At 70.5% G+C, this 56,541-nt stretch carries 53 protein-coding genes and 5 tRNA genes (2 of these 58 running past the window's edge); 13 read left to right on the top strand and 45 right to left on the bottom strand.

What is annotated here, in order from left to right; all coding sequences use genetic code 11:
• The 8 genes from lepB to proS form a co-directional block, all read right to left on the bottom strand.
• Positions 1-175 carry the start of a signal peptidase I gene (gene lepB, locus ACZ7L6_RS32510; protein WP_471930110.1) on the bottom strand. It extends 572 nt beyond the left edge of the window, so the window shows 175 of its 747 coding nt (coding positions 1-175); it begins with the start codon at positions 173-175; its stop codon lies off the left edge, out of view.
• Between the two features lie 60 nt (positions 176-235).
• A complete protein-coding gene (gene rplS, locus ACZ7L6_RS32505; RefSeq protein WP_018531094.1) occupies positions 236-586 on the bottom strand; it encodes a 50S ribosomal protein L19 in 351 nt (116 codons plus the stop codon).
• 134 nt (positions 587-720) lie between these two features.
• Positions 721-1,554, bottom strand: coding sequence for a tRNA (guanosine(37)-N1)-methyltransferase TrmD (gene trmD, locus ACZ7L6_RS32500; protein ID WP_471930108.1), 834 nt, complete (start codon positions 1,552-1,554; stop codon positions 721-723).
• Positions 1,554-2,117, bottom strand: coding sequence for a ribosome maturation factor RimM (gene rimM / locus ACZ7L6_RS32495; protein ID WP_471930106.1), 564 nt, complete (start codon positions 2,115-2,117; stop codon positions 1,554-1,556). Before rimM ends, trmD begins: the two co-directional genes overlap by 1 nt.
• Before the next feature lie 121 nt (positions 2,118-2,238).
• A complete protein-coding gene (locus tag ACZ7L6_RS32490) occupies positions 2,239-2,478 on the bottom strand; it encodes an RNA-binding protein (RefSeq protein ID WP_003973401.1) in 240 nt (79 codons plus the stop codon).
• A 2-nt stretch (positions 2,479-2,480) separates the two neighbouring features.
• Complete coding sequence (gene rpsP, locus ACZ7L6_RS32485) at positions 2,481-2,900, bottom strand: 30S ribosomal protein S16 (RefSeq protein ID WP_471930104.1); 420 nt, start codon at positions 2,898-2,900, stop codon at positions 2,481-2,483.
• Between the two features lie 465 nt (positions 2,901-3,365).
• A complete protein-coding gene (locus ACZ7L6_RS32480) occupies positions 3,366-3,962 on the bottom strand; it encodes a hypothetical protein (protein WP_007493349.1) in 597 nt (198 codons plus the stop codon).
• 261 nt (positions 3,963-4,223) lie between these two features.
• On the bottom strand, positions 4,224-5,639 hold the full coding sequence (proS, locus tag ACZ7L6_RS32475; RefSeq protein WP_471930102.1) for a proline--tRNA ligase: 1,416 nt from the start codon (positions 5,637-5,639) through the stop codon (positions 4,224-4,226).
• Positions 5,640-5,836: 197 nt separating this feature from the next.
• On the opposite strand from proS, the gene ACZ7L6_RS32470 reads away from it, so the two are divergent.
• Positions 5,837-6,694, top strand: a complete 858-nt coding sequence (locus ACZ7L6_RS32470; RefSeq protein WP_471930100.1) for an SAM-dependent methyltransferase — start codon at positions 5,837-5,839, stop codon at positions 6,692-6,694.
• Positions 6,695-6,706: 12 nt separating this feature from the next.
• Here ACZ7L6_RS32470 and ftsH read toward each other — a convergent pair whose 3' ends face one another.
• From ftsH to nsdA, 6 genes are all read right to left on the bottom strand, one after another.
• A complete protein-coding gene (ftsH, locus tag ACZ7L6_RS32465; protein WP_471930098.1) occupies positions 6,707-8,647 on the bottom strand; it encodes an ATP-dependent zinc metalloprotease FtsH in 1,941 nt (646 codons plus the stop codon).
• A gap of 110 nt (positions 8,648-8,757) precedes the next feature.
• Complete coding sequence (gene ffh, locus ACZ7L6_RS32460) at positions 8,758-10,311, bottom strand: signal recognition particle protein (RefSeq protein WP_471930096.1); 1,554 nt, start codon at positions 10,309-10,311, stop codon at positions 8,758-8,760.
• Positions 10,312-10,417: 106 nt separating this feature from the next.
• Complete coding sequence (locus ACZ7L6_RS32455) at positions 10,418-12,865, bottom strand: [protein-PII] uridylyltransferase (protein WP_471930094.1); 2,448 nt, start codon at positions 12,863-12,865, stop codon at positions 10,418-10,420.
• Positions 12,866-12,888: 23 nt separating this feature from the next.
• Positions 12,889-13,227: a P-II family nitrogen regulator gene (locus tag ACZ7L6_RS32450; protein WP_003997576.1), complete on the bottom strand. Its 339-nt coding sequence runs from the start codon at positions 13,225-13,227 to the stop codon at positions 12,889-12,891.
• Positions 13,224-14,567, bottom strand: a complete 1,344-nt coding sequence (locus ACZ7L6_RS32445) for an ammonium transporter (RefSeq protein ID WP_471930092.1) — start codon at positions 14,565-14,567, stop codon at positions 13,224-13,226. Before ACZ7L6_RS32445 ends, ACZ7L6_RS32450 begins: the two co-directional genes overlap by 4 nt.
• A gap of 333 nt (positions 14,568-14,900) precedes the next feature.
• Complete coding sequence (gene nsdA, locus ACZ7L6_RS32440; RefSeq protein ID WP_471930090.1) at positions 14,901-16,394, bottom strand: transcriptional repressor NsdA; 1,494 nt, start codon at positions 16,392-16,394, stop codon at positions 14,901-14,903.
• A gap of 456 nt (positions 16,395-16,850) precedes the next feature.
• Between nsdA and ACZ7L6_RS32435 the strand changes: the two genes are divergently transcribed.
• On the top strand, positions 16,851-17,507 hold the full coding sequence (locus ACZ7L6_RS32435) for a bifunctional DNA primase/polymerase (RefSeq protein ID WP_471930088.1): 657 nt from the start codon (positions 16,851-16,853) through the stop codon (positions 17,505-17,507).
• Between the two features lie 102 nt (positions 17,508-17,609).
• Here ACZ7L6_RS32435 and ftsY read toward each other — a convergent pair whose 3' ends face one another.
• Positions 17,610-18,821 (bottom strand): signal recognition particle-docking protein FtsY, encoded by a 1,212-nt coding sequence (gene ftsY, locus ACZ7L6_RS32430; protein WP_471930086.1) that lies wholly within the window; start codon positions 18,819-18,821, stop codon positions 17,610-17,612.
• Positions 18,822-18,926: 105 nt separating this feature from the next.
• Here ftsY and ACZ7L6_RS32425 point away from each other — a divergent pair, with 105 nt between their 5' ends.
• On the top strand, positions 18,927-19,898 hold the full coding sequence (locus tag ACZ7L6_RS32425) for an LLM class flavin-dependent oxidoreductase (RefSeq protein WP_471930084.1): 972 nt from the start codon (positions 18,927-18,929) through the stop codon (positions 19,896-19,898).
• Positions 19,899-20,016: 118 nt separating this feature from the next.
• On the opposite strand, the gene ACZ7L6_RS32420 is transcribed toward ACZ7L6_RS32425, so the two are convergent.
• From ACZ7L6_RS32420 to ACZ7L6_RS32405, 4 genes are all read right to left on the bottom strand, one after another.
• Complete coding sequence (locus ACZ7L6_RS32420; protein ID WP_471930082.1) at positions 20,017-21,432, bottom strand: sugar porter family MFS transporter; 1,416 nt, start codon at positions 21,430-21,432, stop codon at positions 20,017-20,019.
• Between the two features lie 155 nt (positions 21,433-21,587).
• Positions 21,588-25,217 carry a chromosome segregation protein SMC gene (smc, locus tag ACZ7L6_RS32415; RefSeq protein WP_471930080.1) on the bottom strand — a complete coding sequence of 1,210 codons (3,630 nt, stop codon included), beginning with the start codon at positions 25,215-25,217 and terminating at the stop codon, positions 21,588-21,590.
• 248 nt (positions 25,218-25,465) lie between these two features.
• Entirely contained in the window at positions 25,466-25,669 is a 204-nt protein-coding gene (locus tag ACZ7L6_RS32410) for a hypothetical protein (protein ID WP_031485142.1), read from the bottom strand.
• A gap of 382 nt (positions 25,670-26,051) precedes the next feature.
• On the bottom strand, positions 26,052-26,333 hold the full coding sequence (locus ACZ7L6_RS32405; protein ID WP_471930078.1) for an acylphosphatase: 282 nt from the start codon (positions 26,331-26,333) through the stop codon (positions 26,052-26,054).
• Positions 26,334-26,485: 152 nt separating this feature from the next.
• Between ACZ7L6_RS32405 and ACZ7L6_RS32400 the strand changes: the two genes are divergently transcribed.
• Positions 26,486-27,631: a CAP domain-containing protein gene (locus ACZ7L6_RS32400; RefSeq protein ID WP_471930076.1), complete on the top strand. Its 1,146-nt coding sequence runs from the start codon at positions 26,486-26,488 to the stop codon at positions 27,629-27,631.
• 97 nt (positions 27,632-27,728) lie between these two features.
• Here ACZ7L6_RS32400 and ACZ7L6_RS32395 read toward each other — a convergent pair whose 3' ends face one another.
• On the bottom strand, positions 27,729-28,319 hold the full coding sequence (locus ACZ7L6_RS32395) for a flavodoxin family protein (protein ID WP_471930074.1): 591 nt from the start codon (positions 28,317-28,319) through the stop codon (positions 27,729-27,731).
• 106 nt (positions 28,320-28,425) lie between these two features.
• On the opposite strand from ACZ7L6_RS32395, the gene ACZ7L6_RS32390 reads away from it, so the two are divergent.
• Positions 28,426-28,827, top strand: coding sequence for a winged helix-turn-helix transcriptional regulator (locus tag ACZ7L6_RS32390; RefSeq protein WP_471930072.1), 402 nt, complete (start codon positions 28,426-28,428; stop codon positions 28,825-28,827).
• Here the strand turns inward: ACZ7L6_RS32390 and mutM are convergent.
• The 8 genes from mutM to recG all read right to left on the bottom strand — a co-directional run bounded on the left by mutM (position 28,800) and on the right by recG (position 36,111).
• Positions 28,800-29,660 carry a bifunctional DNA-formamidopyrimidine glycosylase/DNA-(apurinic or apyrimidinic site) lyase gene (gene mutM / locus ACZ7L6_RS32385; protein WP_471930070.1) on the bottom strand — a complete coding sequence of 287 codons (861 nt, stop codon included), beginning with the start codon at positions 29,658-29,660 and terminating at the stop codon, positions 28,800-28,802. The two genes, ACZ7L6_RS32390 and mutM, sit on opposite strands and share 28 nt — an antisense overlap.
• Positions 29,661-29,787: 127 nt before the next feature.
• Positions 29,788-30,621 carry a ribonuclease III gene (gene rnc / locus ACZ7L6_RS32380; protein WP_433048377.1) on the bottom strand — a complete coding sequence of 278 codons (834 nt, stop codon included), beginning with the start codon at positions 30,619-30,621 and terminating at the stop codon, positions 29,788-29,790.
• 7 nt (positions 30,622-30,628) lie between these two features.
• Positions 30,629-30,802 (bottom strand): 50S ribosomal protein L32, encoded by a 174-nt coding sequence (gene rpmF, locus ACZ7L6_RS32375; protein ID WP_003951102.1) that lies wholly within the window; start codon positions 30,800-30,802, stop codon positions 30,629-30,631.
• Positions 30,803-30,804: 2 nt separating this feature from the next.
• Positions 30,805-31,449, bottom strand: a complete 645-nt coding sequence (locus tag ACZ7L6_RS32370) for a YceD family protein (RefSeq protein ID WP_471930068.1) — start codon at positions 31,447-31,449, stop codon at positions 30,805-30,807.
• A 138-nt stretch (positions 31,450-31,587) separates the two neighbouring features.
• Positions 31,588-32,670: an ATP synthase F0 subunit B gene (locus ACZ7L6_RS32365; RefSeq protein WP_471930066.1), complete on the bottom strand. Its 1,083-nt coding sequence runs from the start codon at positions 32,668-32,670 to the stop codon at positions 31,588-31,590.
• Between the two features lie 57 nt (positions 32,671-32,727).
• Positions 32,728-33,207 (bottom strand): pantetheine-phosphate adenylyltransferase, encoded by a 480-nt coding sequence (gene coaD / locus ACZ7L6_RS32360; protein ID WP_433048368.1) that lies wholly within the window; start codon positions 33,205-33,207, stop codon positions 32,728-32,730.
• 26 nt (positions 33,208-33,233) lie between these two features.
• Positions 33,234-33,821, bottom strand: a complete 588-nt coding sequence (gene rsmD, locus ACZ7L6_RS32355; protein WP_471930063.1) for a 16S rRNA (guanine(966)-N(2))-methyltransferase RsmD — start codon at positions 33,819-33,821, stop codon at positions 33,234-33,236.
• A gap of 82 nt (positions 33,822-33,903) precedes the next feature.
• The gene (gene recG / locus ACZ7L6_RS32350) at positions 33,904-36,111 is read right to left on the bottom strand and encodes an ATP-dependent DNA helicase RecG (protein WP_471930061.1); all 2,208 of its coding nucleotides are present in this window, start codon (positions 36,109-36,111) and stop codon (positions 33,904-33,906) included.
• A 189-nt stretch (positions 36,112-36,300) separates the two neighbouring features.
• Here recG and ACZ7L6_RS32345 point away from each other — a divergent pair, with 189 nt between their 5' ends.
• Positions 36,301-38,139 carry an HSP90 family protein gene (locus ACZ7L6_RS32345; RefSeq protein WP_471930059.1) on the top strand — a complete coding sequence of 613 codons (1,839 nt, stop codon included), beginning with the start codon at positions 36,301-36,303 and terminating at the stop codon, positions 38,137-38,139.
• Complete coding sequence (locus ACZ7L6_RS32340; RefSeq protein ID WP_471930057.1) at positions 38,136-41,075, top strand: tetratricopeptide repeat protein; 2,940 nt, start codon at positions 38,136-38,138, stop codon at positions 41,073-41,075. The genes ACZ7L6_RS32345 and ACZ7L6_RS32340 overlap by 4 nt, the downstream gene beginning before the upstream one ends.
• 78 nt (positions 41,076-41,153) lie before the next feature.
• Here ACZ7L6_RS32340 and ACZ7L6_RS32335 read toward each other — a convergent pair whose 3' ends face one another.
• A complete protein-coding gene (locus ACZ7L6_RS32335; RefSeq protein ID WP_471930055.1) occupies positions 41,154-42,839 on the bottom strand; it encodes a DAK2 domain-containing protein in 1,686 nt (561 codons plus the stop codon).
• 442 nt (positions 42,840-43,281) lie between these two features.
• Here ACZ7L6_RS32335 and rpmB point away from each other — a divergent pair, with 442 nt between their 5' ends.
• Positions 43,282-43,467, top strand: coding sequence for a 50S ribosomal protein L28 (gene rpmB, locus ACZ7L6_RS32330; protein WP_003993230.1), 186 nt, complete (start codon positions 43,282-43,284; stop codon positions 43,465-43,467).
• 100 nt (positions 43,468-43,567) lie between these two features.
• On the opposite strand, the gene thiD is transcribed toward rpmB, so the two are convergent.
• Together thiD and ACZ7L6_RS32320 are read right to left on the bottom strand one after the other, a co-directional pair.
• Positions 43,568-44,356 carry a bifunctional hydroxymethylpyrimidine kinase/phosphomethylpyrimidine kinase gene (gene thiD, locus ACZ7L6_RS32325; RefSeq protein ID WP_471930053.1) on the bottom strand — a complete coding sequence of 263 codons (789 nt, stop codon included), beginning with the start codon at positions 44,354-44,356 and terminating at the stop codon, positions 43,568-43,570.
• Positions 44,353-45,321, bottom strand: a complete 969-nt coding sequence (locus ACZ7L6_RS32320) for a thiamine-phosphate kinase (RefSeq protein WP_031485172.1) — start codon at positions 45,319-45,321, stop codon at positions 44,353-44,355. Before ACZ7L6_RS32320 ends, thiD begins: the two co-directional genes overlap by 4 nt.
• Before the next feature lie 206 nt (positions 45,322-45,527).
• On the opposite strand from ACZ7L6_RS32320, the gene ACZ7L6_RS32315 reads away from it, so the two are divergent.
• Positions 45,528-45,761, top strand: a complete 234-nt coding sequence (locus ACZ7L6_RS32315; protein WP_003997603.1) for an Lrp/AsnC family transcriptional regulator — start codon at positions 45,528-45,530, stop codon at positions 45,759-45,761.
• A gap of 20 nt (positions 45,762-45,781) precedes the next feature.
• A complete protein-coding gene (locus ACZ7L6_RS32310) occupies positions 45,782-46,291 on the top strand; it encodes a DUF3515 domain-containing protein (RefSeq protein WP_471930051.1) in 510 nt (169 codons plus the stop codon).
• Positions 46,292-46,331: 40 nt separating this feature from the next.
• Here the strand turns inward: ACZ7L6_RS32310 and ACZ7L6_RS32305 are convergent, their stop codons facing one another.
• The 3 genes from ACZ7L6_RS32305 to ACZ7L6_RS32295 all read right to left on the bottom strand — a co-directional run bounded on the left by ACZ7L6_RS32305 (position 46,332) and on the right by ACZ7L6_RS32295 (position 49,467).
• Positions 46,332-47,489, bottom strand: coding sequence for a D-alanine--D-alanine ligase family protein (locus ACZ7L6_RS32305; protein WP_471930049.1), 1,158 nt, complete (start codon positions 47,487-47,489; stop codon positions 46,332-46,334).
• A 182-nt stretch (positions 47,490-47,671) separates the two neighbouring features.
• Positions 47,672-48,682, bottom strand: coding sequence for an NAD(P)H-dependent glycerol-3-phosphate dehydrogenase (locus tag ACZ7L6_RS32300; protein WP_433048340.1), 1,011 nt, complete (start codon positions 48,680-48,682; stop codon positions 47,672-47,674).
• Entirely contained in the window at positions 48,679-49,467 is a 789-nt protein-coding gene (locus ACZ7L6_RS32295; protein ID WP_471930047.1) for a lysophospholipid acyltransferase family protein, read from the bottom strand. The genes ACZ7L6_RS32300 and ACZ7L6_RS32295 overlap by 4 nt, the downstream gene beginning before the upstream one ends.
• Positions 49,468-49,681: 214 nt before the next feature.
• On the opposite strand from ACZ7L6_RS32295, the gene cofC reads away from it, so the two are divergent.
• Together cofC and ACZ7L6_RS32285 are read left to right on the top strand one after the other, a co-directional pair.
• The gene (gene cofC / locus ACZ7L6_RS32290; protein ID WP_471930045.1) at positions 49,682-50,320 is read left to right on the top strand and encodes a 2-phospho-L-lactate guanylyltransferase; all 639 of its coding nucleotides are present in this window, start codon (positions 49,682-49,684) and stop codon (positions 50,318-50,320) included.
• A gap of 146 nt (positions 50,321-50,466) precedes the next feature.
• A complete protein-coding gene (locus ACZ7L6_RS32285; RefSeq protein ID WP_471930043.1) occupies positions 50,467-50,670 on the top strand; it encodes a hypothetical protein in 204 nt (67 codons plus the stop codon).
• A gap of 63 nt (positions 50,671-50,733) precedes the next feature.
• Here ACZ7L6_RS32285 and ACZ7L6_RS32280 read toward each other — a convergent pair whose 3' ends face one another.
• The 4 genes from ACZ7L6_RS32280 to leuC all read right to left on the bottom strand — a co-directional run bounded on the left by ACZ7L6_RS32280 (position 50,734) and on the right by leuC (position 54,042).
• The gene (locus ACZ7L6_RS32280; RefSeq protein WP_433048328.1) at positions 50,734-51,378 is read right to left on the bottom strand and encodes an HU family DNA-binding protein; all 645 of its coding nucleotides are present in this window, start codon (positions 51,376-51,378) and stop codon (positions 50,734-50,736) included.
• A 137-nt stretch (positions 51,379-51,515) separates the two neighbouring features.
• Entirely contained in the window at positions 51,516-51,746 is a 231-nt protein-coding gene (locus ACZ7L6_RS32275) for an SCO5555 family protein (RefSeq protein WP_471930041.1), read from the bottom strand.
• 265 nt (positions 51,747-52,011) lie between these two features.
• Positions 52,012-52,605, bottom strand: coding sequence for a 3-isopropylmalate dehydratase small subunit (gene leuD / locus ACZ7L6_RS32270; protein WP_471930039.1), 594 nt, complete (start codon positions 52,603-52,605; stop codon positions 52,012-52,014).
• Between the two features lie 6 nt (positions 52,606-52,611).
• Positions 52,612-54,042: a 3-isopropylmalate dehydratase large subunit gene (leuC, locus tag ACZ7L6_RS32265; RefSeq protein ID WP_471930037.1), complete on the bottom strand. Its 1,431-nt coding sequence runs from the start codon at positions 54,040-54,042 to the stop codon at positions 52,612-52,614.
• A gap of 202 nt (positions 54,043-54,244) precedes the next feature.
• Here leuC and ndgR point away from each other — a divergent pair, with 202 nt between their 5' ends.
• Positions 54,245-54,961: an IclR family transcriptional regulator NdgR gene (gene ndgR / locus ACZ7L6_RS32260; protein ID WP_003997614.1), complete on the top strand. Its 717-nt coding sequence runs from the start codon at positions 54,245-54,247 to the stop codon at positions 54,959-54,961.
• 71 nt (positions 54,962-55,032) lie between these two features.
• Here ndgR and ACZ7L6_RS32255 read toward each other — a convergent pair whose 3' ends face one another.
• The 7 genes from ACZ7L6_RS32255 to ACZ7L6_RS32225 form a co-directional block, all read right to left on the bottom strand.
• Positions 55,033-55,554, bottom strand: coding sequence for a DUF4188 domain-containing protein (locus ACZ7L6_RS32255; protein ID WP_471930035.1), 522 nt, complete (start codon positions 55,552-55,554; stop codon positions 55,033-55,035).
• Positions 55,555-55,848: 294 nt separating this feature from the next.
• Positions 55,849-55,921: transfer RNA gene (locus ACZ7L6_RS32250), tRNA-Glu, on the bottom strand.
• A 28-nt stretch (positions 55,922-55,949) separates the two neighbouring features.
• Positions 55,950-56,021 (bottom strand) — tRNA-Gln (locus ACZ7L6_RS32245).
• Positions 56,022-56,041: 20 nt separating this feature from the next.
• A tRNA-Glu gene (locus ACZ7L6_RS32240) sits at positions 56,042-56,114 on the bottom strand.
• Positions 56,115-56,143: 29 nt separating this feature from the next.
• Positions 56,144-56,216: transfer RNA gene (locus ACZ7L6_RS32235), tRNA-Glu, on the bottom strand.
• 21 nt (positions 56,217-56,237) lie between these two features.
• Positions 56,238-56,309, bottom strand: a tRNA-Gln gene (locus ACZ7L6_RS32230).
• Positions 56,310-56,402: 93 nt separating this feature from the next.
• Positions 56,403-56,541, bottom strand: the final stretch of a protein-coding gene (locus tag ACZ7L6_RS32225; RefSeq protein WP_471930033.1) for an HAD family hydrolase. It continues 605 nt past the right edge of the window; 139 of the gene's 744 nt are visible here — the last part of the coding sequence; its start codon lies beyond the right edge, outside the window; its stop codon occupies positions 56,403-56,405.

Raw genomic sequence — 56,541 nt, 5'->3', positions numbered from 1 at the left:
GCAGGGTCAGGCTGATCCGCCCGCCCGGGAGCCACTGCGTGATCCGCGACACCAACGCGAAACGCGACCGTTCCTCCTGTCCCTCTGTGTCCGAGGTCTCCTCTTGCGAGGTCTTCTCGGAGTCGGAAGGGCGGGAGGAGCGGTCGCGCTCCGTCTGCTGTGCTTCGGTGTCCATCGGAGCCAGATGTTATCCGGCCCCGCTTCGGACCCTGCGGGGGCGAGCCCCCGCAAGCGCTCAGTTCTCGCGCTTCTCCTTGATCTTCGCCGCCTTGCCGCGCAGCTCGCGCAGGTAGTACAGCTTGGCGCGGCGGACGTCACCCTTGGTGACGAGCTCGATCTTCTCGACGATCGGAGTGTGCACCGGGAAGGTGCGCTCGACGCCGACGGAGAAGGAGACCTTGCGGACCGTGAAGGTCTCGCGCACGCCGGCACCCTGACGGCGGATCACAACGCCCTTGAACTGCTGCACACGGGAGCGGTTGCCCTCGATGACGCGGACGTGGACGTTGACGGTGTCGCCCGGACGGAAGGCCGGGACGTCGCTGCGCAGCGACGCGGCGTCGACGGAGTCGAGCAGGTGAGACATTTCGTCTGCTTTCTTCGCTGATGCCACAGGTCATCAACGGGAACTAGATGTTCTGGATGAGAGCCGTGCGCGTCGGGGCGGGCGTCGTGTCCCCCTGTGGCAGGGGCGCACGCCGGACGGCGCACAACAGCGACCTATTCTTCCACGCCCTCGGTCCTGCGCCAAAATCGGCCGAACCGCTCCCCCTCGGGGTCGGGCATCCAGCCCAGGATGGAGAGCATCTCGCGGTCCTTCTTGTCGAAGGCCTTGGGGTCGCAGCGCTCGATGAGATCGGGCCGGTTGGCCGTGGTGCGCCTGAGCGCCTCGTCGCGGCGCCAGCGGGCGATCTTGCCGTGATGGCCGCTGAGCAGAACGTCCGGGATGTCCCGGCCGCGCCACAGGGGCGGCTTGGTGTAGACGGGGCCCTCCAGGAGGTTGGCCATGGCGCCGGGCGCGAAGGAGTCGTCGCGGTGCGACTCGGCGTTCCCGAGCACGCCGGGCAGCAGACGCGCCACGGCCTCCGTGATGACCAGTACGGCCGCCTCGCCGCCGGCGAGGACGTAGTCGCCGATGGACACCTCATGGACGGGCATCCGGGTCGCGTACTCGTCGATGACGCGGCGGTCGATGCCCTCGTATCGGGCCGGCGTGAAGATCAGCCAGGGTCGCTCGGAGAGCTCGACGGCGAGTTCCTGGGTGAAGGGGCGGCCGCTGGGGGTGGGGACGATCAGGGAGGGGGCGCTGGCGCCCGTCTCGTAGCCGTCGGCCAGGATCGAGTCCAGCGCGTCGCCCCAGGGCTCGGTCTTCATGACCATGCCGGGGCCGCCGCCGTAGGGCGTGTCGTCGACCGTGTTGTGACGGTCGTAGGTCCACTCCCGCAGGTCGTGCACGTGCACGTTCAGCTGTCCACGCGCGCGTGCCTTGCCGACGAGGGAGACGTTCAGCGGTTCCAGGTACTCGGGGAAGATCGTGACGACGTCGAGCCGCATCAGCTCTCGGCCTCCGTGTCGCCCGAGGAGTCGCGGGAGGAGGCGACCTCGGCCCGGTCGTCGATCAGACCCGGGGGCGGGGTGATGACCGCCCGCTGCTCCTCCAGGTCGATCTCGGTGACGATCTCCTCGACGAAGGGGATCATGACCTCGCTGCCGTCGGGCCGCTCCACGATGAAGAGGTCCTGGGACGGCAGGTGCGAGATCTCGGTGATACGGCCGACCTCGGCGCCGTCGGCGGTCACGACGTCCAGGTCGATGAGCTGGTGGTCGTAGTACTCGTCCTCTTCCTCGGGCAGCTCGTCCGGGTCGACCTCGGCGATCAGGAGGGTGTTGCGCAGGGCCTCGGCGGCGGTGCGATCCTTGACCCCCTCGAAGCGCAGCAGGAGGCGGCCGCTGTGGACGCGGCCGGACTCGATGGTGAGCGGGCCGGTGGAGGCCGGGTCGGTGGCCAGGACGGCGCCGGGGGCGAGCCGCAGTTCCGGCTCGTCGGTACGGACCTCGACGGTGACCTCGCCCTTGATGCCGTGGGCGCGGCCGATCCGTGCGACTACCAACTGCACTGTGCTTGCTCTCCTGTCAGACGACTGGCCGCATGAGTCGGCCATACGACTCGGCCATACGACTACGGGCCGGGGACGGCCCAGTGGCCCTCCCCGGCCCGAGCCGGTGCTGCGTTCGGCGTCAGCGGACGTGGTCCACGTCGACGAGGTCGACGCGGACGCCTCGGCCGCCGATGGCGCCCACGACGGTGCGCAGAGCGCGTGCGGTGCGGCCGTTGCGGCCGATCACCTTGCCGAGGTCGTCGGGGTGGACCCGGACCTCCAGCACACGCCCGCGACGCAGGTTGCGCGAGGCGACCTGCACATCGTCAGGGTTGTCGACGATGCCCTTCACGAGGTGCTCGAGAGCCTCCTCGAGCATGCTCAGGCCTCGGCCGACTCGGACTCGGCGGCAGCCTCGTCCTTCTTCTCCGCCTTCTTCTTCTGGGTGATCGCCTCACCCTTGCCCTCGTCGTCGCCACCGAGGGCCTCGAACGACGGGCGCGCCTTCTTCGGCTCGGCGGTCAGCAGCGGCGCCGGGGCGGGCTCGCCCTTGAACTTCTGCCAGTCGCCGGTCTTCTTCAGGATGGCGAGCACGGGCTCGGTCGGCTGGGCGCCGACGGAGAGCCAGTACGCCACGCGCTCGGCGTCGACCTCCATGACCGACGGGTTGTACGTCGGGTGGTACTTGCCGATCTCCTCGATCGCACGGCCGTCACGGCGGGTGCGGGAGTCGGCGACGACGATGCGGTAGTGAGGCGAACGGATCTTGCCCAGACGCTTCAGCTTGATCTTGACTGCCACGGGAGTGGGTTCTCCTGGATTTGACGTGGTTGGGCACGGCGAGAATGCCGCGTGGGGTTGCGGTACCCGAGTGCCCGATGGACGCGTCAGCCGGAGGAGAGAGGGGTCCTGTGCGGCTGTCGAGTACAGCTAGCCATTGTGCCATACCCTGCGGGTCGCTTTTGGCCGAGGGGGCGGGGCGGGCGTCTGGGCATGCCTGAAAGGCACCCGGCGCTGCGGGTGCCGAGAGGGCCGGTTGCGCAGCCCGGCGCTGCGGGGTGCCGCCTGCGCCCACCCGTGCCGCCCCAGCGGCACGACTGCCCGCAAGCTGCGCGGGTTCACGACGACACCCCAGCGCCACGCATGCCAATGCGCCAAACACGCACCCGGCGCGCGTACCGGCCCCACACGCACGACGCGTACGGACGCCATACGTCCCGACCGGCAGCCACGAGATGCCGGTGCTGGACGTTCCGCGACCGCGCGTTACGCCGCTCCCACGACCTCCGGGATCCGGAACGGCTTTCCGCAGCCGCCGCACACGATCGGTGCCTGGGCCAGGACCGACGGGACGACCCGGACGTTACGGCCGCAGTCGCACACCGCCTTGACGCGGACGCCGCCGCCGGAGGAGCCGTGGCGAGCGGCCGGGCCCCGGAAGGTCCTGCTCGTGTCGGCGGAGGTCGCCGCGGTGTGGGCCTTCAGGGCGCGCTGGAGGCGTTCGATGGTCGGACGGTAGCGGCGCTTGGCCTCGGGGTTGAGCGTGACCAGGGAGAAGCCGCTGCTGGGGTGCGGTTCCTCGGGGTGGTCCAGGCCCAGCTCCTCGGCGATGGCGAGGAATCTGCGGTTGTGGTAGCGGCCGGCCCGGGACGTGTCGCGGACGCCGCGCGAGGCGGCGATGCCATGGACTGCCTCATGAAGCAGTCGCTCGAAGGAGAGCTCGTGACCGCACGCGGACGACGACTCCCCGATCAGGGACTCTGGCGCGGCGAGATCCGGCAGCTCGGGGTGGTACCGCTGAATGTCGGCCCACGCCTGTGCCAGCTCTGCGGCGAGAACAGGTGGTGTCTGTGTCGTGCTCACGTAATGACAACGAGCCGGAGTGCCGCTGTGTTCCGATTCCGGGCCATCCCAAATAATTTGCACGTACCCGTCAGTTGCGAATGATGCGCCACGACGAGGGCGGGTGCGCAGATCTGCGGAGAAGCCTCACAGCTCGTACCAAGCCGGTGCGTAGCCTGACGTACGCCCCGGCGCGTAGATCGCGTCCACACGCCGGGACCGCTGTGGTCCGCAGGAGCGCAAGAGGCGTTTCGGCCGCTCTCGTTCCTCAGAGGCGTCATCTCAGTAAGCGCGCGCGACGACCGCGACGTTACTCGGGGCGTCGTCGGCGTCCGGCACCGACCCGTCCTCGGCCACCAGACACCGTACGGTCACGGCGTGCTCGGCCAGCCTGGCCTCGCCTTCTTCGCCGAGCGTGGCCCACGGGATGCGCGCCCAGCCGCCGGCGACGGCGGCCTCGACGGCCTCCTCGGTCGTCGTCACGTCGGTGGTGCGGGACTCGCGGCGCTCGCGGGCCTGGGTGAGCAGCAGCGCCTGGTCCTCTTCGAGGACGGTGGACAGCAGTCGTACGAGCGACTCGACGGCCACCGGCTCCTTGCCGCCCGGGATGCGACGGGCCAGCATCGCGGTGCCGTTCTCCAGGTCACGGGGCCCGACCTCGATGCGGACGGGCACGCCCTTGAGCTCCCAGTCGACCGCGCGGCGGCCGAATGCGGTGTCGGTGCGGTCGTCGACGTGGACGCGGATGCCGGCCGCCGACAGCTGGTCGCCGATCTCGCGGACCTTGGCCAGAACCGCTTCGTCGCCCTTGATCGCGAGGACGACGACCTGGATCTGGGCGAGCCGCGGCGGGATCCTGAGGCCGTTGTCGTCGCCGTGCATCATCACCAGGGCGCCGATCATGCGGGTGGTGGAGCCCCAGGACGTCTGCCAGACCAGTTCCTGGGTGCCGTCCTTCGACAGGTACGAGGTGTTGAAGGCTTTGGCGAAGTTCTGGCCCAGCTCATGGCTGGTGGCCATCTGCAGGGCCTTACCGTCGCCCATCATCCCTTCGAGCGTGAGGGTGTTGACGGCACCGGCGAAGCGCTCCTTGACGGTCTTGCGGCCGGGGACGACGTCCATGGCGAGGACGTTCACCATGAAGTCCTCGTAGACCTCGCGGTGGATGTGCGCGGCGAAGTCGCGGGCGTCCTCGTACGTGGCGTGCGCGGTGTGGCCCTCCTGCCACAGGAATTCCGTCGTACGGAGGAACAGGCGCGGCCTGAGCTCCCAACGGACCACGTTCGCCCACTGGTTGATCAGCAGGGGCAGGTCCCGGTAGCTCTGCACCCACTTCGAGAAGTAGTCATTGATGATCATCTCGGAGGTGGGGCGGACGACCGCCGGCTCCTCGAGCTCCTTGCCACCGCCGTGCGTGACGACCGCGAGCTCCGGCGCGAAGCCCTCGACGTGGTCCGCCTCGCGCGTGAGGTACGACTGCGGGATCAGCAGCGGGAAGTACGCGTTCTGGGTGCCGGTCGCCTTGATGCGGGCGTCCATCTCGGCCTGCATCCGCTCCCACAGCCCGTACCCGTACGGTCGGATGACCATGGTGCCCCGCACCGGACCGTTGTCGGCGAGCTCCGCCTTGTTGATCAGATCCTGGTACCAGCGTGGGAAGTCGTCCGCCCGTGGCGTGAGTACGGGTGCCTTTGCCATGGCGCGATGGTACGGGCCCACGTTGCCGGAATGTGAAATCTCGCCAGCGGCACATGCAACTCTCAAGCCGCGGCCGCTTTCCACTGGACGGCACGTCGAGGGCGGAGTTTCCTGGCATACGGGGGGATGTGAGCGCATGTCACGGGGGCCAAGGAATCGGGTACAGCGGCAACTCTCGGCGGATTGGGGCGCTTTAGATGACACCTACGCTCGTGCGGCAGCACCCACCTCACGCGGGCCCCGCGCCCCGCGTCGACCTGTGTGCACGCGCGCGTGACTGGTCCGAGATCCAGGAGCGGATGCTGGTTCCGCTCTACGAGGCCGTCTACGAGCGACTGGACGTGGGCCCCGGCACCCGGCTGCTGGGCCTCGGCTGCGGGAGCGGGCTCGCCCTTCTGATGGCTGCGTCCAGAGGCGCGGCCGTCACCGGTGTCGAGTCGACCTCCCCCGAACGACTGGCCCTGGCACGGCGGCGTTTGCTCCCCGAGACGTGGGAGACGCGCGCGCGTGCCGCCACCCGGCTCGTCGACGGCTCACCCCGCGACGCGGCCGACGCGGCGGCGCCCGCGTACACCCTCGTCACCGCGTTCGAACCCATCGGGTGCCTCGCGGGCGACTCCGAGGGGCTCGGTGAGGCGCTCACGGCCGCGACGCCGATGGCCGAGCGCGGGGCCCCCGTGGTGCTCGCCGGCTGGGGTCCGCCGGAGCGCTGTGCCACGTCGTCGGTGCTGCGGGTCGCCACCAAGCTGGCCGATCCCCTGCGCAGCACGGGGAGTTGGCGTCCGGCCCTGCGCGACGACCTGGAGGAGGTCGCCCAGCGCGCGGGCCTGCGGCCCGACGGTTCCGGGCGGGTGGCCTGCCCCTTCGGGTACGCGGACGTCGACAGCGCGGTACGGGGACTGCTGTCGACGGGGCTCTTCGACGCGGCGATCTCCGCGACCGACCAGGCCCAGGTGGACAAGGAGGTGACGGAGGCGCTGCATCCGCACCAGCGGCAGGACGGGACGGTGTGGATGCCGAACGTCTTCCGGTACCTGATCGCCCGTGTGCCCTGAGCCGGAAGTCGCCTACGGAGCCGCGTCCTTCGTCAGCCGAGTGATCCCCGCGATCCGGTACGCGTCGGCTTCCTCCAGCGTCTCGTTCTCCAGCAGCGCCTCGGCCAGGGCGTCCAGCCGCCCCCGGTGGTCACGGAGCTTGCGGCAGGCCTCCTCGTAGCACTCGTCGACGATCCGGCGCATCTCGGCGTCGATCACGTCGAGGGTCTGCGGGGCGGCCGCGAGTCCGTACGCCTGCTGGGAGTCGCTCGGCAGGGCGGACAGCCGGCCGACGCGCTCGCTCATGCCCCAGCGGGCAACCATCCCGCGCGCGATGTTGCTGACCTGTTCGAGGTCGTTCTCGGCGCCCGTGGTGACGACCCCGTAGACCACCTGTTCCGCCGCCATGCCGCCCAGCGCGCCGATGATGCGGCCGCGCAGGTAGCCCTCCGAGTGCGCGTACCGCTCCACCTCGGGGGTCGACATCGTCACCCCGAGCGCCCGGCCGCGCGGCACGATGGTGATCTTGCGTACCGGGTCGGCGCCCGGCTGCAGCATGCCGAGGAGGGCGTGCCCGCTCTCGTGGTAGGCGGTGCGCCTGCGGTCCTCCTCGGGCATCACGAGGGTGCGCTCGGCGCCCAGCTGCACCTTCTCCAGGGCCTCGGACAGGTCCGAGTGGGTCACCTGCTCCTGCCCTCGCTTGACCGCGAGCAGGGCGGCCTCGTTGGCGAGATTGGCCAGATCCGCACCTGTCATGCCGGGGGTCGTGCGGGCCAGCTGGGCGAGGTCCACGTCCTGGGCGAGCGGGATCTCGCGGGTGTGGATGCGCAGGATCGCCTCGCGTCCGCCGCGGTCCGGCGGGGCGACGTTGACCACCCGGTCGAAGCGGCCGGGGCGGGTCAGCGCCGGGTCCAGGATGTCGGCGCGGTTGGTCGCCGCGATGACGATCACGCCCTCCGAGCCGGAGAAGCCGTCCATCTCGGTGAGGATCTGGTTCAGCGTCTGCTCGCGCTCGTCGTGACCGCTGACCGAGGCGCCGCCACCGCGCACCCGCCCGATGGTGTCGATCTCGTCGATGAAGATGATCGACGGCGCCACCTTGCGGGCCTCGGCGAACAGTTCCCGGACGCGGGACGCGCCGACGCCGACGATCATCTCGATGAACTCGGAGGCGGAGGCCGAGAAGAACGGTACGCCCGCCTCCCCCGCCACCGCCCGCGCCAGCAGGGTCTTGCCGGTGCCGGGCGGGCCCGCGAGCAGCACGCCGCGCGGCATCTTCGCGCCCATCCTGCGATAGGCGTCGGGATGCTCCAGGAAGTCGACGACGTCGTCCAGCTCGCCCTTGACCTCGTCGATGCCGGCCACGTCGGCGAACGTCGTGCGTTCCGTGCCCGGCTGGAGCTCGACCGGCTTGGGCGGCGCCTTGCGGCCGAGCATGCCGCCCGCGCCGCCCAGGCCGCCCGTGCTCATCCGCCGGGCGAAGAAGATCCAGACCGCGACCAGGAACGCGATGGGGATCAGGGAGAACAGCAGGTTGGACAGGACCCCGCGCTCGCGCACGACCGGCTGCGCGGTGACCGTCACGTCGTGTCTGGTGAGTTCCTGCCAGAGGTCGTCGTCCGCGAAGGCGGGGCGCTGTGTCTTGAACCTTGTGTAGTCGCCGTCGCCCTCGGGGTTGTCCCGGGCGTCCTTGAGCTCGCCCTGGATCGAGTCGCCCTTGGAGTAGATCTTGTCGACATTGCCGGCGTCGACCTGCCTGCTGAACTCCGTGTAGGAGATCGTCGGCTCGTTGCCCCGGTCGAGGTACGTCAGTCCCACATAGGCGAGTAGGAACACGATCACCGCGGTGAGGAGCAGGCCCCACCATCGGCCGCGGGTCCGTCGGCCACGAGGGCGCCCGGGCGGCTCCTCCGGCGTGCCCTCGGTGCGCCACGGCTGGTCAGGGGCCTTGCGTGGTGGCGCGGCGTTGCTCATATCTGGACGTTACGACACACAGCGGGCCACGGCATGCGCAAGGGGGCGCCCCTCTCGAAGAGGGGCGCCCCTGTGACGTACGCGATGAGACGGCCGTACGAGACGAGCCGTCAGCCCATGAACTTCTTGAACTCGTCCGGCAGCTCGAAGTCCTGCCCGCCCTGCTGGCCCGGCAGACCGAGGGCGCCTCCGGCCTGGGCGGCGGCGGCCCGGCGTGCGGCCTCCTCCTGCTCCTGCTGCTTGCGCTTCATCGGGTTGCCCGAGCGCTGCTTGCCCTTGGCCTTCTTGGGCTGCTTCTTGGCGCGGCCGGGGCCGCCGCCCATGCCCGGGATCCCCGGCATGCCGGGCATGCCGCCGCCCTGGGCCATGCGGGACATCATCTTGCGGGCCTCGAAGAACCGCTCGACGAGGTTCTTGACCGCGCTGACCTCGACACCGGAACCGCGGGCGATACGGGCGCGGCGGGAGCCGTTGATGATCGTCGGGTCCTGGCGCTCGCCCGGGGTCATCGACTTGATGATCGCGGCGGTGCGGTCGACGTCACGCTCGTCGAGGTTGTTGATCTGGTCCTTGATCTGGCCCATGCCCGGGAGCATGCCGAGCAGCTTGGAGATGGAGCCCATCTTCCTGACCTGCTCCATCTGGGCCAGGAAGTCGTCGAGGGTGAAGTCCTGGCCCTTCTTGGAGGCCAGCTTCTCGGCCATCTTCTGGGCTTCGGCCTGGTCGAAGGTCTTCTCCGCCTGCTCGATCAGGGTGAGCAGGTCACCCATGTCGAGGATGCGGGAGGCCATCCGGTCCGGGTGGAAGGCGTCGAAGTCGTCGAGCTTCTCGCCGTTCGACGCGAACATGATCGGCTTGCCGGTGATCTGGCGGATCGACAGGGCGGCACCACCGCGGGCGTCACCGTCGAGCTTGGAGAGCACCACGCCGTCGAAGCCGACGCCGTCGCGGAAGGCCTCGGCGGTGTTGACGGCGTCCTGACCGATCATCGCGTCGACGACGAACAGAATCTCGTCCGGGCTGACCGCGTCACGGATGTCCGCGGCCTGCTGCATCATCTCCTGGTCGATGCCGAGGCGGCCGGCGGTGTCGACGATCACGATGTCGTGGACCTTGGTCCGCGCGTGCTCGATGGAGTCCTTGGCGACCTTGACCGGGTCACCGACGCCGTTGCCCGGCTCGGGCGCGTAGACCGCGACACCGGCCCGCTCGGCGACGACGCTGAGCTGGTTGACGGCGTTGGGGCGCTGAAGGTCGGCGGCGACCAGGAGCGGCGAGTGGCCCTGCTCCTTCAGCCAGCGGCCGAGCTTGCCCGCGAGGGTGGTCTTACCGGCACCCTGCAGACCCGCGAGCATGATCACGGTCGGCGGCTGCTTGGCGAAGCGCAGACGGCGGGTCTCGCCGCCGAGGATCGTGACGAGCTCGTCGTTGACGATCTTCAGGACCTGCTGGGCCGGGTTCAGCGCCCGGGACACCTCGGCGCCGAGGGCGCGCTCCTTGACGTTCTTGATGAACGTCCGGACGACAGGCAGCGCCACGTCCGCTTCGAGGAGGGCGATGCGGATCTCGCGCGCTGTGGCGTCGATGTCCGCCTCGGAGAGCCGTCCCTTGCCGCGCAGGTTCTTGAAAGTCGCTGAGAGGCGATCGGAAAGAGTATCGAACACGGCGCTCGCGGTCCTCGGGGTCGGTGGCGGCTGGCAATCGCCCTCCAGGGTATCCCGGCGGCGCAGGTTGCCGGGATCCCTGGGTTCAGAGGCTGTGAACAGGCTCTCAGCCCCGCAACGTCTCCTCCAGCTTCCGCGCCACGGAGGCCGCCTCCTCGCCGGGCAGCGGTGCTCCCTCGGGGCCTGTGACATAGAACGCGTCCACTGCGTTGGCGCCCAGCGTGCTGACATGCGCACTGCGCACCCGCACGCTCGCGTCCTCCAGCGCCCGGCCGATCCGGAACAGCAGCCCCGGCGCGTCCTGCGCGCGCACCTCGATGACCGTGGCCAGCCGTGAGGCGGCAGGGTGGACCGACACCCTCGGCGGCGGCGCCACGACGCCCCGGCGGCGCGGATACGCCGCGTCCCGTTCGGCGAGGCGGCCGGCGATGTCCAGGGAGCCGTCCAGGGCCCGTACGAGGTCGGCGCGCAGCCGGGTGGCCTGCGGCAGGGAGCCGTACTCGGCGGCGACCCGCCAGTTCAGCAGCAGGACGGAGCCGTCGACGCCGTCGGGCAGGTCCAGCGTGCTCAGTTCGGCGGTGCGGACCGTCAGGCGGTGCATCGCGAGGACTCCGGCCACCGCGGGCAGTACGCCGGGCTGGTCCGGTACGGCGATGAGGAGCTCCACGCCGAGCGGCTCGGGGTCGCCGGAGGGCTGGTCCTCCGCCGGCGGCTCGGTCTGCGCGCGCAGGGCCAGCACGGGGCTGCCCGTGGCGACCGCCTCGATGGCGAGCCGTTCCTGCTCGGCGGTGGGCGCGGCGGTCTCGGGCTCGTCCGGGTCGTCCCCGGCGAGCACGGCCGCGACCCGTTTCACCAGGTCGGCAACGAGCGATCCCCGCCAGGACGACCAAGCCGCCGGTCCGGTGGCCAGCGCGTCCGCCTCCGTCAGGGCGTGCAGCAGCTCCAGGGTGGACTGCGAGCCGACCGCCTCGGCGACCGAGCGCACGGTGGCCGGGTCCTCCAGGTCACGCCGGGTGGCCGTCTCGACGAGCAGCAGGTGATGGCGTACGAGGGTGGAGAGCACCGTCACGTCGTCGCGGTCGAATCCGATGCGCGCGGCCACGTCCTTGACGATGATCTCCCCGGCCACCGAGTGGTCGCCGGGCCAGCCCTTGCCGATGTCGTGCAGCAGCGCGGCGACCAGGAGCAGGTCGGGGCGGTGGACGCGGCGGGTGAACTCGGAGGCTCGGACGGCGGTCTCGATGAGGTGCCGGTCGACGGTCCAGATGTGCACGGCGTTGCGCTGCGGACGGCAGCGCACGCGCTCCCAGTCGGGAAGGAAGCGGGTGATCAGCCCCTCGGCCTCCAGCGCCTCCCACACGTCGACCGTCGGCCGCCCGGACCCCAGCAGGGTCACGAGCTGCTCGCGCGCCTCGGCGGGCCAGGGCGTGGGCAGGGGGCGCACGGTAGCCGCCATGCGCCTTACGGCGTGCAAGGAGAGCGGGAGCCCGGCCTGCGCGGCGGCGGCCGCGGCACGCAAGGGGAGCACGGGGTCGCGTTCGGGGCGTGCGGCTCGGGCGAGCACCACCTCGCCGTCCTGCTCCACCACGCCCTCGGCGAGAGGGGACCTTTCCGCAGTGGGCTTTCCGCCCCCCAGCATGGCGCGCAGCCGCGGCCGCACAGCGCGCGATCGCAGCACGCGCCCCACTTCACGCCAAGTGACATCGCTGGCGTACGAGATGACCCGCGCCGCCTCGTACACCTGCCGCAGCAGTGTGTCGGCGTCGAGCAGACCGAGGTCGGCCGCGACCTGGTCCTGCTCCTGCAACGCCAGCCGGTCGGTCGCCCGCCCTGTGGTCAGGTGCAGCGCGTCACGTACGTCGAGCAGCCGGCGCCGGGCGTCGGCGAGGCCCTCGCGCGGGGCGTCGGCCAGCCAGGAGGCGGCGACGGCGCGCAGGATGGTGGCGTCCCGCAGACCGCCGCGCGCCTCCTTCAGATCGGGTTCCAGGAGGTACTGCAGCTCGCCCTGCCGCTCGGCGCGTTCGACGGACAGCTCCTGGAGTTCGGGCAGGCGCTTGGGCGCCTGGTTGCGCCAGTCGGCCAGGACCGCCGTGCGCAGTCCGGCGGTGAGGCCGAGGTCGCCCGCGATGTGCCGGGCGTCCAGCAGGCCGAGCTGGACCTTGAGGTCCTCGCCGGCCGTCTTGCGGGCCTCGGCGGGCGTGCGCACGGAGTGGTCCAGGGCGAGGCCGAGGTCCCACACGGGGTACCAGATGCGGTCGGCCAGGGCGGCCACCGCCTTGCTGTCGCCGCCGTCGTGCAGCAGGAGCAGGTCCAGGTCGCTGCGCGGGGACAGCTCGCCGCGGCCGTAGCCGCCGACGGCGACCAGGGAGACGCCGCGCATGCCCTCGGCACCGGCGGCGAACAGGCCGGTCAGCCAGTCGTCGGTCAGTTCCGCGAGGGCGGCACGGCGCGGCGGCCCGGACCGCGCCCCCTCGGTGAGGAGGCGCAGCCGGGCCGCCGCGTAGCCGCTGGGTCCCGAGTCCTCTGCTTCGTTACGAACGTCCGTACTCGACACCCAGCAGCTCCTGTTCTTCTGTGTCAGAGCGCGTCGGGCCCGCGCTCGCCGGTCCGGACCCGTACGGCCGTCTCGACCGGCAGGGACCAGACCTTGCCGTCACCGATCTTGCCGGTGCGGGCGGCCTTGACGATGACGTCGATCAGCTGCTCGGCGTCGTCGTCCTCGGCCAGGACCTCGATACGGATCTTCGGGACCAGGTCGACGGTGTACTCGGCACCGCGGTAGACCTCGGTGTGGCCCCGCTGACGACCGTAGCCGCTCGCCTCGGTGACCGTCAGGCCGTGCACTCCGAAGGCCTGGAGGGCTTCCTTGATCTCGTCGAGCCGGTGGGGCTTGACGACTGCGGTGATGAGCTTCATGCGTCCACCTTCTTGCTCGCAGCGTCGGCGACCGGGGCCGGGGCGGCGGTCCGGGCGGCGGCACCGCCACCGGCGCCGCTGAAGTCGTATGCGGTCTCGGCGTGCTCGGCCTGGTCGATGCCGGCGACCTCCTCGTCCTCGGTGACCCGCATCCCGATCGTCTTGTCGAGGATGAAGGCGAGGATCGCGGAGACGACCAGCGAGTAGGCCAGGACCGCGAAGACACCGGCGCACTGCTTCCAGAACTGGGTCAGGCCGCCGCCGTAGAAGAGACCCGCGACATCGGACTGGCCCTTGCCGCTGGCGAAGAAGCCGATGAGCAGGGAGCCGACGACACCGCCGACCAGGTGGACGCCGACGACGTCGAGCGAGTCGTCGTAGCCGAGCTTGTACTTCAGGCCCACGGCCATGGCGCACAGCAGACCGGCGATGGCGCCGACGGCGATCGCGCCGATCGGGGTGACCGCACCACCGGACGGGGTGATGGCGACCAGACCGGCGACCGCGCCGGAGGCGGCGCCCAGCGTGGTGAACGCGCCGTGGCGGATCTTCTCGTAGATGAGCCAGGCGAGCATGGCGGCGGCGGTGGCGACCTGCGTGTTGACGAACATCAGCGCACCGACGCCGTCGTCGTTGCCGAGCCACGAACCGGCGTTGAAGCCGAACCAGCCGAACCACAGCAGACCGGCGCCGAGCATGACCAGCGGGAGGCTGTGCGGACGCATCGGGTCCTTCTTGAAGCCGACGCGCTTGCCGATGACGAGGATCACGCCGAGCGCCGCGGCCCCCGCGTTGATGTGGACCGCCGTACCACCGGCGAAGTCGATCACGCCCAGCTCGAAGGCCCAGCCGCCGGCGCCCCAGACCCAGTGCGCGACCGGGAAGTAGACGACCGTGGCCCACAGGGCGATGAACAGCGCCCATGCGGAGAACTTCACGCGGTCCGCGAGGGCACCGCTTATCAGGGCGGGCGTGATGATCGCGAACATCAGCTGGAAGACCATGAACACGAAGATCGGGATGGTGTAGCCGTCCCACAGCTCCGTGAGGCCGATGTTGCTGAGGCCGAGCCAGTCCGAGTTCCAGCCGATGAGGCTGCCGGAGTCGGTGCCGAACGCCATGGAGAAGCCGTACAGCACCCACAGGATGGTGACGATTCCCAGGCTGATGAAGCTCATCATCAGCATGTTCAGGGTGCTCTTGACGCGGACCATGCCTCCGTAGAAGAAGGCCAGGCCCGGGGTCATGAGCATCACCAGGGCGGAACAGATGAGCATGAAACCTGTGTTGGCGGCGGACAGCTCCGGAGCGTCTGCCGCAAGCGTGATGGCTGGTGCCATCGGCGTCTCCTCGTCATTTGGTACGGCCCCGTGCGGGCGAAGCCTGAGCGGATTGAGGGGTGGGCCGGTTATGCGCCACGAGATTGGCGCAGCGCCGTTTCGGTGGAAGCCCCTCGTTGTTTCGCCGCCGTGACGAAGGCGCCCTGCGTGTTACGCGTTGATGAACTCCGAGATGTTGCGCCGCGCGATCGTTATCGTGGCGCAACCTTCGGTGAAGGGAACAGACCGGCCGCGGTCGGCCTTCCGATGACCTGGCATGGGGGAGCCGAGTCGGGCAGTTCGGGAGGGCCGGCCGCGGCCGGGGTTCTGGGGGTTTGCAGGAATCCGCCGGGCTCAGACCGCCTCGACGGTCTCCGGCAGCTCCACCGCGAGCCGGTCGGTGAGGTCCACGACCTCGGCGAGATCCCCGAAGTCGCGTACGGCCGTGTCGACCGTCTTTCGAATACGAGTGTTGACGCGTTCGGAGCGCACCTTCTTGGCGACCTGCATGGCCTGCTCGGCGTAGACCGCGCTCTGCTCCGGCTCGCGGCGCAGCAGATGCACCGTGGCCATGCCGATGAGGTTCAGTGCGTACGACCGCTGGTGCTCGCCGTCCTTCGCGAACAGGTCCACGGCCTGCTGCATCACGGGTTCGGCCAGCGAGGCGTACGTCGGGCTGCGGCCGGCGACATAGGCGAGGTCGCGGTAGGAGTGGGAGTTCTCGCCGTAGAGCTCGGCCTCGGAGAAGAAGCGGATCCAGTCGGGGTCCGGCTCGTCCCACTCGTCGGCCTCGGCGAAGGTGTCCTCGGCCATCCGGACGGCCCGCTTGCACTTGCCGGGCTGGCCCATGTTGGCGTACGCGCGGGCCTCCATCGCATACAGCATGGACTGGGTGCGCGGGCTCGCGCAGTCCCGGCTGCCGTACTGCGCGAGGTGGATCAGCTCCAGGGCGTCGTCGGGCCGGCCGAGGTGGATCATCTGGCGGCTCATGCTGGAGAGGATGTACGAGCCGAGCGGCCGGTCGCCCGCCTCCTTGGCGGCGTGCAGCGCGAGGACGAAGTACTTCTGCGCGGTGGGCTGCAGCCCGACGTCGTAGGACATCCAGCCGGCCAGCTCCGCCAGCTCGGCGGCGACCTTGAACAGCTTGCGGGTGGTGGCCTCGGGCTGGGGCTCCTGGAGCAGGTCGGTCACCTCGTGCAGCTGGCCGACGACCGCCTTGCGGCGCAGGCCGCCACCGCACTGGGCGTCCCACTGCCGGAACATCACGGTGGTGGACTCCAGCAGGTCCAGCTCCGGCTTGGACAGACGGCCACGCGCGCGTGAGGACGGGATGGGCCGGGGCTCCTGGTGCGGGGCGGGCGGCGCGGGAACGAGCCAGCGCTGCATCGGCTCGATGAGGGCCGGGCCCGCGGACAGGGCCAGCGAGCTCCCGAGGAAGCCGCGCCGCGCCAGCATCAGGTCGCTGCGCGAGAACTCGCTGAGCAGGGCCACCGTCTGCGGACCTGTCCAGGGCAGGTCGACACCGGACACGGAGGGTGACTGACGGGCGGCGCGCAGACCGAGGTCCTCGACGGAGACGACGCAGCCGAAGCGCTCGGAGAACAGCTCGGACAGGATCCGCGGGATCGGCTCGCGCGGGTTCTCGCCGTCCAACCAGCGGCGTACGCGCGAGGTGTCGGTGGAGATGTGGTTGGCGCCCAACTGGCGGGCCCGGCGGTTCACCTGGCGGGCGAGCTCGCCCTTCGACCAGCCGCTGCGCACGAACCAGGAGGCGAGCAGCTCGTTCGGGCGCTTGTCAGCGTGCGATGCGCCACCAGCACTCGTACCGCTTCCGCTGTTGCCGCTCACTGGAACGCCCCCATCCCTTGGACCACTTTTCACCTAGTGCGCCAAGCCCTATCAGAATGCCGGTACATACGGTCGTCCGTCCGGCGGTTCTCACCCTTCGAACGGAAAGCCGACTTGCCCCCGGCATACTCACGAGTGCATGTGCCCCAGGGGCCCGTGCACACACGGTAATCCTACGATCACGCGTCCAGCCATGGCGATCCCGGAAACGCCACCATTCGCCACCCCTTCGAATGAACCTACGGTGGCCTCCACGCGATTCACTTGACATAGGACGGCCGGTAGTGGCGGAGCGAAGCACTCAGGGGCGCGCGTCGCCGAGTCCGCGACCCGGCGTACTCCCGAGCGCCGCGTGGAACGAGCGACGCCACGGGGTAACCGGCCGCCAGGAACACACAGGGTCACGAACCGCATCCGCGCCGTAACCACCGGCACGCTGGACCCGTTGGAGGGGGCATGGGCTTCACGATCGGCGGCATCCGGGAGATCCGGTCCGGCTCGCGTCGACGCGGCCGCACCTCGGAGTGCACCGCCGTCGCCGAGTTCACCGGGTTGTGGGGCTGGGACGTGGTGCCCGGCGCGCGGGCCGCGGCCGGCGCCTGTTCGTGCGGCCGCTCTGACTGCGACGCGCCCGGCGCACACCCCCTCGACTTCGCACCCGAGGTTCCGGCCGGGGCCACGCTCGACGAGGTCGGCAAGGCATGGGCGGAGGTCCCGGGTGCCGCGGTGATGCTGCCCGTCGGGCGCGCGTTCGACGTGATCGAGGTGGCCGAACCCGCCGGGCGCCGCGCGCTGACCCGGCTCGAACGCATGGGCCTCCCCCTCGGGCCGGTCACGGCCACCCCCGAGGGCCGCGCCCACTTCTTCGTCGCTCCCGGCGCAGCCGCCGAGCTCCCCGAACTCCTCTACCGCATGGGCTGGGACGACCCGACCCACCTCGACCTGCGCGGCCTCGGCCCCGGTACGCACATCACGGCACCGCCGTCCGACAGGGGCGGGCTGGGGCCCGTGCGGTGGGTGCGGCCGCCCCAGCTGGACACGGCGACGAGGCCGCCGGCCGCGCGGTTGCTGCTGGGGACGCTGGCTTACGTGGCGCATCGGTCGCGGGCGTGACACAGGTCGCGACGTACACAGGCGTCAACAGCGAAGCGCCCGTTCCCCAACTGCACCTTGGGGAGCGGGCGCTTCTTCGACCCAGGAAATTTCCCAGGTGGGTCACTCTCCGATAAGGGCGTCAACGAACGCCTCCGGCTCGAACGGCGCCAGGTCGTCGGCACCCTCGCCCAGCCCGACCAGCTTCACCGGGACGCCCAGCTCGCGCTGGACCGCGACGACGATGCCGCCCTTGGCCGTGCCGTCCAGCTTGGTGAGCACGATGCCGGTGATGTCGACGACCTCGGCGAAGACGCGGGCCTGGACCAGGCCGTTCTGCCCCGTCGTCGCGTCCAGGACCAGCAGCACCTCGTCCAGCGGCGCGTGCTTCTCCACGACCCGCTTGACCTTGCCGAGCTCGTCCATGAGGCCGGTCTTGGTGTGCAGGCGCCCGGCGGTGTCGATGAGGACGACGTCGGAGCCCATCTCCTTGCCCTCCTTCACCGCGTCGAAGGCGACGGAGGCGGGGTCGCCGCCCTCCGGCCCGCGCACGGTGTAGGCGCCGACGCGCTCGCCCCAGGTCTGCAGCTGGTCGGCTGCGGCGGCACGGAAGGTGTCGGCGGCGCCCAGGACGACGGAGCGCCCGTCGGCCACGAGGACGCGGGCGAGCTTGCCGGTGGTGGTGGTCTTGCCGGTGCCGTTGACGCCGACGACCATCACGATGCCGGGCTTGCTGGTCTCCGGCTCGGTCCGGACCGTGCGGTCCATGTCGGTGCCGACCAGCTTGAGCAGCTCCTCGCGCAGCAGGCCGCGCAGCTCCTCGGGGGTGCGGGTGCCGAGCACCTTCACACGCTCACGCAGGCCCTCGACCAGCTCCTGGGTGGGCAGCACGCCGACGTCGGCGGTGAGCAGCGTGTCCTCGATCTCCTCCCAGGTGTCCTCGTCGAGGTGCTCGCGCGACAGGAGCGTGAGCAGCCCCTTGCCGAGCGCGTTCTGGGAGCGGGAGAGCCGGGCGCGCAGACGGATCAGGCGGCCGGCGGTGGGCTCCGGGACCTCGATCGCGGTCGGCGGGAGCTCTTCGACGACGGGGGGTTCCTCGACGGCGGTCGCTGCTCCGCCGCCCGGGAGATCCACCTCCTCTATGGTCCGGCGCTCTTCGTCGCGCGGTGTCTCGGCCTCGTCGCCGACGTGCGGCTCGGCCGGAGGGGCGGTGATGTCGGGGGCGGCGGGCGGCGGCGGGGGCAGCTGCTTCTTGCGGCGGGTGCCGACAATGAGCCCGCCGAGCGCGCCGAGCACGACCACGGCGATGACTACAGCAAGGATGACGATGTCCATAACGCGTCCAGTATCGGCCATGGAGTCCCGCGACACCCCTATGGATGTCTGACACACCGTCAGCTAACGTCCGCCTTCACACCCGCCCGGTGAAGGGGGACCCCCATGCCCGTCACGGTCGTACGCTTCAACCTCGTCGAGCCCGACGCGACCCCCGCCTCGCTCGCCGCCCGCTACCGGGCAGCCCTGGAGATGGCCGCGTACGCCGACGAGCACGGCATCACCACGGTGCAGACCGAGGAGCACCACGGCGCCGACAACAACTGGCTCCCCTCCCCCTTCGCCTTCGCGGCCGCGGTCTTCGGCGCCACCCGGCGCCTCGCGGTGACCGTCTCGGCGATCATCGGCCCGCTGCACGACCCGCTGCGGCTCGCCGAGGAGATCGCCGTACTGGATCTGCTGAGCGGCGGCCGGCTGGTGACGGTCGCCGGGATCGGGTACCGGCCCGAGGAGTACGCCCTGTTCGACGTGGACTGGAAGCGGCGCGGCAGGCTCCAGGACGAGCTGCTGGAGACGCTGCTGCAGGCCTGGACCGGCGAGCCCTTCGAGTACCGGGGCCGTACGGTACGGATCACTCCGCGCCCGTTCACCGACCCGCACCCCCTGCTCCTGGTCGGCGGCTCCTCGAAGGCCGCCGCCCGCCGGGCCGCCCGCCTCGGCCTGCCGTTCTTCCCCAGCGCGCATCTGCCGGAGCTGGAGGCGTACTACAAGGAGCGGCTCGTCGAGTACGGCACCGAGGGCTGGACCATGATGCCGGCCGCCGAGACGCCGCTGCTGCACGTGGCCGAGGACCCCGACCGGGCCTGGGCCGAGTACGGCGGTCACTTCCTGCACGAGGCGCGGACGTACGCCTCCTGGCAGTCCGGGGAGATCCGCTCGGCGGTGAAGTCGGCGGCGACGAGCGTGGAGGAACTGCGCGCCGAGGGCGTGTACCGGATCGTGACGCCGGAGGAGTGTGTGGCGCTGGGCCACGACAACTACGTACTCCACCCCTTGTCGGGCGGGATGCCGGTGGAGGAGGGGTGGCGGAGCCTCAGGCTGTTCTGCGAGCGGGTGCTGCCCGGGCTCGGTGACTGATCCCTCGTACACGAAACCGCCGCCCCGGCTCGGGCAGTGGCCGAGCCGGGGCGGCGGCGGGGTTACGGGGAGAGGGGCAGCGGGGACTTGGCCCTTCTCCCCGAGTCCGGGGGGGCGGTCAGCCCATTTCCTCCAGCTTCTTGCCCTTGGTCTCGGGCACGAACTTGAGGATGAAGGGGATGGAGAGGAAGGCGAACACCGCGTACATGACGTACGTCAGCGACAGGTTCCAGTCCGACAGGTCCGGGAAGGTGATCGTGATCACCCAGTTGGCGATCCACTGGGCCGAGGCGGCCACGCCCAGGGCGGCGGCGCGGATCTTGTTCGGGAAGACCTCGCCGAGCATGACCCAGACGACCACGCCCCAGGACAGGGCGAAGAAAAGGACGAAGGTGTTGGCGGCGATCAGCGCCACGTAGCCCTGCGCGGTCGGCAGCGGGTCGTTGCCGTTCTGGAAGGAGAAGGACCAGGCGGCCGCCGCGAGCGAGATGCCCATGCCGACCGAGCCGATGAGGGCGAGCGGCTTGCGGCCGATGCGGTCGACGAAGATCATCGCGATCACGGTGCCGATGATGTTGATGATCGAGGTCTCGAACGAGTAGAAGAACGAGCTCGACGGGTCGACGCCCACGGACTGCCACAGCAGGTTCGAGTAGTAGAAGATGACGTTGATGCCGACCAGCTGCTGGAAGACGGAGAGGCCGATACCGATCCAGACGATCGGCAGCAGACCGAAGCGGCCGCCCAGCAGGTCCTTGAACGTGGACTTGTGGTCGCTGCGCATGGCCTCGTCGATCTCGGTGACGCGGGCGTCCAGGTCGATGCTGCCCTCGACGTCGGCGAGGACCTTCTTCGCGTCGTCGATGCGGCCGACGCTGATCAGGTAGCGCGGGGACTCGGGGATGGCGAAGGACAGCAGGCCGTAGACGACGGCGGGCACGAACATCACGCCGAGCATCCACTGCCAGGCCTCCAGGCCCGCGACTGTGCCGCGCTCCTCGCCGTCGGCCATGTTCAGGATGGCCCAGTTGACCAGCTGCGACACGGCGATGCCGATGACGATGGCGGCCTGCTGGAACGAGGCGAGCCGGCCGCGGTACGCGGGCGGGGCGACTTCGGCGATGTAGGCCGGGCCGATGACGGAGGCCATGCCGATGGCGATGCCGCCGAGGACACGCCAGGCGGCGAGGTCCCACGCGGCGAACGGGAGGCCGGAGCCGACGGCGCTCAGAGCGAACAGCACCGCCGCGATCTGCATGACGCGGATGCGGCCGATGCGGTCGGCTATGCGGCCGGCGACCGCGGCGCCCACGGCGCTGCCGAGCAGGGCGCTGGCGGCGACGGTACCGGTGACGCCGGAGCTGAGGTCGAACCGGGCCTGGATGCCGCCGTTGGCTCCGTTGATCACGGAGCTGTCGTAGCCGAAGAGGAAGCCGCCCATGGCGGCCGCCGCGGTGATGAAGACGACGTGCCCGAGATGTTCGGGGTGAGCCGTCCTGGCTCCTGACGTGGGTGCCTGCGCTGTGCTGGTCACGTGTACTCCTCGGGCACCGGCAACGCTGCCGGGTGAAGGCAAAAGCAACGTCGATGACCCTATGCCTTCAAGTTTCGAAGTCAAGGGGTCAGGGCTGTGACCTTGGAAGGCGCAGGTGAGGAGAATGTGTTCAACTATTGAATGAAGCGGGAGTGTCAGCGGAGTCGCTGACTGATGACCTTCGACACACCGTCGCCCTGCATGGAGACGCCGTACAGCGCGTCGGCGACCTCCATCGTGCGCTTCTGGTGGGTGATCACGATCAGCTGCGAGGCTTCCTGCAGCTCCTGCATGATGCGGATGAGCCGCTGCAGGTTGGTGTCGTCGAGGGCGGCCTCGACCTCGTCCATCACGTAGAACGGGCTGGGCCGGGCCTTGAAGATCGACACCAGCATGGCCACGGCGGTCAGCGACCGCTCACCACCGGAGAGCAGGCTGAGCCGCTTGACCTTCTTGCCGGGCGGGCGGGCTTCCACGTCGACACCCGTGGTGAGCATGTTGTCGGGATCGGTCAGGATCAGTCGTCCCTCGCCACCGGGGAACAGCCGGCTGAAGACGCCCTCGAACTCCCGGGCGGTGTCCCGGTAGGCCTCGGTGAACACCTGCTCGACGCGCTCGTCGACCTCCTTGACGACCTGGAGCAGGTCGGCGCGGGTCTTCTTCAGGTCCTCCAGCTGCTCGCTGAGGAACTTGTGCCGTTCCTCCAGCGCGGCGAACTCCTCCAGCGCGAGCGGGTTGACCTTGCCGAGCTGCTGGTAGGCCCGCTCGGCCGCCTTGAGCCGCTTCTCCTGCTCGGCCCGGACGAAGGGCTTGGGCTGGTTGCGGGGATGCTCGGGATCCTCCGGGAGCTGCTCGCCCTCGGCGGCCAGGGAGGGCGGTACGAGCTGGTGGGGGCCGTACTCGGAGACCAGCCCGGCGGGCTCCACGCCCAGCTCCTCCAGCGCCTTGGTCTCCAGCTGCTCGATCCGCATCCGCTTCTCGGCGCCGAGGACCTCGCCCCGGTGCACGGAGTCGGTCAGCTTGTCGAGCTCGGCCTTGAGGTCGCGGCCCTGGTTCCGGGCGACGGTGAGTTCCTGCTCGCGGCGGGCCTTGGCGGCCTCGGCGGCGGTGCGCTCCTCGTCGGCGCGGGCGAGGGAGACCTCGACGTGCGCGAGGAGCTGGCGTGCGCCGGAGGCCACGGCTTCCGCGACGGCCGCCTCGTGCCGCAGCCGCGCCCGCCGCTGCTCGGCGCGCGCGCGTGCGTCGCGCTCCGCTCGGGCGGCGCGGTCGAGGGAGTCGGCGCGGCCGGCGAGTCCCTTGACGCGTTCTTCGTGCGTACGGACCTGGAGGCGGGCCTCCATCTCGGTCTGCCGCGCGTTGGCCCCGTCGGCCGCGAGACGGTCCCGAACCGAGGTGTCCGGCTCCTCCTCGATCGGCATCTCCTCGGCCACGGCGAGCCGCTCGGCCAGCTCCTCGACCTCCTGGAGGGCTTTGTCCAGCGCCTCCTGCGCGCGTGCGGCGGCGACGACGGAGCGCTCCGCTTCGCCCGCCGCGCCTCGTGCCTGTCCGGCGAGGCGGCCGAGCTGCTGGGCCACGGCCGACTTCTCGCGGTCGGCGGCGCGGCGGCGCTCTCCGAGTTCCTCGACACGGGCGGCGCACTCCTTACGCCGTTCTTGTGCCGCGTGCTGCGCCTCGGTGAGCTCCTCGCACCGGACGGCCAGCTCTTCGAGTTCGGCGGCGGCCTCGTCCACGGAGGCCTGTACTTCCAGGAGGCTGGGGGCACCTGCGGAGCCGCCGTGGGCGAAGTGGGCGCCGAGGAGGTCGCCTTCGGCGGTGACGGCGGTGAGGTGGGGGTGGGTGTAGACGAGGTCCTCGGCGTCTTCGAGGGTGCCTACGACGACGATGTGGTGGAGGAGGCGGCGTACGGCGGGCATGAGCTCGTCGGGGCCGCGGACCAAGTCGGCCGCGAAGCGGTGGCGCTCCGCTGGGGGTGCCGCGACAGAGAGTGCCTCGTCACGCAGTGGGGCGTCTGCGGGTTCGTTGTGGCTGGTCGCGCAGTTCCCCGCGCCCCTTTGGGGCGCTTCCGTGGCCCCTGCCAAGAGCAGTGCCGCTCGGCCCGCGTCCTGCTTGCGCAGCAGCCTGATCGCATCCGCCGCGGCGGACGGCGACGTCACCGCGAGCGCGTCCGCCGCCGCGCCGAAGGCGGCCGCCAACGCAACCTCATAGCCCGGCGTCACGGTCAGCAGTTCCGCAGCCGGCCCCAGCAGCCCTGTGAGGCGGTCCTTCGCGCCGAGCAGCGCGCCGGTGCCGTCCTTGCGGCGCAACCCCAGCGCCAGCGCCTCATGGCGGGCCTGGGTCGCGGCCCGTTTGCGTTCCGCCGCAGTGGCCGCCTCGCGGGCTGCGGTGAGGGCGGCCTCCGCCTCGGCGAGCTGCTGCTTCGCCGCCTCGTGCTGTTCCGCCAGTTCCGCGTCGCCCGCGTCCAGGCCGTCGACCTCGGCCTTCAGGGCCTCGTACTCCTCCTGCGCGGCGAAAGCCCGCTCCTGGGCCTCGTCCCGCGCGGCTGCCAGGCGCTCTATCTCGGACTGGGCGGCAGCCGCACGCGAGCGCGCCGCGTTGACCTGGCCGTTCAGCCGGGCGAGCCCCTCGCGGCGGTCGGCGATGGCCCGGGCCACGTCCTTCAGGCGGCGCTCCTCCTGGGCGAGCTCGCGTTCCAGTTCGGCACGGTGGGCGACCGTGTCCTCCAGGGCGCGCTCGGCCGCCTCCAGGGCCGCTTCCAGCTCCGCCTCCTGCTCGCGGATCCGGGCCGCCTCGCGCTCCATGTCCTCGGGGTCGCGGCCCCGGCGCTCCTCCGGCGGCGCGGACGTCGCGCTCTTCACGCGCGCGTCGGCCAGCGAGATCGTGCCGCGCACCCGCTCCGCGAGCTGGGACAGCTCGTACCAGGTCTGCTGGGCGCGCTGGAGGCGCGGCGTGAGCTGCCGTACCTCGTCCTCCAGGAGCGCCTCGCGCTGCAGGGCCTTCTTCAGCTCCTGCTCGGCGGCTTCCTTGCGTTCCTTCAGCGCGGCCTCGTCGGCGACCTCGGCCTGGAGCGCCTCGCGGAGCCGTACGAGATCGTCGGCGAGGAGGCGGAGGCGGGCGTCTCGCAGGTCGGCCTGGATGACTGCGGCTCGCCGGGCGACCGCGGCCTGGCGGCCGAGGGGCTTGAGCTGCCTCCTGAGCTCGTCCGTCAGGTCCTGCACGCGCGCGAGGTTGGCCTGCATCGCGTCCAGCTTGCGGAGGGCCTTCTCCTTGCGCTTTCGGTGCTTGAGGACGCCCGCGGCCTCCTCGATGAAGGCGCGGCGGCCCATGGGGTCGGCGTGCAGGACGGAGTCGAGCTGGCCCTGGCCGACGATGACGTGCATCTCGCGGCCGATGCCGGAGTCGGACAGGAGTTCCTGGATGTCGAGGAGGCGGCAGGTGTCGCCGTTGATCTGGTACTCGCTGCCGCCGTTGCGGAACATGATCCGCGTGATGGTGACCTCGGAGTACTCGATGGGCAGCGCCCCGTCGGAGTTGTCGATGGTCAGCGACACCTCGGCGCGGCCCAGCGGCGGACGGCCGGTGGTGCCGGCGAAGATGACGTCCTCCATCTTGCCGCCGCGCAGCGACTTGGCGCCCTGCTCACCCATGACCCAGCTGAGCGCGTCCACGACATTGGACTTGCCCGAGCCGTTCGGGCCGACGACACACGTGATCCCCGGCTCGAACCGGAGTGTGGTCGCCGAGGCGAACGACTTGAACCCTCGTAGGGTCAGGGCCTTGAGGTGCACGCCGCTGGACTCTACCTTCCGGGGGTGTCTCGCTCCATGAACCCACGGTTTCACCAGTGAACGTGCAGGGCACACCAGACGTTAAAGAGGGTGAAAGGATGCGCGGGGCATTAAGCCGGGGGCAAGAAAGAAGGGACGCCGAAGCGTCCCTTGCAACTTCCGACGGCTGACTGGCCAGCCGTTGACAACTTAGCGGTTGATACGGGCAGCCCAACCACTGCTTGTGCTGTCGTGGAGCGATGCAGTGATCAGGTGAGCGCAGGCTCCGCCTGGTGTGCGTCGATGCTCTCCATGATCCTGTCGTGAGAAGCGGCAGCCTGCAGGGCGTCCTTCTCCGCCTGGATCCGTACGAGCTCGGATTCCAGGTCCTGGACACGCTGCTGGAGCCGTCGCATCTCGGCGAGGAGTCGCGGGTCGGAGCCGCCGACGTAACCGAGAAGCGCCTTTGCCATGATGGATGGTCCTCCACACTGAGTGACCGACCGATGCGGTGTGGGTCGTGAGGGATTCGCACCCGCGGTTGCTTGGCAGGCCTGGAGTTGTGCTGCCGTTCAGCCATGCCAAACAGCTAAGGTGCGCGGGGCTTTCAGCGTCTCACCAAAAAGTTTGACGGTCAACACGATCACGCCCCGTATTGGTGGGCAACCCGGGGGCGCGCGGCCGGAAAGCGGCGGCGCTGCGACTCCTGCGGGCCCTCGGGGCGTGGCGATCATCCTTTCGCCCGGAGCCTGCCACTGCAACCGGGTTCTTGGCAACCACCTGCTCATTTCTGCTGGGGGCAGTTGCCGGTGGCAGGTCCCTCCGCTTGCGCCAGGGCTCTTTTACAGAACCGGCTCAGCGGATGGCGAAGCCGTCGTAACCCCCGCGAGGTGTGTCCCAGATCTCGGTGACACCGTCCACGCGTCCGGGCGTGTCGTCACCCTGAAGCCAGTCCAGAAGTCCCTCACAGCCCTCGCGCGGGCCCTCCGCGACCACCTGGACCCGGCCGTCGGCCAAATTGAGAGCAAAACCACTCAGGTCGCCGATCTCGAGCGCCTTGGCCCGCGTGAACCAGCGAAAACCCACACCTTGGACGCGTCCACGCACCCAGGCGACCAGCCGTACATCCTCGCTCATGAGTGCAACCTAACGGGGCAATGTCTCTCCGGGCACTTCCTCCCCTGGCGCCATGCGGTACCGTCCCCACCCAATGAATCTCATATGAAACTCACTCGATCGTGTGAGTTCTGTGAGGACGTTGAGACCGCACGGACGAGGAAGGCCAGAACATGGGACGCCACCGACGCTCCGCCGCCGGCCGCGCCGCCAGGGGCCGCGCCACGGGGGTCACACATACGGACGGCTCCTATGCGGAGCGCCACGACCCGCTGGACTCGTACACGAGCGACCGGCCCACGATGGGCATCGCGCCCTATCTGAACCCTGAGGCGTACGCCGAGGCCTACGCGAAGAGCGACGCATACCTCTTCGCTACGGACGACGACTACGACGCGTTCACCGATCCCAGGACGTTTCCGCCGGACGCCGACTTCGACTTCCGCGGCGACACCGCGGCCTTCGCGAGCGACGGCTTCACGCCCGACGCCGGCTCCCGGCGCCCCGGTGGCGGCTCGCGTCGCCGCCGCAAGAAGAAGGCCGTGGCGCCGGTGAAGACCGGGCTGCTCGGCGTCTCCGCGGCGGTCGCCCTGGGGACGGTCGCGGTGGCCGCGGGCATGGTGCCCGGCATCGACAACTACCAGCTCGGCGGGGGCAGCGGCACGGACAACGTGCAGGCCGCCGACACCCCGACCAACTCGCCCAGCGAACAGGGCGGCACGTCCGGCAGCGCCGAGAGCCATGACGACGGCGCCGCGACGAGCCGTGACGTCGAGCGGCCCGCTTCGCCGTCCCCGTCGACGTCGTCCGCCGCGCCGACGAAGACCCCCTCGAAGAAGCCGTCGGCCAAGCCCAGCGCGAAGCCGAAGGAGACCCCTTCGCGTACGGCCACGAAGGCGCCGGAGAGGGAGAAGACCAGCGCCCCCGTGGTGGTGTCCGCGGAGGCCGCCGCCGCGGCCGAGGTGCTGAAGCTCGTCAACGAGGAGCGCGCCCAGGTGGGCTGCAGCGCGGTCTCCGCCAACAGCGCGCTGGCCGACCTGGCCCAGGACTTCAGCGAGGACATGGCCGAGCGGGGCTTCTTCGACCACACCGACCCCACCGGGGCGTCCCCGTGGGACCGGGCCGCGAAGGCCGGCATCACCGAGCTCGGCGGCGAGAACATAGCCCGCGGCCAGGCCGACGCGGCCGCGGTGATGGAGGCCTGGATGAACAGCCCGGGCCACAAGGCCAACATCCTGAACTGCGACTTCAAGACGCTGGGCGTCGGTGTGCACTTCGGCGCCGGCGGGCCCTGGTGGACTCAGGACTTCGGCTACTAGGCGCGCACGACACCAGCGCACGCAACGGCGAGGGGCTCCCATCCGGTGACCGGGTGGGAGCCCCTCGCCGTACGTCTGCGCCGCCGTACGTCTGCGCCTACGCGGCGACCGCGGCGCGTCCGTGCGCGAACATCTTCGCCGTCTCGGCCACCCGGCGCCCCAGGTGCTCGGCCGTCGCCACGTCGGCCTTGTGGACGGCTTCCGGGCCCTGGTCGGCGTTGGTCTGGGCGGCGGCGCCGGTGAAGACGCCGAGGCGGTTGAGGTCGTTCTCGGAGCCGGCGCTGTTGTTCCAGCCGGGGAGCAGGCCGAGGTTGATCCAGTGCATGCCGAGCTGGGCGGCCAGGATCTGGAAGAACTGCAGCGTGTGCAGCTTGTCGCCGCTCTTGGAGGCGGAGTTCGTGAATCCGGCGGCCAGCTTGTCCGTCCAGGCCTGCTCGGCCCAGCGCTTCGAGGTCGCCTCGGCGAAGACGTGGAAGGCGCCGGACGCGGTGCCCATGTAGGTGGGCGAACCGAACACGATCGCGTCCGAGGCGTCGAGGGTCGCCCACTGCTCCTCGGTGATCTCGTCCACCTTGATCAGGTGCACCTCGGCACCGGCCTCGACGGCACCGGAGCGGACGGCCTCCGCGATGACGGCGGTGTGGCCGTAGCCGGAGTGGTAGGCGATGGAGACAACAGGGGTGGTCACGTACGTACTCCTGAATAGACAGCTCAGTGGTGGTGACAAAAGGAAAGCACTAACTTCTGGTTAGTGCAACCTATGGGTTAGCGCTGCGCTGGAGTACGCTTGAGGTATGGACATCACGCAGGACCGCACGGAGGCCCAGGACCTCCCGTACAACGTGTTCGCCAAGGCCTGCCCCTCGCGCGGCACGCTGGAGCACGTCACGGGCCGTTGGGGCGGTCTCACCCTCGGCGCCCTGTACGAGGGCTCGCTGCGCTTCAACGAGCTGCGCCGCCGCGTCGACGGCGTCAGCGAGAAGATGCTGTCCCAGACGCTGCACGCCCTGGAACGCGACGGCCTGGTGCACCGCGAGGCGCAGCCGACCAATCCGCCGCGTGTCGACTACGAGCTGACGCCGCTGGGGCGTGGGGTCGCCGAGCGGCTGCTGAACCTCATCCACTTCGTGGAGGGGCAGATGGACGACGTGCTCGAAGCACGCCGGCGTTACGACGAGACGCGCGGCGCCCTCTGACACTTCGGGCAGAAGTAGCTGGACCGGTTCATCCAGGGCCGGCGGCGCATCGGCGTACCGCACCGCTTGCACGGCAGGCCTTCACGGCCGTACGCGTCGAGTGACCGGTCGAAGTAGCCCGACTCGCCGTTGACGTTGACGTACAGGCTGTCGAAGCTGGTGCCGCCGACCGCGAGGGCGGCGTTCATCACGTCCCTTGTGTGGTCCAGGAGTTCGAGGGTGCGCGGGCGGGTGAAGGTCGCGGTCGGGCGGTCGTAGTGCAGGCGGGCGCGCCAAAGGGCCTCGTCCGCGTAGATGTTGCCGACGCCGCTGATCAACGACTGGTCGAGCAGCGCCCGTTTGATGGTCGTGCGCTTGCGGCGCAGGGCCTGGTGGAAGGCCTCGTCGTCGAAGAGCGGGTCGAGGGGGTCGCGGGCGATGTGCGCGATGACGTCGGGCAGGCCGCCTGAGGTGTTGTCGTGCAACGACAGGCCGCCGAAGGTGCGTTGGTCGACGAAGCGCAGCTCGGTGCCGAGGGCGTCCGCGAAGCGCACCCGGATCCTGAGGTGCTTCTCGTCGGGCGCGGTGTGCGGCTGCACCAGCAGCTGGCCGCTCATGCCGAGGTGGGCCAGGATCGACTGGTTCGTGTCCTCCAGGGGCAGCCACAGGTACTTGCCGCGGCGGCTCGGCGTGCCGATGCGGTGGCCCTTGAGGCGGTGCGCGAAGTCGTCCGCGCCCGCGATGTGACGGCGTACGGCGCGCGGGTGCAGCACCTCGGCGTCGGCGACCGTGCGGTGGGCGACCCACCGCTCCAGACCGCGCCGGACGACCTCGACCTCGGGCAACTCGGGCATGGGATCCCCCGTACACCTGCGTGGGCCCGTAGGGCCTGTTCTACACCTGCGCGGCCCGCCGGGGCCGCTGAATGGACCGAGCGCCCGCCCCACGGCGGGGTACGGGCGCTCGGATCGCGCTGTTCGGTCAGGCGGAGGCCGACGACGTGTCGGCGTCTGACTCGGCGGCATCGGCTGCCGCCTTCTTGGCGCGCTCGTCCGCCGCGGCCCGGATGGACCGCCATGCGGACTCGGCGGCCTGCTGCTCCGCCTCCTTCTTGCTGCGGCCGGTGCCGGTGCCGTACGAGACGCCTCCGACGCGGGCGGCAGCAGTGAAGGTCTTCTCGTGATCGGGGCCGGTCTCCGTGACCAGGTACTCGGGGACGCCGAGGCCTTCGGTCGCGGTGAGCTCCTGGAGACTGGTCTTCCAGTCCAGGCCGGCTCCGAGGTTCGAGGACTTCTCGATCAGGGGGTCGAACAGGCGGTGCACCAGCTCCGCCGCCGAGTCCAGGCCCTGGTCGAGATAGACCGCGCCGATCACCGCTTCCAGGGTGTCGGCGAGGATGGACGCCTTGTCCCGGCCGCCCGTGCCCTCTTCACCGCGGCCGAGCCGGATGAAGGAGCCCAGGTCGAGCCCACGGCCGACCTCCGCCAGCGCACGCGAGTTGACCACCGCGGCCCGCAGCTTGGCCAGCTGGCCTTCGGGCAGGTCGGGGTGGGTTCGGTACAGCGTGTCCGTGACCACGAGGCCGAGGACGGAGTCCCCGAGGAACTCCAGGCGCTCGTTGGTCGGCAGGCCGCCGTTCTCGTATGCGTAAGAGCGGTGCGTCAGCGCGCGCACCAGAAGGGCGGACTCGAGCTTGTACCCGAGCCGCCCTTCCAACAGCGTGTGGGACGAGGCCTGGTTGTCCGCCTTCTTCCTGGCGTTTGGGTCCGCCTTGGCGTCATCCGCCTTCTTCGGGGTGGACACAGTGCCTCTCACCAGCCGCTCAGACCTCGAGGACCTGGCGCTTGTTGTAGGTGCCGCAAGACGGGCACGCGATGTGCTGCTGCTTGGGCTCGTGGCAGCGCTCGCACGCAACCAGGGTGGGGACCGCAGCCTTCCACTGCGACCGGCGGTGGCGCGTGTTGCTGCGCGACATCTTCCGCTTCGGAACAGCCACGGCTACTTCTCCTGCTTCTCGTCGACGCCCGCTTCGGCGCCGCTCATCTCGTCCTTATCGCCGGATTCGAGCGAACCGGCGAGTCCCTGCAGTGCCGCCCAACGGATGTCGACGGCGTCATGGTGGTGGTCCGGGTCGTCCGCAAGGCGTGCCCCGCACTCGGCGCACAGACCTGGGCAGTCTTCCTGGCACACCGGCTGCATCGGCAGTGCGAGCACCACCGCATCGCGCAGCACGGGTTCGAGGTCGAACAGGCCGTCCTCGAGAAAGAGCCTGTCCTCGTCGTCCTCGGCGTCGTCGCCGGGTTCCGCACCGTGGTGGTGGCGGCCCCGATCGTCGGCGTCAGGGTACGAGAACATCTCCTGGAATTCCGCTTCGACGTCGAGCTGAAGCGGCTCCAGACACCTTACGCACTCCCCCTCGGCCTGTGCACGGGCGGTGCCTGTGACAAGCACCCCTTCCATGACCGACTCGAGCCGGAGTTCGAGCTCCACCGGGGCGCCTTCCGGCACCCCGATCACTCCCTGGATACCGAGGTCCTTGGGAGCGTCGACCTCGCGGGTCAGGCGCTGCAGCGCACCAGGCCGCCGACCCAGCTCGTGTGTGTCGAACACGAGAGGGTTGCGGTGGTCGAGGCGGGCTGTCACGCCATTCCTGCTTTCGATCTGCTGAGCTCAGGGGGTCACTGCCCTGCGGTGTTCCCGGGCAGCGTTGATCGCGGACGTACGCGCGACCGAAGAGCCAGGATACTGGACCTTTCGCTCACGGCCCAATCCGGTGGCTCTTTACTGGCCCCGCCCCTGCTCGTAGGCCCGCAGCTGCTCGGCACTGATCATGCTGGTGTCGAAGAGGCTGGTCTCGTCGAGGGCGTAGCCCTGGTTGCCCTGCGCGGTCTGCTGCGGGGTCTGGGCCTGCTGCTGGGCCTGGTTCGGGTCGTAGGCGGCCTGCTGGGCGGCGTAGCCCTGGTAGGCGTAGGGATCGGCCTGCTGGTAGCCGTACGGGTCCTGCTGGCCGCCGTACTGCTGCTGGTAGCCGTACGGGTCCGCGGTCTGCTGCTGGTAGCCGTACGCCGGCTGCACCGCCTGCTGGTCGTACGGCTGCTGCGCCGGTACGGCGGCCTGCTCGGCCGGGGCCGCCGGGGCGTCCTGCTCCGCCAGCGCGGCGAGGTCGGCGAGGTAGTCGGCGTCGCTGGAGTGCTGGACGGTGCTCGTGTCGTCGGCGAGGGCACCGAGGTCGTCGGTGGCGATACGGCCGTGCAGTTTCTGCCGGCCGCGGCCTACGGCCTCCAGGGTCTTGGCCAGGACCGCCTCGAAGGCGCCGAGCTTGACGTCGACGTACTCGTCGGCCGTGCGGCGCAGGGTCTCGGGGTCGTGGCTGCGCTCGGGGGCGTCCTCGTCCTCGTAGCCCTGCTCGTCGGTGCCGGGGCCGGTGCCGAGGAGCTTCTCGCGGCCGCGGCCGACGGAGCCGAGGGTCTTGGTGAGGACGACCTCGAAGTTGGCGAGCTTGGAGTCGACGTAGTCGTCGGCCTCCGCGCGGATCTCCTCGGCCTCCTTGCGGGCCTCGGCGAGGATGCGGTCGGCCTCGGCCTGGGAGCGGCGGGCGACCTCGGTGTCGGAGATCAGGGAGCCGCGCTCGGCGTGCGCGCCCTGGATGATCCGCTCGGCCTCCTGGCGGGCCTGCTCGACCATCTGCTCACGGTCGCCGATCAGCTCCTGGGCCTGGGCGAGGGAGCCGGGCAGGGCCTCGCGGACCTCTTCCAGCATCGAGAGCAGTTCGGCGCGGTTGACCACGCACGAGGCCGACATGGGCATCGACCGGGCACCGGAGACCGCGGCCACGATCTCGTCGAGCTTCTTCTGCACGTCCACCTGTGCTCGCCACTCTCTACAGCTGTGTTGGAGACGGACGGGACGACTGTAGCCCCATCAGTCCTTGCGCAGGCGCTTGTTGAGTGCCTCGAGGACCGCCGGGGGCACCAGGTGGGAGACGTCGCCGCCCCAGGTGGCGACCTCCTTGACCAGGGAGGAGGACAGGAAGCTGTAGGTGGGGTTGGTCGGCACGAAGAGCGTCTCCACGCCCGACAGGCCGTTGTTCATCTGGGCCATCTGCAGCTCGTAGTCGAAGTCGCTGACGGCGCGGAGGCCCTTGACGATGGCCGGGATGTCGCGCTGCTTGCAGAAGTCGACCAGGAGGCCGTGGAAGGCCTCGACGCGGACGTTCCCGTACTCGGCCGTGACCTGGCGGATCAGGTCGAGCCGCTCGTCGACCTCGAACAGGCCCTTCTTGGCCTTGTTGATCATGACGGCGACATAGACTTCGTCGTACAGCCTGGAGGCTCGGGAAATGATGTCGAGATGTCCGTTGGTGATCGGGTCGAACGACCCGGGACAGACGGCGCGGCGCACTTGTGATCCCTCGCTCTCCGGTCCGGTCATCGTGCGTCTTCGCACGTAGAGGCGGCGCGACCGTACCAAAACGTTCCCTCGCCGTAACGACGGGCCCGGATCGCCTCGAAGCCGTCCGGCCATCTGAATTCGCCGCCTCTGGTGCTGCGCTCCACGGTGACGAGAGCGTCCGGGGTGAGCCAGCCCCCAGAGCGGAGTGTGAGCAGAATCTCGCGAAGATCGTGATCTGTGACTCGGTACGGGGGGTCCAGGAAGACGATGTCGTACGGCTCGGCCGGCGGCGGTGACTGGATGATCTGTTCGGCTTTGCCCGCGATGACTTGAGCGCCGGGGAGGCCGAGATTCTTGACGTTCTCCCGGACGGTGCGGGCCGCTCGCGCGTCGGACTCGACGAGGAGGGTGTGGCTCGCGCCGCGGGAGAGCGCCTCCAGACCTACGGCGCCGGAGCCTGCGTAGAGGTCGAGGACCCGCTCGCCGTCCAGCGGGCCGCCCAGGAGGGACTGCCAGGTGGAGAACAAGCCCTCGCGTGCGCGGTCGGAGGTAGGGCGGGTACCGGTCCCTGGCGGGACGGCGAGGCGACGTCCGCCGGCTGCGCCGGCGATCACGCGGGTCATCTTTGTTCCTTGGTTGTGGGCGGCTGCAGGTTCATTGTGGCTGGTCGCGCAGTTCCCCGCGCCCCTATCGGGGCGCCTCCGGTCACCCCTTTTCCAAGTACTGCTCCCGTTCCTCGTCCAAGAGGGCGTCCAGAGCCGTCCGCAGACCGGGAAGCTGCGTCAGCTCCGGGTCCGCGGCCACCAGCGTCGCCGCCTCATCCCTCGCCTCGGCGATGATCTCCTCGTCCTCGATCACCGCCAGGACCCGCAGGCTGGACCGCGCACCCGACTGGGCCTGCCCCAGGACGTCGCCCTCGCGGCGTTGTTCCAGGTCGATGCGGGAGAGCTCGAAGCCGTCGAGGGCGGAGGCGACGGCGTTGAGGCGCTGGCGGGCGGCGCTGGCCTCCGGCATCTCGGTGACCAGGAGGCAGAGACCGGGCGCGGAGCCTCGGCCCACGCGGCCGCGCAGCTGGTGGAGCTGGGAGACGCCGAAGCGGTCGGCATCCATGATCACCATCGCCGTGGCGTTGGGGACGTTCACGCCGACCTCGATGACCGTCGTGGCGACCAGGACGTCGGTCTCGCCGGCGGCGAAGCGGCGCATGACGGCGTCCTTGTCGTCGGGGTGCATCCGGCCGTGCAGGACCTCGACCCTGAGGCCGCTCAGCGGGCCCTTGGAGAGCTGGTCCGCCACGTCGAGGACCGCGAGCGGTGGGCGCTTCTCGGCCTCGTCCTCGGGGGACTTCTTCTTGGCGCTCTTCTTCGGGTCGTCCTCCTCGTCGCCGATGCGGGGGCAGACGACGTACGCCTGATGGCCGTTGCCGACCTCCTCGCGCACCCGCTCCCAGGCGCGGGCGAGGAAGTGGGGCTTGTCGGCGGCCGGGACGACGTGGCTGGCGATCGGCGAGCGGCCGGCCGGGAGCTGGTCGAGGACCGAGGTCTCCAGGTCGCCGAAGACGGTCATGGCGACCGTGCGCGGGATGGGGGTCGCGGTCATGACGAGCAGATGCGGGGGCTGCTTGCCCTTGCCGCGCAGGGCGTCGCGCTGTTCGACGCCGAAGCGGTGCTGTTCGTCCACGACGACCAGGCCGAGGTCGTGGAACTGCACCTTGTCCTCGATCAACGCGTGCGTGCCGATCACGATCCCGGCCTCTCCGGTGACCAGGTCGAGCAGCGCCTGACGGCGGGCGGCAGCTCCCATGGAGCCGGTCAGCAGGACCACCTTGGTGGCCTGGTCGGCCCCACCCAGCATCCCGCCCTCGGCCAGTTCGCCCATCATCTCGACGACGGAGCGGTGGTGCTGCTGGGCCAGCACTTCGGTGGGCGCGAGCATCGCGGCCTGACCGCCCGCGTCGACTACGGCGAGCATGGCGCGCAGCGCCACCATTGTCTTTCCCGAACCCACCTCTCCCTGCAGCAACCGGTGCATCGGGTGCTCGGTCGCCAGGTCGTCGAAGATCTCCTTCGAGACCTTCTGCTGCCCCTCGGTGAGGGTGAAGGGGAGGCGGTCGTCGAAGGCCGCCAGGAGGCCCTTCGGCTTGGGCTTGCGGGCCACCGCCGGAAGTTGGGCGTCCGCGTGGCGGCGGCGGGCGAGGGCGACCTGGAGGACGAAGGCCTCGTCCCACTTGAGGCGCGAGCGGGCGTCCTCGATGTCCGCCTTGGTGTGCGGGCGGTGGATCTTGAGGAGAGCCTCGGGGAGGGAGACCAGGCCGCGGCCTTCGCGCAGGGAGTCCGGGAGGGGGTCGACGGCCTCCTGGGCGCTGGGGAGGACCGTCTGGATCGCCTTGCCGATCTTCCAGGACTCCAGCTTGGCGGTGGCCGGATAGATGGGGATCAGGGCGCCCGCCCAGGTCTCCACGGTCTCCTCCGAGTCACCGCGCAGCAACTCGTACGCCGGATGCGCCAGTTGCAGGCGGCGGTTGAAGACGGAGACCTTGCCCGCGAACATCGCGCGTGTGCCCGGCAGGAGCTCCTTGTGGGGCTTGTGAACGCCGTTGCCGAAGAAGACCAGTTGGAGGCGGCCGCTGCCGTCCGTGATCGTGACTTCGAGGCGCTGGCCCTTGCCCCGGGGGGCCTTGGTGGAGGCGAAGGTGTGCAGGCGGGCGTCGGCGACCTGGGCGACCACGGTGACGTGTTCGTCCATGGGGAGGTCGGCGAGGTGGGTGAGCTGGCCGCGCTCCTCGTATCTGCGGGGGTAGTGGTGCAGGAGGTCGCCGACGGTGTGCAGGCCGAGGTGCTCGGCCATCACCTTCGCGGTGGGAGGGCCGAGCACTTTCTTCAGTGGTTCTTCCAGTGCGGGCACGAGATCCATTCCACACCACGGCACTGACAATGCCGTAGCGGCCGCGGCGGCCGCGTAGGTAAACGTCCCGGAAACCCCTGGTCAGACGGCTCGCTCCGCCCTAGGATGGCGCGCTCCGGCCATCCTTTCCGCGGTCACCGCCTCACCGGGGCCGCCCGACCCCGCGCCGTCGCGAAGTCCCCCAACGGCGCAGCGACGATGGACTCCCAGACCTCACAGTCATCCCAGGCACCTCAGCCGTCCCAGTCACCTCATACGTTCCAGGTCGACCTGCGCGGTCTGGTGGACCTGCTCTCCCATCACCTCTACTCCAGCCCGAAGGTCTATCTGCGCGAGCTGCTGCAGAACGCCGTCGACGCCATCACCGCCAGACGCGCCGAGGAGCCGGGCGCGCCGGCCAAGGTGCGGCTGTACGCCGACGGAGGCACCCTGCGGGTCGAGGACTCCGGGGTCGGGCTCACCGAGGCGGATGTGCACGACCTCCTCGCGACGATCGGGCGCAGCTCCAAGCGTGCCGAGGGGTTGCAGGAGGCCCGGTCCGACTTCCTGGGGCAGTTCGGCATCGGGCTCCTGGCCTGTTTCGTGGTCGCCGAGCGGATCCGGGTGGTCAGCCGCAGCGCCCGTACGCCGGACGCGGCTCCGGTGGAGTGGACGGCGACGGACGACGGCTCGTACACCGTGCGGACGCTGCCGGACGACGCCCGTCCCGAACCGGGCACCACCGTGCATCTGGTGGCGCGGGCCGGGGCTGCCGAATGGCTGGCCGAGGACCGCGTGCTCGCGCTGGCGCGGGACTTCGGCTCGCTGCTGCCGTACGACGTACGGGTCGGTGGCGAGGCGGTCACCGACCTGCCGCCGCCCTGGGACCGGTCGTACCCCTCCCCCGCCACCCGGAGGGTGGCCCTGGCCCGGCACTGTCACGACCTGTTCGGCTTCACTCCGCTGTACTCGATCGCGCTGGACGTGCCGCTCGCGGGGCTCAGGGGCGTGGCGTACGTCCTTCCCTCGGCGGTCAGCCCGGCCCAGCGGGCGGGTCACCGCGTCCACCTCAAGGGCATGCTGCTGACCGAGCGGGCCGAACAGCTGCTGCCCGACTGGGCGTTCTTCGTGCGGTGCGTGCTCGACACGGACAGCCTGCGGCCCACGGCCTCGCGCGAGGCGCTGTACGAGGACGAGACCCTGGCGGCCGTACGGGAAGCGCTGGGCGAAAGGATTCGGTCCTGGCTGACCGGACTGGCGGCCGGTGATCCGGAACGGCTCGCTGCCTTCCTGTCCGTGCACCACCTGGGCGTGAAGTCCCTCGCGCGGCACGACAGGGAGATGCTGCGCACGATGCTGCCGTGGCTGCCGTTCGAGACGACCGACGGGCGGCTGTCCCTGGAGGAGTTCGCGCAGCGGCACCCGGTGGTGCACTTCACGCGGACCGTCGAGGAGTACCGGCAGGTGGCGCCGATCGCGTCCGCGCAGGGCGTCGGGGTGATCAACGGCGGTTACACGTACGACAGTGAGCTCATCGAGGCACTGCCTTCGGTACGGCCCGGGACGGTCGTCGCCGAGCTGGACGCGGACACCGTGACCGCGCACCTGGACTCCGTCGATCCGGCAGAGGAACTGGCCCTGTCCGGCTTCCTGGCGGCCGCGCGGGCGAAGCTCGACCCGCTGGGCTGTGATGTCGTATTGCGCGCCTTCCATCCGCTGTCCGTGCCCGCGCTGCACCTCGACGACCGGGCGGCCCGGCACGAGCAGGCCCGCGCGGAGGCGGAGGAGCAGGCCGACGACCTGTGGGCGGGCATCCTCGGCTCGCTGCGCGGCAGCGCCCCACGCGCGCGTCTTGTGCTCAACCACCTGAACCCACTGATCCGGAGGATCAGTTCCCTGGGCGATCCGGAGCTGATCGGCACGGCCACCGAGTCCCTGTACGGGCAGGCGCTGCTGATGGCGCAGCGTCCGCTCAGGCCCGCCGACTCGGCGCTGCTGAACCGGGCCTTCATCGGTCTGCTGGAGTGGGCCACGAACGGCGAGGAGGGCCGCCGATGAGCGGAATCGACGGGATCCCGGCCTTGGACTCGCTGCGCCGGGCGATGGCGGAGAACTCCGACGAACCGGAGGGTCCCGCCCGCAACGCGCGCGCGGAGCAGCTCCTCGCCGAGGCCGAGAAGCTGAACATCCCGCTCGCCGTGATCGAGGCGCTCGGACACCAGCTGAAGGTCTACAACTACAGCTCCGAGAAGGACAAGATGTTCGTCCCCTTCGCGCGTCTGCTGCGCATGTGGGACGAGCGCCCCGAGGACTTCGACGAGTACGAGACGCACACACTGCACTGGGTCTTCAAGTGGATGTCGTCCGGCATGCTCGACCAGCCGCACATCCCGCTGGCCTCGGTCGAGAAGTGGCTCGGCGAGATGGAGCACCGCTACCGGCTCGCCGGGCACTCCGAACGGGCGGTGCGCAGCGCCGAGTTCAGTGTGGCCGCGCATGTCGGGGACGTGGCGCGGGCCGAGCGGGCGTACGGCGCCTGGCTGGCCGCCGACCGGGACAGCATGGCCGACTGCCACGCGTGCGAGCTGCACGGGCAGGGCTGGTGGCAGGCGGAGCGGGGCCGGGACGCCGAGGCGCTCGAGCTGTGGCGGCCGGTCCTGGAGGGCGAGTTCACGTGCGCCCACGAGCCGCACACGGTCCTCGCCTCCTCCTTGGTGCCGCTGCTGCGCCTGGGCCGTGCGGACGAGGCCCGCGCCAACCATCTGCGGGGCTTCCGGCTCGTGCGGCCCATGGAGAGCATGCGCGGCGCGTACGCCGACCACGTGGAGTTCTGCGCGCTGACCGGCAACGAGGCGCGTGGCCTGGAGCTGCTCGCGGAGCGACCGGCGTACTTCACGGACGACGGGCATCCGCGCAGCAAGCTGGAGTTCATGACGGTGGTGACCCTGCTCATGGACCGCCTGGCCGCGCTCGGGCTGGGCGATCAGCAGGTGCCCGGTCCGGCGGGCCGTACCTGGACCGCTCGTGAACTCGCCGCCCACGCGCGCGGGGAGGCCCTGGCGCTGGCGGCGCGCTTCGACGAGCGCAACGGCACGACGCACATCAGCGAACGGGCACGCGGGCGTATGGAGCAGCGGCCACTGGTGGAACGGCTGCCGCTGGGGGTGCGTACGGCGGCACGGCCGACGCCGGTTCCCACGCCCGCCCCCGCCGCCGCCGAGGACACGCACACCCGGCCCGATCTGCCCACGCTGATCGCCGAGGCACGGCGGCTGTCGGACACCCTGCAGCCGAACGCCGTCGAGGCCTGGGCGGCCGTCTCCCGGGCCGCCGAGGGCGTCGAGCCGGCCGCCCTCGACCGCGCCGAGATCGCCGACCACCGGGCGATGGACCTGGGCCCCGAGGGCATCCCCCTCTTCGAGGAGGCCGCCGAGCTGTACGCGGAGGCGGGCGACCCCGGGGAGGCCCTGGCCGCACGCGCGCGTGGAGCGTACGTACGCGCGCTTACGGGCGAGGTGCCTGAGGCCCTGACGACGATCGCCGACCTGTACGACCAGGTCCTCGCGCTGTACGCCGAGGACGGAACGGGCGTGCGGCAGACGGCGGCCGTGCTGATGAGCCGGGCGCGGATCCTGATGCGCCGGGTGCACGAGGCCGAGGACGCGGTGGCGCAAGCGGTCCTCACCGAGGCCGAGACCGCCGCCCGTGAGGTGCTCGCGCTCGTCGACGGGCGGGTCGGGGACGACGTACGGCTCGCCTCGCGGGCCGCGGAGGCGCAGGCGATGCTCGCGGAGCTGGCGGCGCTCACCGGGGACGTGGAGGGGGCCGCGGGGCTGTTCGCGCGGGCCTCGGCGGCGTTCGTCGGGGCGGGGCTGCCATGGTTCGCGGTGGAGTACGAGGCCCGGCTGGCCGGGCTCGCCCACCATCTCGGCGACACGGCCGAGGCCGAGCGGGCGCTGCGGGCGGCCCTGGAGCACGGCGGGCCGCATCTGGAGGCCCCTGGGCGGGCCCAGCTGCACCTCCAGCTGGCCGAGGTGCTCGGCGGCAGGGGGCTGTCCGAGGAGGCCGCCGAACACGCCCTGGAAGCGGCGCACTGGGCCGACGAGGCGGGCGAGAGCCGCACGCTGGGCGCCTGGGCGCGGCACCAGCTCGGCGGGTTCCTGCTGCGGCAGGGGCGGTTCGCCGAGGCCGCCGAGGTGCTGGAGTCGGCGCTGCCCGACCTCAGCGCCGAGACGCACGGCGACGGGGCGGTCGTGCAGACGCAGTGGTGGCTCGGGGACTGCCTGAGCGAGCTCGGCGAACACCGCGCGGCGGCCGAACGCCGGCTGCAGGCGGCCGAGATCGCCCGGCACTGGCCCGAGCAGCACGACCACGCCACGCTCGCCCACCTCGCCGCCGAGTCCCTCGGCCACGCCGGTCTGCTCGTCGAGGCGGACGAGGCCTACACGCGCGCGGGCACCCTGTGGCGCGATCTCGGCAACGTCCACGGCCTCGTCCGCTCCCTGCGCGCCCGCGCGTGGCTCGCGTTGCGGGTGGAGGACCGGGACGACAGGGCGTACGAGTTGATGGCGAGCGCGGTCCGCGAGTGCGCCGCGGCACTGGACGCGGCGGCCGACGAGGAGTCCCGGCGGCGGCTCACCGCCGAACTCGGCCACACCCACCGCCAGTTCGGCGACCTGCTCGCTCGTTCCGCCGCGGAGGACGCCGAGGACGAGTCGATCCGGGAGGCTCTGGAGGAGGCGCTGTCCCAGGTGACGCAAGCCATCACGGTGTTCGCCTCCCTCGGTGACGACGCCCTGCACAGCCGTACCGGAGCCGAACTCGCGGCAGGCTGGCTGGAGGCCGACCTGAGCCGCCCGGACCGGGCAGCGGCACGCGCGCGTGCGGTGCTGACTGCGTACGACGGCGCTGACGAGGACGACGAGGCGGCTCACGAGCGGCGGGCGGAGGCGGGGCAGATGCTTCAGGTGGTGGAGGAGCCGGACGCGGAGTGAGGCCCGTCCGGGGCCCCAGGGCCCGTCCCACGGCGCTCCCGCCGCCAAGCTCACTCCACAGCTCTCCCGCCGCCCGGCTCACTCCACGCCGATGAGGAGCAGCGCCCCTTGCCGCCCGCCCCGGTACACCACCGTGTCGACGGCGAGATACGACTCACGCACGCGTGCCTCCAGGTGCTCGGCGATCGCCTCGGGCGCATCGTCGCCGAGGACGAGGGTGACGAGCTCACCGCCGGCCGAGAGCATGCGGTCGAGGACCGTCTCAGCGGTGGCCGTGACGTCCGAGCCGATCACGGCCACGTCGCCGTCGACGAGGCCGAGGACGTCTCCGGCCTGGCAGATGCCGGCCATGGTCCAGGACTGGCGCTCGGCGACGGCGACCTCGGCGTAGCGGGTCGCGCCCGCCGCCGAGGTCATCGACACGACGTCCTCGTCGAAGCGCCGTTCGGGCTCGTGCACGGCGAGCGCCGCGATGCCCTGGACGGCCGAGCGGGTCGGGATCAGCGCCACGCGGATGCCCTCCGCGCGGGCCTGTTCGGCCGCCGCGGCCGCGGTGTGGCGCAGTTCGGGGTCGTTGGGCAGCAGCACGACCTCGCGCGCGTGGGCGCGTCGTACGGCGTCGACGAGTTCCCCGCTCGCGGGCGGCTCCCCGGGGCGCGCGAGGACGGTGGTTGCGCCGGCCTCGCGGTACAGCCCGTCCAGGCCCTCACCGGGCACGACGGCGACGACGGCACGCTGGGCACGCTCCCGGGGCGGCCGCTCGCCGCCAGTGGTGTGCACATCACCGGCGCCGAAGTGGGTGATCCGGATCCGGTACGGCCGCCCGGCCTCGACTCCGGCTTCCACGGCGGCCCCGGCGTCGTCGACGTGCACGTGCACGTTCCACAGCCCGTCCCCGCCCACGATCACGAGCGAGTCCCCGAGGCCGTCGAGCCGCTCCCGCAGCCGCGCCACGGCCGCGTCCTCGGCCTCCAGCAGGTAGATCACCTCGAAGGCGGGGCCGCCCGTCCGCGGGGCGTCGCCGCAGTCCTCGACATCGGCGAGAAAGGCGCTGTCGCCGGCAGCAGGGGCCGTATGCGAACCGCTCTCCACGCGCGCGTGCGCCTCGGAGACCGCCTCCCCCGTGAACGTCTCCACCAGCGCGCCCAGCACCGCCACCAGCCCCCGCCCACCGGCGTCGACCACTCCCGCGCGCTGCAGGACCGCCAGCTGCGCGGGCGTCGCGGCCAGCGCCGCCCGCGCCCCCTCGTAGGCCGCCCGCGCGACCGCCCCGCAGTCGTCGCCCTCGGCCCCACCGGCCGCGTCGGCGGCGGCCGAGGCGACCGTGAGGACCGTGCCCTCGACGGGGTGGGCCACGGCCTGGCGGGCGGAGTCGGCCGCGTGCCGCAGGGCGAGGCGGAGACCGGATCCGTCGGTGTGAGCCGTCTCACCGTCCGTGGCGAGCACCTGGGCCATGCCGCGCAGCAGCTGGGCGAGGATCGTCCCGGAGTTCCCCCGGGCGCCTATCAGCGCCCCGTGCGCCATCGCGCGGGCGGCGTCCGCCAGGGTGGGCTTTCCGACGTCGTACGCGGTGAACACGGCCTCCACCGCCGCGACCGCCGACTCCACCGTCAGATACAGGTTCGTCCCGGTGTCCCCGTCGGCCACGGGATAGACGTTGATCGCGTCGATCTCCTCACGCGCGCGACCGAGCGACTCCAGCGCGAGGCCGCACCAGGTGCGCACCGCGAGAGCATCGAAGAATGTCTGCGGCACCTGCGCCACCTGCGCCTCCCTAGGGCCTGTCTTTCGGATCAGCTCGGCGTCGCGGGGCCTGGTGCGCACATCTGCGGCGTTGTCGTCGGTCGCCGACGCTCCGCGTCGACTCCCTCCTCCGCCTTGCAGCTGCACGCACCAGGCCCCGCTCGGGTCAGCCAAGATGCACCGCTCGTTGCAGCCGACCTGATCCGAAAGACAGGCCCTGGACTGCTGGACGTGGGACGCAGCGTAGACCCAGAGCCGGTACCCGCCGGAAGAGGGCCGAGCGCGGGCCCCTGAGCAGCCATGGTAGTTTCGTTGTACTGGCGCAGTCGTTGTATGCTGCTCCGGTTGCCCGATCCTGATCGGGCCATTCCCCTGGCAACGCCACTCAGATCTCTGATCCTAGATCTTGATCCCGGCCTGCCGGGATCAACCGTAAGTGCATCTGAAGTCTTTGGAGTGACCCGTGGCTGCCAACTGCGACGTCTGCGGCAAGGGGCCGGGCTTCGGCAACAACATCTCGCACTCGCACCGCCGTACGTCCCGCCGCTGGAACCCGAACATCCAGCGCGTCCGTACCGTGGTCGGCGGGACGCCGAAGCGCGTGAACGCCTGCACCTCGTGCATCAAGGCCGGCAAGGTCTCGCGCTGACGCTCAGCTGAGCGCGCGGCCACCGCTGGTTCGCCGCACGAAGCCGGTCCACCTCAGGTGGACCGGCTTTTTGCTGTGCCAAAAACCAACCAGCCCAAGATCAGGCCGTCCTGAACCGCCACCCGTGATCCACCGGCCCGATCCCCCCGCCGAGCGCGAACCCGGCCTTGATCGCCCCCGTGACGTACGCCTTCGCCGCCGCCACCGCCTCCGGCACCGACAGCCCCTTCGCGAGCCCCGAGGCGATCGCGGAGGCGAGCGTGCACCCGGTCCCGTGGGTGTGCCGGTTGTCGTGCCGGGGCGCCCGCAGCCAGTGCTCCTCGGAGCCGTCCGTGAGTAGATCCACGGCGTCCCCGGGCAGATGCCCGCCCTTGATCAGCACCCACCGCGGTCCGTACGCCAGAACGGCCGCCGCGGCGTCCCGCAGCTGCTCCTCCGCCTCGACGTGCACGCCCGTCAGCTGCGCCACCTCGTCCAGGTTCGGCGTCGCCACGGTCGCCACCGGCAGCAGCTTCGTACGCATCGAGTCGAGCGCGGAAGCCGCGAGCAGCGAGTCCCCGTGCTTGGAGACCCCCACCGGGTCGATCACCGCCGGCGCGTTCGTCCCGCCGATCAACTCGGCCACCGTCTCGACCAGTTCGGCCGACGCGAGCATCCCCGTCTTGATCGCCTGTACGCCGATGTCGTCGACGACACTGCGGTACTGGGCCCGCACGGCCTCCACCGGGAGCTCCCAGGCCCCCTGCACGCCAAGGGAGTTCTGGGCCGTGACCGCGGTGATGACGCTCATGCCGTGCACGCCGAGCGCGAGCATCGTCTTCAGGTCGGCCTGAATGCCCGCGCCACCGCCGGAGTCGGAGCCCGCCACCGTAAGGACGTTCGGGATCATGACTCGATGCCCCCGCCGAAGTGGTCCCAGCCGCCCTTCTTGGTCCACGGCGCCCCGTCCACCGTCACCTGGGGCAGCGCCGAGGGGTTGAGGACCTCGCCGATGACCTTCCAGCGGGCCGGAAGCTTCACGTCCGGCGGGAAGGTGGCCACGATCGCGTGGTCCTCTCCCCCGGTCAGCACCCACTGCATGGGGTCGACGCCGACGGCCTGCCCGATGTCGTTCATCTGGGTCGGGATGTCGATCGCGCCCGAACGGATGTCGATACGGACCTTGCTCGCCTCGGCGATGTGCCCGAGGTCGGCGATCAGTCCGTCGCTCACGTCGCACATCGCGGTCGCGCCGAGCCCCGCGGCGGCCGGACCCGCGTGATACGGCGGCTCGGGGCGCCGGTGCGCCTCCACGAAGGCGCGCGGCGAGCGGAAACCGCGGGCCAGCACGGCGTATCCGGCGGCGGACCAGCCCAGCCAGCCGGTCACGGCGACGAGGTCTCCGGGCTGCGCGCCGGCCCGTGTCACGGGCTCCTGGTTGCGCAGATCGCCGAGCGCGGTGATCGACACCATGATGGTGTCGCCCCGTACGACGTCCCCGCCGACCACCGAGGCGCCCGCGACCTGGCACTCGTCGCGCAGCCCGTCCATCAGCTCGCTCGGCCAGGTCACCGGGAGTTCGGCCGGCACGACCAGGCCGAGCAGCAACGCGGTCGGTACGGCGCCCATGGCGGCGATGTCCGCGAGGTTCTGCGCGGCGGCCTTGCGGCCGACGTCGTAGGCCGTGGACCAGTCGCGGCGGAAGTGCCGCCCTTCCAGCAGGATGTCGGTGCTGGCCACCACCCTGCGGTCGGGCGCGGCCACCACCGCGGCGTCGTCGCCGGGGCCGACCCGGACCGCCGGGGTGGTGGTGAGACGGGAGGTGAGCTCCCTGATGAGCCCGAACTCACCGAGCTCACCAACAGTGCCCTTCATTACCCTTACGCCCCTTCTGTCCCTGTCCGCACCCGGTCGCGCGTCACTACTGGCCTCGCTACGGTCGAGGTGTACGTCAACTTCTGTCGTGCCTGCACCCCGGCGCGCAAGCCCCGGCCACCGCAGGTCTCCCCGCGGCGAGCGGCGACGCGATACCGTGGCGTTCCTTTTCCCCACATGATCCTCGTGGCCGCCCTGGAGGTTCCGTGGTACAGGCGTACATCCTGATCCAGACGGAGGTCGGCAAGGCGTCGACCGTCGCCGAGACGATCAGCAAGATCCCTGGAGTCATCCAGGCCGAGGACGTGACGGGACCGTACGACGTCATCGTGCGCGCCCAGGCCGACACAGTCGACGACCTGGGTCGCATGGTGGTCGCGAAGGTCCAGCAAGTGGACGGCATCACCCGCACCCTGACCTGCCCGGTCGTACATCTGTAGCCCCCGTCTACCCTTGGCCGGTGAACGTTTTCCGTCACCGGCACACTTCTGTCCTCGGGCTGCCCGCGCTCGTCCTGCTGATCACCGCCGCGGGCTGCTCATCAGCAGACGACAGCGCAGCGACGGCGGTTCCCAGCCCCGGCGCGAAGGCCGGGCAGCTGTGCCGGAACCTCGACAAGGTACTGCCGGCCAAGGTGGACGGTGAGAGCCGTGCGGACCCCTCGCCCGCATCCGCGCTGACCGCGGGCTGGGGGGACCCGGCGATCATACTGCGGTGCGGTGTACCACGACCGCCCAAGATGCTCTACCCCAAGGTGGCCGAGGGGCGGGACCCGGACGCGGTGGCCGGTGGCGTGGAAGGCGTCAAGTGGCTGATGGAGAAGCAGGACGGCGGGGGGTACCGGTTCACGACCGCGAGCCGCCTCGCATACGTCGAGGTCACCGTGCCGAAGGACCGGGACAGCTCGGGTGTGCTGATCGACCTGGCCGCGGCCGTCAAGAAGGCGATCCCCGAAGGGATCGCCAACTGAACTGTGATCAATGAACGGTGATCACTGAACCGTACGGCTCTTACCTGAGCCCGGTGGACCGCCTCAAGGCCGCCTGGATCAGCTGGTCGACCAGGTCCGGGTAGCTGATCCCGCTCGCCTGCCACATCTGCGGGTACATCGAGATCGGCGTGAAGCCGGGCATCGTGTTGATCTCGTTGATCACGAACTCCCCGTCCTCGGTGAGGAAGAAGTCCGCGCGCACCAGACCCTCGCAGGAGGCCGCCTCGAAGGCGTCCACGGCCAGCCGCTGCACCTCGGCCGTCTCCTCCGGCGTCAGCGGCGCCGGCACGATCCCAGGGGTCGAGTCGATGTACTTGGCCTCGAAGTCGTAGTACGCGTGCGTGTCCGGCGGCGGGATCTCGGCCGGTACGGAGGCACGCGGGCCGTCCTCGAACTCCAGCACCCCGCACTCGATCTCACGGCCGCGCAGCGCCGCCTCGACGAGGATCTTCGGGTCGTGCCGCTGGGCCTCGGCGATCGCCTCGTCCAGGCCGGACAGGTCCTCGACCTTGGTGATGCCGATCGACGAACCCGCGCGCGCGGGCTTCACGAAGAGCGGCCAGCCGTGATCGCCGGCGAGATCGATGATCTTCTTGCGGGCGGCGGCCTCGTCCTGCTCCCACTCGCGCGGCCGGATCACGACGTACGGGCCCACCTTGAGCCCGAACGAGGTGAACACCCGCTTCATGTACTCCTTGTCCTGGCCGACGGCCGAGGCGAGCACGCCGGAGCCGACGTACGGCACCCCGGAGAGCTCCAGGAGGCCCTGGAGGGTGCCGTCCTCGCCGTACGGGCCGTGGAGCACCGGGAAGACGACGTCGATCTCGCCGAGGGCCTTGGGCACCGATCCGGGCTCGCTGTAGACGACTTCGCGGTTCGCCGGGTCGACGGGGAGCACCACGCCGCCCTCGCCGGAGTCGGTGAGATCCTCGACCTCGGGCGTACGGCGATCGGTGATCGCCATCCGCTCGGGTTCGTCCGCGGTGAGCACCCAGCGGCCTTCCCGTGTGATGCCGATCGGCAGGACGTCGTACTTCGCCCGGTCGATCGCGCGCAGTACGGCGCCGGCGGTGACCATGGAGATCCCGTGCTCGGAGCTGCGACCGCCGAACACGACGGCCACACGCGGCTTGCGGGGCGGCTGGCCAGGGCTCTGGGGGAGGTTCTCGGTGCTCATATCGCGTTGAGAGTACCCGGTGGTAGGGGCCGGAGTCAGCGTCCGTTGACGGTGGCGGTTCGTGCAGCGCCCCTTCAGGGGCGCGGGGCTCTGTCGATGTGCGGCTCCGCCGCGCGGGCGCGACCAGCCCCCACGGCGCCGCACCCGCCAGACGGCACACCCCGGCACCCCCAGCGGAGCGCCTAGCGTCGTTCCGGCTTCGCGCTGCGCGACATCAGCTCCTTGAGGGCGACCACCGGCGGCTTGCCCTCATGGACGATTCCCACGACCGTCTCCGTGATGGGCATGTCGACGCCGTGCCGGCGGGCCAGATCCAGCACGGACTCACAGGACTTGACGCCCTCGGCGGTCTGCTTGGTGACCGCGATGGTCTCCTCCAGGGTCATGCCCTTGCCGAGGTTGGTGCCGAAGGTGTGGTTGCGGGACAGCGGCGAGGAACAGGTCGCCACCAGGTCGCCGAGGCCGGCGAGACCGGCGAACGTCAGTGGGTTGGCGCCGAGCGCGACCCCGAGCCGGGCGGTCTCCGCCAGGCCGCGGGTGATGAGCGAGCCCTTGGCGTTGTCGCCGAGCCCCATGCCGTCCGCGATGCCGACGGCGAGGCCGATGACGTTCTTCACGGCACCGCCCAGCTCGCAGCCGACCACGTCGGTCTCTGTGTACGGCCGGAAGTACGGCGTGTGGCAAGCCGACTGGAGCCGCTGGGCGACGGCCTCGTCCGTGCAGGCGACCACCGCGGCGGCCGGCATACGGGCCGCGATCTCACGCGCGAGGTTGGGTCCGGTGACCACGGCGATGCGGTCCTGGCCGACCTTGGCGACGTCCTCGATGACCTCGCTCATCCGCATCGCGGAGCCGAGTTCGACGCCCTTCATCAGGGAGACGAGAACCGTGCCGGGCGCGAGCAGCGGGGTCCATTCTGCGAGGTTGCCGCGCAAGGTCTGCGAGGGAATCGCGAGGACGGTGAAGTCGGCACCGTGCGTGGCCTCGGCGGCGTCCGGTGTCGCCCGCAGGTTCTCCGGGAGTTCGACGCCGGGGAGGTAGTCGGGGTTCGTACGGGTGGAGTTGACCGCTTCCGCGAGGTCGGCGCGGCGGGCCCACAGGGTCACCTCGCAGCCGGCGTCGGCGAGCACCATGCCGAAGGCGGTGCCCCACGATCCCGTGCCCATGACGGCCGCCTTGACGGGCTTGCTCACGTGCCCTGCCCCTCTTCCTGCTCGGCCTTCACCTGCTGCGCCTGCCGGTGCTGCGCGGCGGTCCTGCGCCGCTGCTCGATGCGCTCCTGACGCGGGTCGTACGGCGTCTCGGGCGCCTTCTCGCCGCGGATCTCCTCCAGCTGGCAGGTGATGGCGGCCATGATGACCTCGGTCGCCTCCTTCAGCAGGTCCGGGGTCATCTCCTTGTCGTAGAACCGCGACAGGTCCACGGGCGGGCCCGCGAGCACCCGGTGGGTCTTGCGCGGAAGGAGGTTGGGCTTCTTGGCGTACGGCGGCAGCAGTTCGTTGGCGCCCCACTGCGCGACCGGGATCACCGGGCACTTGGTCTGCAGGGCAACGCGGGCGGCGCCGGTCTTGCCGGTCATGGGCCACTGGTTCGGGTCGCGGGTGATGGTGCCCTCGGGGTAGAACGCGACGCACTCGCCGCGCTCCACGGCGTCGATCGCGGCCCGGAAGGCGCTCAGCGCGTCCGTGGTCTCCCGGTAGACGGGGATCTGCCCGGTGCCACGCATCGCGGCGCCGACGAATCCCTTCTTGAAAAGCCCGCTCTTCGCGAGGAATCGCGGGACCCGGCCGGTGTTGTACTGAAAGTGCGCGTACGCGAAGGGATCGATGTGCGAATTGTGGTTCACCGCGGTGATAAATCCGCCCTCGGCCGGAATGTGCTCCATTCCACGCCAGTCCCGCTTGATCAGAACCACCAGCGGCGGTTTGCAGATCACCGCGGCGAAGCGGTACCAGAAGCCGATTCTGCGGCGGGGCACGCGGACACCTTCCTCTAGGGATCAAGGACATCGGGCCGGGGGGCCGCACAAGTGTCGCCCCAGGCCGCCGGTCTGTCGAGAACACCGTACGCCCGCCCGTCTCCCACCCCCACCCTTCCAAGGAGCTTCGCACCCCTCCCACTGCCCCAACCGCCAGATGCCCGTGGTGACGGCTGAGTGACAATGGCCGCGACAAGAGAGGGACGTAACGCTCGTGCAGTGGACCTTGGTCATACCCCTGAAGCCCTTGGCGCGGGCGAAGAGCAGGCTCTCGGACACCGCGGCGGACGGGCTGCGCCCGGGCCTGGCCCTCGCGTTCGCCCAGGACACGGTGACGGCGGCCCTGGCCTGCCCCGCGGTGAAGGATGTGGCAGTCGTCACGGACGACACCGTGGCCGGCCGCGAGCTGGGCGCCCTCGGCGCGCACATCGTCCCCGACGAGCCGGGCGACGGCCTGAACGCGGCGCTGGCCCACGGGGCGGCGCTCGTACGCTCGTCCCGCCCCGAAAGCGCCGTAGCGGCCCTGAACGCCGACCTCCCCGCCCTGCGCCCCCTGGAATTGGCCCGGGTCCTCGACGCGGCGACGGAATTCCCCCGCGCTTTTCTCCCGGACGCCGCGGCAATCGGCACGACCTTGCTGGCCGCGGCCCCCGGACATGAATTGCTCCCCGCATTCGGCGAGGATTCCCGGGCCCGTCATCGCGCGTCGGGGGCCGTGGAACTCTCCCTCACCGACGTGGACTCCGTACGCCAGGACGTGGACACCGGCGACGACCTGCGCACGGCGCTGGCGCTGGGGGTGGGGCCGCGTACGGCGGCGATGGCGGCACGCCTGCTGATCACGGGGCAATAGCCGGCGCCCCGAAGGGGCGCAGGGGTCAAGGGCGCGGGGCTGTATCGATATGCGGCTCCGCCGGGCGGGCGCGACCAGCCCCAACGGCGCCGCAGCCGCAAGGCGACACCTCGCGGCACCCCAGCAGAGCGCATACGCTGACCACCATGCAGGCCACCGCATATACCTACGACGCCGACACCCGCACCGGCAGCGTCCTCCTCGACGACGGCACCCCCATCCCCTTCGACGCCCCGGCGTTCGACGCGGGCGCCCTGCGGCTGCTGCGCCCCGGCCAACGGGTCCGCATCGAAACGGAGGGCGAGGGCGAAGCCCTGCGGATCACGCTGGTAACACTGCAGACCCTCTGAACACGCCGCGGGCCGGGCTCCCCAAGGAGTCCGGCCCGGCGCGTGAGTGCCCTTGCGGTCGGTTTACCTGCTGCGGGTGCTGGCCCTCTTGGCGGTCGACTTGCGCGCCGTCGACTTCTTGGCGGGCGCCTTCTTGGCGGTCGCCTTCTTCGCCGGGGCCTTCTTGGCCGTCGCCTTCTTGGCGGTGGTCTTCTTCGCCGCGGTGGTCTTGGCCGCCGTCGTGGTCTTCTTCGCCGGCGCCTTCTTCGCGGTGGTCTTCTTGGCGGCGGCCGTGGTCTTCTTGGCCGTCGTCTTCTTCGCGGTCGTCTTCTTCGCCGCGGCCGCCTTGGTGGTCTTCTTCGCGGCGGCCTTCTTGACCGTCGCCGCGGCACCACCGGTCAGGCTGCCCTTGGGCGCCTTCTTGACGGCGACCTCGCCGCCCCGCGGGAGCTTCTTCGAGCCACTGACCAGGTCCTTGAAGCCCTGACCCGCACGGAAGCGCGGAACGGAGGTCTTCTTGACCCGAACCCGCTCGCCCGTCTGGGGGTTACGGGCGTAACGAGCCGGGCGGTCGACCTTCTCGAACGAACCGAAGCCGGTGACCGAGACCCGCTCACCCGCGACGACCGCGCGGACGATCGCGTCCAGTACGTGGTCGACAGCCTCGGCGGCCTGCTGGCGGCCGCCCATCTTGTCGGCAATCGCTTCTACGAGCTGCGCCTTGTTCACGTCTTCCCCTTCGGAGACATCGCCAGAACGAAAGTGTTCAAGCTTTTTCGCACGTTAGGCAGATATATACCGCAAATCAAACACGAAACGGGCTAATCACCCTTGTGCCGCAACAGACTCGGCGATCTCGAAGGTGTTCAGCGTTCCTCTTCGGGGAATCGCCCCTCGTCGAGGTCCGCGATGAACCGCTCCAGACGCCTTGTCGCTTCGGCGACGTCGTGCTTGGCCGCGGCCGTAATGACCAGCAGCTTCCGGGTCAGCGCCATCCGTACGCCCTCCGGGACTTGCAGTGCGCGCACTCTTGCGTGCGCTTCCTTGAGTTGGACCGCGACCGCCGCATAGAGCTCGAGTTGGCCGTCGTGTTCCATGCACAGATTGTGCCATCTGGGGCGAGTTGTCGCCTGCCAGGGGTGCAACTCCGGCCTCAAATGGCCTTCCGGGCACTTGCGGAAGCCACGGCTACAGCACTCGCGTACCCCAACAACCCCCTTCGTAACGTGGGAAGTTGAGCCCGGCACCGAACCGCGCAGGGCCGTTCGGGTGCAGACATGGCAGTACCCCCGATCGGGGCTGATCGGGGGTACTGAGGGGGTGTTGCGGTGTCCGAAAGTCGCCTTGCGCGCGGGCCTCGGATCAGACCTCGAGCGTGCGCGGCTTGAACGACGGCCGCTTCGCCTCGTAGGCGGCGATGTCGGCCTCGTTCTGCAGGGTGATCGAGATGTCGTCGAGGCCGTTCAGCAGCCGCCAGCGGGAGTTCTCGTCCAGCTCGAAGGAGGCGGTGATGCCCTCGGCCCGCACCTCACGAGCCTCAAGGTCCACGGTGACCTCAGCAGTCGCGTCCTTCTCGGTGAGCTCCCACAGCGCATCCACGATCTTCTGCTCCAGAACCACCGTGAGCAGGCCGTTCTTGAGCGAGTTGCCGCGGAAGATGTCCGCGAAGCGCGAGGAGATGACGGCCTTGAAGCCGTAGTTCTGCAGCGCCCACACGGCGTGCTCACGGGAGGAACCGGTGCCGAAGTCGGGACCGGCCACCAGCACCGTGGCGCCCTGTCGCTCGGGCTGGTTGAGGATGAAGCTCTCGTCCTTGCGCCAGGCCTCGAACAGCCCGTCCTCGAAGCCGTCCCGGGTCACCTTCTTGAGCCAGTGAGCAGGGATGATCTGGTCGGTGTCGACGTTGGAGCGGCGCAGCGGGACGGCCCGGCCGGTGTGCGTGGTGAATGCTTCCATGACTGATCAGACTCCAGCGGGCGTACGGGTCTCGGCGTCGGACAGGTCGGCCGGGGAGGCCAGGTGGCCCAGGACCGCGGTGGCCGCCGCGACCTGCGGCGACACCAGGTGCGTACGACCGCCCTTGCCCTGCCGGCCCTCGAAGTTGCGGTTGGAGGTGGACGCGGAGCGCTCACCGGGGGCCAGCTGGTCGGGGTTCATGCCCAGGCACATCGAGCAGCCCGCGTGCCGCCACTCGGCGCCGGCCTCCTTGAAGACGACGTCCAGGCCCTCGGAGACGGCCTGCAGACCGACCCGCGCGGAGCCGGGGACGACCAGCATCCGTACGCCGTCGGCGACTTTGCGGCCCTTCAGGAGCTCGGCGGCGGCGCGCAGGTCCTCGATGCGGCCGTTGGTGCAGGAGCCTACGAAGACGGTGTCCACCTTGATGGAGCGCAGCGGCTGACCGGCCTCCAACCCCATGTATTCCAGGGCCTTTTCGGCGGCGAGGCGCTCCGAAGCGTCTTCGTACGAAGCAGGGTCGGGGACGGACGCGGAAAGCGGCGCGCCCTGGCCCGGGTTGGTGCCCCAGGTGACGAACGGCGACAGTTCGGCGGCCTCGATGACGACCTCGGCGTCGAACTCGGCGTCCTCGTCCGTCTTCAGCGTCTTCCAGTACTCGACGGCGGCGTCCCAGTCCTCGCCCTTGGGGGCGTGCGGGCGGCCCTCGAGGTAGTCGAAGGTGGTCTGGTCGGGGGCGATCATGCCCGCGCGGGCGCCGGCCTCGATCGACATGTTGCAGATGGTCATCCGGGCCTCCATCGAGAGCTTCTCGATGGCGGAGCCGCGGTACTCCAGGACGTAGCCCTGGCCGCCACCCGTACCGATCTTGGCGATGATCGCCAGGATCAGGTCCTTGGCGGTGACACCCTCGGGCAGCTCGCCGTTGACCGTGATGGCCATGGTCTTCGGGCGGACCAGCGGCAGCGTCTGGGTGGCCAGCACGTGCTCGACCTGGGAGGTGCCGATGCCGAACGCCAGGCCGCCGAAGGCGCCGTGCGTGGAGGTGTGGGAGTCACCGCAGACGACGGTCATGCCCGGCTGGGTCAGACCCAGCTGCGGGCCGACGACGTGTACGACACCCTGCTCGACGTCACCGAGCGGGTGCAGGCGCACGCCGAACTCGGCGGCGTTCTTGCGCAGCGTCTCCAGCTGGACCCGGGAGACCGGGTCGGCGATGGGCTTGTCGATGTCGAGGGTCGGGGTGTTGTGGTCCTCGGTGGCGATGGTCAGGTCGAGCCGGCGCACCTTGCGACCGCTCTTGCGGAGGCCGTCGAAGGCCTGCGGGCTGGTCACCTCGTGCAGCAGGTGCAGATCGATGAAGAGGAGGTCGGGCTCGCCCTCGGCGCGCCGGACGACGTGGTCGTCCCAGACCTTCTCCGCGAGTGTCCTACCCATCGCTTTCCCTCCGGCCGGAATACGGTCCACCGGCCCAACTAGAGATCTTGAGAAGGCGGCCGGCGCCCGCGCCCCTGCTTCCGGGCGTCCGCCGACAAGCCCGCTCTGGTCCGCGGGCCGCTCTGCCTTCGTTCTTCCAGAGTGGCGTGTTCCACGGAAAATTGAACTTGCGTTTCACAGAGTGAGACGCGAGTATCGTTTCATGGACAACAGTAGCGGCGTCGGCGTTCTGGACAAGGCAGCCCTTGTCCTGAGCGCCCTGGAGTCCGGTCCGGCCACCCTCGCAGGGCTCGTCTCGGCCACCGGACTGGCACGACCCACGGCCCATCGACTGGCCGTGGCTCTGGAACACCACCGCATGGTGGCGCGTGACATGCAGGGCCGTTTCATTCTCGGCCCTCGCCTGGCAGAACTTGCCGCGGCCGCGGGTGAGGACCGTCTCCTCGCCACCGCCGGCCCGGTCCTCACCCACCTCCGGGATGTCACGGGCGAGAGCGCACAGCTCTACCGCCGCCAGGGCGACATGCGCATCTGCGTCGCCGCGGCGGAGCGTCTGTCCGGCCTGCGGGACACGGTCCCGGTCGGCTCCACGCTCACGATGAAGGCGGGTTCCTCGGCGCAGATCCTCATGGCCTGGGAGGAGCCGGAGCGTCTGCACCGGGGTCTGCAGGGCGCCCGCTTCACGGCCACCGCGCTCTCGGGCGTACGACGCCGTGGCTGGGCCCAGTCGATCGGCGAGCGCGAGCCGGGCGTCGCGTCCGTCTCGGCGCCCGTACGCGGCCCGTCGAACCGCGTGGTGGCCGCCGTATCGGTCTCCGGCCCCATCGAGCGCCTGACCCGCCACCCGGGCCGTATGCACGCCCAGGCGGTCATCGACGCCGCCGCCCGCCTCTCCGAGGCCCTGCGCCGCTCCGGCTGACCTTCGGGTACATCGACGAGGGGATCTGCCTCAACGCCGCGGCAGGCCCCTCGTTCCCCCGATCCCCCCGGTCACCCGGCCTCTTCGGCCACCCCTGCCGTCGACCGGTGCGCGAACCGGTCCTTCGCGTAACGCCCCCGCTTCTCGACGGGCACCTGCCCGTGGGCCGCGGCGAGCCCGAACGCCGGCATGTCCGCGTAGATCGACTCGTACGCCCCCTCGGGCACGACATACGCCTCGTGCCAGATCCCCACGTGCCCACGCGTCTTCCCCGCCCGTTCCTTGCGGTTGATGATCCCCCAGACCTTGTGGTGCACCAGGTCGGGCGCCGTCGCGTAGGCGTAGAGCTTCTCCTTGGACTCCCAGTACTGGACGACGTAGTACGTCCGCGGCGAGGCCGTCAGCAGCACGCGCCCCAGCAGGCCCCGCTCGCCGTCCCGCGCGAGCTCCCTCAGCATGCGGATCATCGACAGCATGGCCGGCAGCCACTGGTGCACCGCCCAGAAGTGGTTGATCCGCACCCCGATGAGCAGGACGACCACATCCCCTCGGGCATCCGCGGTCGTACGACCCAACACCGGCTTCGCTGACACGGCGACTCCCTGGTTCCCTCACGGGATAGCGGCACTGGTCTTCTGGCAGCGATTGGATAGTGGCACTTCCCAATCAAGGGCGCAAGAGATGCGGCCAGCCGCGCTCGGCGAGCACGGTGGGGTACGGGTGCCCATCGCGACGATCAAGTACTGCCTGCGGGAAGGTCCGTTGAGGAGAGGTGCATCTGCACGGGCTGCGCGTGGCGCGCTCAACTCCGGTCGGCGCAGGCGCGGTTGGCGCCCGGGAGGAAGCATGACGAAGGCCCCCCACCGAAGTGGAGGGCCTTCACTGTGTACCCCCGACCGGATTCGAACCGGCGCTACCGCCTTGAGAGGGCGGCGTGCTAGGCCGCTACACAACGGGGGCGTGGACTCTGCGTTTCCGCAGGTCCGAGCTGGTCTACCTGGACTCGAACCAAGACTAACTGAACCAGAATCAGTCGTGCTGCCAATTACACCATAGACCAATGTGGTTTAGACCAGTCAGTACCCCCGACCGGATTCGAACCGGCGCTACCGCCTTGAGAGGGCGGCGTGCTAGGCCGCTACACAACGGGGGCCCTAGCGATCCCGAGTTGATCGAGATCAGTACCCCCGACCGGATTCGAACCGGCGCTACTGCCTTGAGAGGGCAGCGTGCTAGGCCGCTACACAACGGGGGCTTTGCAGATGAGCTCTGCGAGCTGGCCTACCTGGACTCGAACCAAGACTAACTGAACCAGAATCAGTCGTGCTGCCAATTACACCATAGGCCACTGGAACGCAAGCCCCTGCGGGGGATCTTGTTCTAGTTCGCTCCTCCGGGTTTCCGGCCTTTCGGCCCGCTCCCCGGCGGCGCAGGAAGAACATTACCCGAAGGTGGACGGGGCTCCAAAACGGGTATCCGCGCCAAGGAGCGCGGGGAGTTCGGCGAGCGACGCGATCCGGTGCGGTCTGCCGTTCGCCGGGGCGGACGCGTCATCGCTGGTGTACACGCCGTCACGGTCG

Source organism: Streptomyces sp. NPDC107522, from assembly GCF_055657525.1.
Note: the sequence above shows the minus strand (reverse complement) of the source record. Positions and strands in the feature narration are given on the sequence as shown.

Coding starts and splice junctions, on each gene's coding strand:
- rplS (WP_018531094.1), bottom strand. CDS start 586: ATGTCTCACCTGCTCGACTCCGTCGACGCCGCGTCGCTGCGCAGCGAC.
- trmD (WP_471930108.1), bottom strand. CDS start 1,554: ATGCGGCTCGACGTCGTCACGATCTTCCCCGAGTACCTGGAACCGCTG.
- ACZ7L6_RS32490 (WP_003973401.1), bottom strand. CDS start 2,478: ATGCTCGAGGAGGCTCTCGAGCACCTCGTGAAGGGCATCGTCGACAAC.
- proS (WP_471930102.1), bottom strand. CDS start 5,639: ATGGCAAAGGCACCCGTACTCACGCCACGGGCGGACGACTTCCCACGC.
- ACZ7L6_RS32470 (WP_471930100.1), top strand. CDS start 5,837: ATGACACCTACGCTCGTGCGGCAGCACCCACCTCACGCGGGCCCCGCG.
- ftsH (WP_471930098.1), bottom strand. CDS start 8,647: ATGAGCAACGCCGCGCCACCACGCAAGGCCCCTGACCAGCCGTGGCGC.
- ACZ7L6_RS32450 (WP_003997576.1), bottom strand. CDS start 13,227: ATGAAGCTCATCACCGCAGTCGTCAAGCCCCACCGGCTCGACGAGATC.
- ACZ7L6_RS32445 (WP_471930092.1), bottom strand. CDS start 14,567: ATGGCACCAGCCATCACGCTTGCGGCAGACGCTCCGGAGCTGTCCGCC.
- ACZ7L6_RS32435 (WP_471930088.1), top strand. CDS start 16,851: ATGGGCTTCACGATCGGCGGCATCCGGGAGATCCGGTCCGGCTCGCGT.
- ftsY (WP_471930086.1), bottom strand. CDS start 18,821: ATGGACATCGTCATCCTTGCTGTAGTCATCGCCGTGGTCGTGCTCGGC.
- ACZ7L6_RS32425 (WP_471930084.1), top strand. CDS start 18,927: ATGCCCGTCACGGTCGTACGCTTCAACCTCGTCGAGCCCGACGCGACC.
- ACZ7L6_RS32410 (WP_031485142.1), bottom strand. CDS start 25,669: ATGGCAAAGGCGCTTCTCGGTTACGTCGGCGGCTCCGACCCGCGACTC.
- ACZ7L6_RS32405 (WP_471930078.1), bottom strand. CDS start 26,333: ATGAGCGAGGATGTACGGCTGGTCGCCTGGGTGCGTGGACGCGTCCAA.
- ACZ7L6_RS32400 (WP_471930076.1), top strand. CDS start 26,486: ATGGGACGCCACCGACGCTCCGCCGCCGGCCGCGCCGCCAGGGGCCGC.
- ACZ7L6_RS32390 (WP_471930072.1), top strand. CDS start 28,426: ATGGACATCACGCAGGACCGCACGGAGGCCCAGGACCTCCCGTACAAC.
- mutM (WP_471930070.1), bottom strand. CDS start 29,660: ATGCCCGAGTTGCCCGAGGTCGAGGTCGTCCGGCGCGGTCTGGAGCGG.
- rsmD (WP_471930063.1), bottom strand. CDS start 33,821: ATGACCCGCGTGATCGCCGGCGCAGCCGGCGGACGTCGCCTCGCCGTC.
- recG (WP_471930061.1), bottom strand. CDS start 36,111: ATGGATCTCGTGCCCGCACTGGAAGAACCACTGAAGAAAGTGCTCGGC.
- ACZ7L6_RS32345 (WP_471930059.1), top strand. CDS start 36,301: ATGGACTCCCAGACCTCACAGTCATCCCAGGCACCTCAGCCGTCCCAG.
- ACZ7L6_RS32340 (WP_471930057.1), top strand. CDS start 38,136: ATGAGCGGAATCGACGGGATCCCGGCCTTGGACTCGCTGCGCCGGGCG.
- thiD (WP_471930053.1), bottom strand. CDS start 44,356: ATGATCCCGAACGTCCTTACGGTGGCGGGCTCCGACTCCGGCGGTGGC.
- ACZ7L6_RS32320 (WP_031485172.1), bottom strand. CDS start 45,321: ATGAAGGGCACTGTTGGTGAGCTCGGTGAGTTCGGGCTCATCAGGGAG.
- ACZ7L6_RS32305 (WP_471930049.1), bottom strand. CDS start 47,489: ATGAGCACCGAGAACCTCCCCCAGAGCCCTGGCCAGCCGCCCCGCAAG.
- ACZ7L6_RS32285 (WP_471930043.1), top strand. CDS start 50,467: ATGCAGGCCACCGCATATACCTACGACGCCGACACCCGCACCGGCAGC.
- ACZ7L6_RS32275 (WP_471930041.1), bottom strand. CDS start 51,746: ATGGAACACGACGGCCAACTCGAGCTCTATGCGGCGGTCGCGGTCCAA.
- leuD (WP_471930039.1), bottom strand. CDS start 52,605: ATGGAAGCATTCACCACGCACACCGGCCGGGCCGTCCCGCTGCGCCGC.
- leuC (WP_471930037.1), bottom strand. CDS start 54,042: ATGGGTAGGACACTCGCGGAGAAGGTCTGGGACGACCACGTCGTCCGG.
- ndgR (WP_003997614.1), top strand. CDS start 54,245: ATGGACAACAGTAGCGGCGTCGGCGTTCTGGACAAGGCAGCCCTTGTC.